Origin of the sequence: Lagierella sp. (genome assembly GCF_029983815.1) — a bacterium.
Taxonomy (GTDB): Bacteria; Bacillota; Clostridia; order Tissierellales; family Peptoniphilaceae; genus Mediannikoviicoccus.
In genome coordinates, this window is sequence record NZ_JASBYU010000003.1 from 57,672 (window position 1) to 115,342 (window position 57,671).

61 protein-coding genes, 1 pseudogene and 1 CRISPR repeat array (2 of these 63 cut by a window edge) are annotated in these 57,671 nt (G+C 31.6%); of the genes and pseudogenes, 2 read left to right on the top strand and 60 right to left on the bottom strand.

Annotated features, from left to right (window positions below; translation table 11 throughout):
• The 23 genes from Q1K37_RS02475 to Q1K37_RS02585 all read right to left on the bottom strand — a co-directional run.
• A protein-coding gene (locus tag Q1K37_RS02475; RefSeq protein WP_300409029.1) for an acyltransferase crosses the window boundary here: on the bottom strand, positions 1-446 show its 5' portion. It extends 7 nt beyond the left edge of the window; 446 of the gene's 453 nt are visible here — the first part of the coding sequence; its start codon is at positions 444-446; its stop codon lies beyond the left edge, outside the window.
• 103 nt (positions 447-549) lie between these two features.
• Positions 550-1,641: an NAD/NADP-dependent octopine/nopaline dehydrogenase family protein gene (locus Q1K37_RS02480; protein WP_300409031.1), complete on the bottom strand. Its 1,092-nt coding sequence runs from the start codon at positions 1,639-1,641 to the stop codon at positions 550-552.
• 14 nt (positions 1,642-1,655) lie between these two features.
• Positions 1,656-2,747: a sugar-transfer associated ATP-grasp domain-containing protein gene (locus Q1K37_RS02485; protein ID WP_300409033.1), complete on the bottom strand. Its 1,092-nt coding sequence runs from the start codon at positions 2,745-2,747 to the stop codon at positions 1,656-1,658.
• Positions 2,744-3,712: an ATP-grasp domain-containing protein gene (locus Q1K37_RS02490; RefSeq protein ID WP_300409035.1), complete on the bottom strand. Its 969-nt coding sequence runs from the start codon at positions 3,710-3,712 to the stop codon at positions 2,744-2,746. The genes Q1K37_RS02485 and Q1K37_RS02490 overlap by 4 nt, the downstream gene beginning before the upstream one ends.
• The gene (locus tag Q1K37_RS02495; RefSeq protein ID WP_300409037.1) at positions 3,709-4,290 is read right to left on the bottom strand and encodes a GNAT family protein; all 582 of its coding nucleotides are present in this window, start codon (positions 4,288-4,290) and stop codon (positions 3,709-3,711) included. Before Q1K37_RS02495 ends, Q1K37_RS02490 begins: the two co-directional genes overlap by 4 nt.
• Positions 4,220-4,918: a sugar transferase gene (locus Q1K37_RS02500; RefSeq protein ID WP_300409039.1), complete on the bottom strand. Its 699-nt coding sequence runs from the start codon at positions 4,916-4,918 to the stop codon at positions 4,220-4,222. Before Q1K37_RS02500 ends, Q1K37_RS02495 begins: the two co-directional genes overlap by 71 nt.
• A 13-nt stretch (positions 4,919-4,931) precedes the next feature.
• Positions 4,932-6,098, bottom strand: coding sequence for a LegC family aminotransferase (locus Q1K37_RS02505; RefSeq protein WP_300409041.1), 1,167 nt, complete (start codon positions 6,096-6,098; stop codon positions 4,932-4,934).
• Positions 6,099-6,138: 40 nt separating this feature from the next.
• On the bottom strand, positions 6,139-7,563 hold the full coding sequence (locus Q1K37_RS02510) for an LCP family protein (RefSeq protein WP_300409043.1): 1,425 nt from the start codon (positions 7,561-7,563) through the stop codon (positions 6,139-6,141).
• Between the two features lie 9 nt (positions 7,564-7,572).
• Positions 7,573-7,950, bottom strand: coding sequence for an SH3 domain-containing protein (locus Q1K37_RS02515; RefSeq protein ID WP_300409044.1), 378 nt, complete (start codon positions 7,948-7,950; stop codon positions 7,573-7,575).
• A complete protein-coding gene (locus Q1K37_RS02520; protein ID WP_300409046.1) occupies positions 7,947-8,741 on the bottom strand; it encodes a CpsB/CapC family capsule biosynthesis tyrosine phosphatase in 795 nt (264 codons plus the stop codon). Before Q1K37_RS02520 ends, Q1K37_RS02515 begins: the two co-directional genes overlap by 4 nt.
• Before the next feature lie 33 nt (positions 8,742-8,774).
• Entirely contained in the window at positions 8,775-9,443 is a 669-nt protein-coding gene (locus tag Q1K37_RS02525; protein WP_300409048.1) for a CpsD/CapB family tyrosine-protein kinase, read from the bottom strand.
• A complete protein-coding gene (locus tag Q1K37_RS02530; RefSeq protein ID WP_300409050.1) occupies positions 9,444-10,124 on the bottom strand; it encodes a Wzz/FepE/Etk N-terminal domain-containing protein in 681 nt (226 codons plus the stop codon).
• A 234-nt stretch (positions 10,125-10,358) separates the two neighbouring features.
• Complete coding sequence (locus tag Q1K37_RS02535) at positions 10,359-10,988, bottom strand: RloB family protein (protein WP_300409052.1); 630 nt, start codon at positions 10,986-10,988, stop codon at positions 10,359-10,361.
• Between the two features lie 7 nt (positions 10,989-10,995).
• Positions 10,996-12,276, bottom strand: a complete 1,281-nt coding sequence (locus tag Q1K37_RS02540; protein ID WP_300409054.1) for an ATP-binding protein — start codon at positions 12,274-12,276, stop codon at positions 10,996-10,998.
• Positions 12,277-12,376: 100 nt separating this feature from the next.
• On the bottom strand, positions 12,377-14,389 hold the full coding sequence (gene pabB / locus Q1K37_RS02545; protein ID WP_300409056.1) for an aminodeoxychorismate synthase component I: 2,013 nt from the start codon (positions 14,387-14,389) through the stop codon (positions 12,377-12,379).
• A gap of 367 nt (positions 14,390-14,756) precedes the next feature.
• A complete protein-coding gene (locus tag Q1K37_RS02550; RefSeq protein WP_300409058.1) occupies positions 14,757-14,885 on the bottom strand; it encodes a hypothetical protein in 129 nt (42 codons plus the stop codon).
• Between the two features lie 129 nt (positions 14,886-15,014).
• On the bottom strand, positions 15,015-15,230 hold the full coding sequence (locus tag Q1K37_RS02555) for a hypothetical protein (protein ID WP_300409059.1): 216 nt from the start codon (positions 15,228-15,230) through the stop codon (positions 15,015-15,017).
• A 2-nt stretch (positions 15,231-15,232) separates the two neighbouring features.
• A CRISPR array of direct repeats spans positions 15,233-15,994; the repeat unit is 36 nt; unit sequence GTCTTACTCCCATATAAAATTACATCATTCTCAAAC.
• Positions 15,995-16,050: 56 nt separating this feature from the next.
• The gene (csn2, locus tag Q1K37_RS02560) at positions 16,051-16,713 is read right to left on the bottom strand and encodes a type II-A CRISPR-associated protein Csn2 (RefSeq protein WP_300409061.1); all 663 of its coding nucleotides are present in this window, start codon (positions 16,711-16,713) and stop codon (positions 16,051-16,053) included.
• Positions 16,710-17,030, bottom strand: coding sequence for a CRISPR-associated endonuclease Cas2 (gene cas2 / locus Q1K37_RS02565; protein ID WP_300409063.1), 321 nt, complete (start codon positions 17,028-17,030; stop codon positions 16,710-16,712). The genes csn2 and cas2 overlap by 4 nt, the downstream gene beginning before the upstream one ends.
• Positions 17,027-17,893, bottom strand: a complete 867-nt coding sequence (gene cas1, locus Q1K37_RS02570) for a type II CRISPR-associated endonuclease Cas1 (RefSeq protein ID WP_300409065.1) — start codon at positions 17,891-17,893, stop codon at positions 17,027-17,029. Before cas1 ends, cas2 begins: the two co-directional genes overlap by 4 nt.
• Entirely contained in the window at positions 17,875-21,921 is a 4,047-nt protein-coding gene (cas9, locus tag Q1K37_RS02575) for a type II CRISPR RNA-guided endonuclease Cas9 (protein ID WP_300409067.1), read from the bottom strand. The genes cas1 and cas9 overlap by 19 nt, the downstream gene beginning before the upstream one ends.
• 552 nt (positions 21,922-22,473) lie before the next feature.
• Positions 22,474-22,974 carry an AI-2E family transporter gene (locus tag Q1K37_RS02580; protein WP_300409069.1) on the bottom strand — a complete coding sequence of 167 codons (501 nt, stop codon included), beginning with the start codon at positions 22,972-22,974 and terminating at the stop codon, positions 22,474-22,476.
• Positions 22,975-23,093: 119 nt separating this feature from the next.
• Positions 23,094-24,533, bottom strand: coding sequence for a cell wall-binding repeat-containing protein (locus Q1K37_RS02585; RefSeq protein WP_300409071.1), 1,440 nt, complete (start codon positions 24,531-24,533; stop codon positions 23,094-23,096).
• A gap of 138 nt (positions 24,534-24,671) precedes the next feature.
• Here Q1K37_RS02585 and Q1K37_RS02590 point away from each other — a divergent pair, with 138 nt between their 5' ends.
• Positions 24,672-25,448 carry a TraX family protein gene (locus Q1K37_RS02590; protein ID WP_300409073.1) on the top strand — a complete coding sequence of 259 codons (777 nt, stop codon included), beginning with the start codon at positions 24,672-24,674 and terminating at the stop codon, positions 25,446-25,448.
• 73 nt (positions 25,449-25,521) lie between these two features.
• Here Q1K37_RS02590 and Q1K37_RS02595 read toward each other — a convergent pair whose 3' ends face one another.
• The 19 genes from Q1K37_RS02595 to Q1K37_RS02685 form a co-directional block, all read right to left on the bottom strand.
• A complete protein-coding gene (locus Q1K37_RS02595) occupies positions 25,522-26,118 on the bottom strand; it encodes a hydrolase (RefSeq protein ID WP_300409075.1) in 597 nt (198 codons plus the stop codon).
• Positions 26,119-26,147: 29 nt separating this feature from the next.
• Positions 26,148-26,423 (bottom strand): GNAT family N-acetyltransferase, encoded by a 276-nt coding sequence (locus Q1K37_RS02600; RefSeq protein WP_300409077.1) that lies wholly within the window; start codon positions 26,421-26,423, stop codon positions 26,148-26,150.
• A 109-nt stretch (positions 26,424-26,532) separates the two neighbouring features.
• Positions 26,533-27,144, bottom strand: coding sequence for a glutathione S-transferase family protein (locus tag Q1K37_RS02605; protein ID WP_300409079.1), 612 nt, complete (start codon positions 27,142-27,144; stop codon positions 26,533-26,535).
• 60 nt (positions 27,145-27,204) lie between these two features.
• On the bottom strand, positions 27,205-27,492 hold the full coding sequence (locus tag Q1K37_RS02610) for a DUF1905 domain-containing protein (protein WP_300409081.1): 288 nt from the start codon (positions 27,490-27,492) through the stop codon (positions 27,205-27,207).
• Between the two features lie 18 nt (positions 27,493-27,510).
• Positions 27,511-28,410, bottom strand: coding sequence for an SDR family oxidoreductase (locus Q1K37_RS02615; protein WP_300409083.1), 900 nt, complete (start codon positions 28,408-28,410; stop codon positions 27,511-27,513).
• A gap of 2 nt (positions 28,411-28,412) precedes the next feature.
• The gene (locus Q1K37_RS02620; RefSeq protein ID WP_300409084.1) at positions 28,413-28,832 is read right to left on the bottom strand and encodes a DUF2188 domain-containing protein; all 420 of its coding nucleotides are present in this window, start codon (positions 28,830-28,832) and stop codon (positions 28,413-28,415) included.
• Positions 28,833-28,941: 109 nt separating this feature from the next.
• On the bottom strand, positions 28,942-30,021 hold the full coding sequence (locus Q1K37_RS02625; protein WP_300409086.1) for a DUF2871 domain-containing protein: 1,080 nt from the start codon (positions 30,019-30,021) through the stop codon (positions 28,942-28,944).
• Positions 30,012-30,593, bottom strand: a complete 582-nt coding sequence (locus tag Q1K37_RS02630) for a TetR/AcrR family transcriptional regulator (RefSeq protein WP_300409088.1) — start codon at positions 30,591-30,593, stop codon at positions 30,012-30,014. The genes Q1K37_RS02625 and Q1K37_RS02630 overlap by 10 nt, the downstream gene beginning before the upstream one ends.
• 3 nt (positions 30,594-30,596) lie before the next feature.
• A complete protein-coding gene (locus Q1K37_RS02635) occupies positions 30,597-31,001 on the bottom strand; it encodes a hypothetical protein (RefSeq protein ID WP_300409090.1) in 405 nt (134 codons plus the stop codon).
• Positions 31,002-31,168: 167 nt separating this feature from the next.
• Entirely contained in the window at positions 31,169-32,509 is a 1,341-nt protein-coding gene (locus tag Q1K37_RS02640) for a rhodanese-like domain-containing protein (protein ID WP_300409092.1), read from the bottom strand.
• 108 nt (positions 32,510-32,617) lie between these two features.
• The gene (locus Q1K37_RS02645; protein ID WP_300409094.1) at positions 32,618-33,196 is read right to left on the bottom strand and encodes a TMEM175 family protein; all 579 of its coding nucleotides are present in this window, start codon (positions 33,194-33,196) and stop codon (positions 32,618-32,620) included.
• A 13-nt stretch (positions 33,197-33,209) separates the two neighbouring features.
• Positions 33,210-34,055, bottom strand: coding sequence for a pirin family protein (locus Q1K37_RS02650; RefSeq protein ID WP_300409096.1), 846 nt, complete (start codon positions 34,053-34,055; stop codon positions 33,210-33,212).
• Positions 34,056-34,309: 254 nt separating this feature from the next.
• Complete coding sequence (locus Q1K37_RS02655) at positions 34,310-34,903, bottom strand: hypothetical protein (RefSeq protein ID WP_300409098.1); 594 nt, start codon at positions 34,901-34,903, stop codon at positions 34,310-34,312.
• A 19-nt stretch (positions 34,904-34,922) separates the two neighbouring features.
• A complete protein-coding gene (gene abc-f / locus Q1K37_RS02660) occupies positions 34,923-36,557 on the bottom strand; it encodes a ribosomal protection-like ABC-F family protein (protein ID WP_300409100.1) in 1,635 nt (544 codons plus the stop codon).
• Positions 36,558-36,601: 44 nt separating this feature from the next.
• On the bottom strand, positions 36,602-37,126 hold the full coding sequence (locus Q1K37_RS02665; RefSeq protein ID WP_300409102.1) for an FmdE family protein: 525 nt from the start codon (positions 37,124-37,126) through the stop codon (positions 36,602-36,604).
• 157 nt (positions 37,127-37,283) lie between these two features.
• On the bottom strand, positions 37,284-39,713 hold the full coding sequence (locus Q1K37_RS02670) for an ABC transporter permease (RefSeq protein ID WP_300409104.1): 2,430 nt from the start codon (positions 39,711-39,713) through the stop codon (positions 37,284-37,286).
• Positions 39,706-40,386, bottom strand: a complete 681-nt coding sequence (locus tag Q1K37_RS02675) for an ABC transporter ATP-binding protein (protein WP_300409106.1) — start codon at positions 40,384-40,386, stop codon at positions 39,706-39,708. Before Q1K37_RS02675 ends, Q1K37_RS02670 begins: the two co-directional genes overlap by 8 nt.
• A gap of 132 nt (positions 40,387-40,518) precedes the next feature.
• Positions 40,519-41,376, bottom strand: coding sequence for a HAMP domain-containing sensor histidine kinase (locus Q1K37_RS02680; RefSeq protein ID WP_300409108.1), 858 nt, complete (start codon positions 41,374-41,376; stop codon positions 40,519-40,521).
• Position 41,377: 1 nt separating this feature from the next.
• Complete coding sequence (locus Q1K37_RS02685; RefSeq protein WP_300409110.1) at positions 41,378-42,028, bottom strand: response regulator transcription factor; 651 nt, start codon at positions 42,026-42,028, stop codon at positions 41,378-41,380.
• Positions 42,029-42,244: 216 nt separating this feature from the next.
• On the opposite strand from Q1K37_RS02685, the gene Q1K37_RS02690 reads away from it, so the two are divergent.
• Positions 42,245-42,838: a phosphatase PAP2 family protein gene (locus Q1K37_RS02690; protein WP_300409112.1), complete on the top strand. Its 594-nt coding sequence runs from the start codon at positions 42,245-42,247 to the stop codon at positions 42,836-42,838.
• A gap of 47 nt (positions 42,839-42,885) precedes the next feature.
• On the opposite strand, the gene Q1K37_RS02695 is transcribed toward Q1K37_RS02690, so the two are convergent.
• The 18 genes and pseudogenes from Q1K37_RS02695 to Q1K37_RS02780 all read right to left on the bottom strand — a co-directional run.
• Positions 42,886-43,371 (bottom strand): GNAT family N-acetyltransferase, encoded by a 486-nt coding sequence (locus tag Q1K37_RS02695; RefSeq protein ID WP_300409114.1) that lies wholly within the window; start codon positions 43,369-43,371, stop codon positions 42,886-42,888.
• Between the two features lie 10 nt (positions 43,372-43,381).
• Positions 43,382-43,891 (bottom strand): DNA-deoxyinosine glycosylase, encoded by a 510-nt coding sequence (locus tag Q1K37_RS02700; RefSeq protein WP_300409116.1) that lies wholly within the window; start codon positions 43,889-43,891, stop codon positions 43,382-43,384.
• Positions 43,892-44,054: 163 nt separating this feature from the next.
• A complete protein-coding gene (locus Q1K37_RS02705) occupies positions 44,055-44,252 on the bottom strand; it encodes a hypothetical protein (protein ID WP_300409118.1) in 198 nt (65 codons plus the stop codon).
• A gap of 410 nt (positions 44,253-44,662) precedes the next feature.
• Positions 44,663-45,421 carry a hypothetical protein gene (locus Q1K37_RS02710; protein ID WP_300409120.1) on the bottom strand — a complete coding sequence of 253 codons (759 nt, stop codon included), beginning with the start codon at positions 45,419-45,421 and terminating at the stop codon, positions 44,663-44,665.
• A gap of 50 nt (positions 45,422-45,471) precedes the next feature.
• Entirely contained in the window at positions 45,472-46,098 is a 627-nt protein-coding gene (locus tag Q1K37_RS02715) for a hypothetical protein (protein WP_300409121.1), read from the bottom strand.
• Positions 46,099-46,106: 8 nt separating this feature from the next.
• On the bottom strand, positions 46,107-46,946 hold the full coding sequence (locus Q1K37_RS02720) for an MBL fold metallo-hydrolase (RefSeq protein WP_300409123.1): 840 nt from the start codon (positions 46,944-46,946) through the stop codon (positions 46,107-46,109).
• 26 nt (positions 46,947-46,972) lie between these two features.
• Positions 46,973-47,323, bottom strand: a complete 351-nt coding sequence (locus tag Q1K37_RS02725) for a DUF1801 domain-containing protein (protein WP_300409124.1) — start codon at positions 47,321-47,323, stop codon at positions 46,973-46,975.
• A gap of 165 nt (positions 47,324-47,488) precedes the next feature.
• Entirely contained in the window at positions 47,489-48,109 is a 621-nt protein-coding gene (locus Q1K37_RS02730) for a CPBP family intramembrane metalloprotease (protein WP_300409125.1), read from the bottom strand.
• A 124-nt stretch (positions 48,110-48,233) separates the two neighbouring features.
• Positions 48,234-48,332 (bottom strand): annotated as a pseudogene (locus tag Q1K37_RS02735) (helix-turn-helix transcriptional regulator); the annotation flags it as partial.
• Between the two features lie 200 nt (positions 48,333-48,532).
• Positions 48,533-48,847 carry a DUF2087 domain-containing protein gene (locus Q1K37_RS02740; protein ID WP_300409128.1) on the bottom strand — a complete coding sequence of 105 codons (315 nt, stop codon included), beginning with the start codon at positions 48,845-48,847 and terminating at the stop codon, positions 48,533-48,535.
• Positions 48,848-48,870: 23 nt separating this feature from the next.
• A complete protein-coding gene (locus Q1K37_RS02745) occupies positions 48,871-50,355 on the bottom strand; it encodes an FAD-dependent oxidoreductase (protein WP_300409130.1) in 1,485 nt (494 codons plus the stop codon).
• A 128-nt stretch (positions 50,356-50,483) separates the two neighbouring features.
• The gene (locus Q1K37_RS02750; RefSeq protein WP_300409132.1) at positions 50,484-51,299 is read right to left on the bottom strand and encodes a hypothetical protein; all 816 of its coding nucleotides are present in this window, start codon (positions 51,297-51,299) and stop codon (positions 50,484-50,486) included.
• A 54-nt stretch (positions 51,300-51,353) separates the two neighbouring features.
• A complete protein-coding gene (locus Q1K37_RS02755) occupies positions 51,354-52,526 on the bottom strand; it encodes an iron-containing alcohol dehydrogenase (RefSeq protein WP_300409164.1) in 1,173 nt (390 codons plus the stop codon).
• A 139-nt stretch (positions 52,527-52,665) separates the two neighbouring features.
• Positions 52,666-53,595, bottom strand: coding sequence for an alpha/beta fold hydrolase (locus Q1K37_RS02760; protein ID WP_300409134.1), 930 nt, complete (start codon positions 53,593-53,595; stop codon positions 52,666-52,668).
• A gap of 125 nt (positions 53,596-53,720) precedes the next feature.
• Positions 53,721-54,878, bottom strand: coding sequence for a hypothetical protein (locus Q1K37_RS02765; RefSeq protein ID WP_300409136.1), 1,158 nt, complete (start codon positions 54,876-54,878; stop codon positions 53,721-53,723).
• A 492-nt stretch (positions 54,879-55,370) separates the two neighbouring features.
• Positions 55,371-55,814 carry an OsmC family protein gene (locus Q1K37_RS02770; RefSeq protein WP_300409138.1) on the bottom strand — a complete coding sequence of 148 codons (444 nt, stop codon included), beginning with the start codon at positions 55,812-55,814 and terminating at the stop codon, positions 55,371-55,373.
• A gap of 207 nt (positions 55,815-56,021) precedes the next feature.
• Positions 56,022-56,246 (bottom strand): hypothetical protein, encoded by a 225-nt coding sequence (locus Q1K37_RS02775; protein ID WP_300409140.1) that lies wholly within the window; start codon positions 56,244-56,246, stop codon positions 56,022-56,024.
• 276 nt (positions 56,247-56,522) lie between these two features.
• On the bottom strand, positions 56,523-57,671 hold the 3' portion of the coding sequence (locus Q1K37_RS02780) for an ABC transporter ATP-binding protein (RefSeq protein ID WP_300409141.1). 228 nt of this gene lie beyond the right edge of the window; only the last 1,149 of its 1,377 coding nucleotides appear in the window; the start codon falls outside the window, past its right edge — the gene reads right to left on this strand; it ends in the stop codon at positions 56,523-56,525.

Sequence of the window (57,671 nt, forward strand, 5' to 3'; positions counted from 1 at the left end):
CCTCTATTATGTTCGGAATCAAATCTTTTCCAAATCTCTGTTTCACAATTTTTGGATATAGTTTGTTTCCTATTATTAGGTTTGTTTTCTAAAACAAATTCCTTTCTAGTAATAATAAAATCATCAAAGTTACCTATTTTTCTTGCTGGTATTCCACCGTATATAGAATTTGATGGAATATCCCTATTTACTAAAGCTCCAGCTGCAATTATAACATTATTGCCAATTTTTACATCGTATAATACTTTGGCTCCAGCACCAATAAAAACATTATTCCCAATTTCTATGCATCCAATTTTTTCAGTATATTTATGTTCATCATTAAGACCATTTAGCATAAAATGTATTACATCATGGGTAATAAATTCAACTCCAGAAGCAACCCAAACATTATTGCCAATTTTAATCAGTCTAGAATATAGTGGAATTTTACGAGATGTAATCATAACTCTATCTCCACATTCTTTAAATACTCCAGCTTCTTTCATAATTCTAGTTCTTTTCATTGGAGATTTAATAAAAAGAAGTCGAAACATCAACAAATATCGATTAAACATTTTTTCTTATACCATCTTCTAGAATACAATTAATATTTTCTTGACCCAATTTATTTGGTGTTCTACCTTCTTTTCTTAAATCCCTTGCTAGTGCTACAGAGGCAATTTCAATTAAAGCAGTAGTTATAGGTGTCATAATATTTAATGATTGTCCCAACGCTTCAAGCATTACTAATCCTTGCGGAACATCTTCAGATATATACCTTGAATCTACCACTGTTGGTCCCTTTGCTCTAGTGTCCATTTCTGCATAAGATAAAAACACTTCCTTTGCATCTTCTGAATCATCAAGAGAGTTTCTGTATTTACATGCGTCAACATAGGATAACCTACTATAACCTAGTTTTTCTAACACATCCATCTTTTCTGAATCAAGAGCTTCAAGAATTCTCCATGTAGCTGGATTGTCTCTTGTATAGGCTTCATGATACATACAGAAATCCCCTTTTGATTTCTCTATTCTTGGAATACTCATTACTGAGCCGACTGTATGAACTATTAAATTGGGATTATGTAAAGCCGCTTCAATTACAGAATCCAAATATACAAATTGTTCATCTAATTTATCAAGTTTTTGAATAGCTTCTTTCTTTCTTTTTGATGGATAAATACCTATAGGGTTTCTAACATTTCTAAATCCAACTCTAAAATATCCTGGTTTCATTATCCTTCCATCAATAAATGAACTTTCTGCTTCTGCAACTATAATATCTTTGTTATTGCAATATTTTAAAACGTAAGCTGTCGATAAATATCCTGGATTTATCAATAAAATTTGATTTTTAACGAGAATATCCGAAATTTTTTTAATCAATGCTTCATGGAAATTTGTTTGGATGTAAATGATAATGATTTCTGCATCCTTCAAGGTATTTAAATCTCTAGTAACTCTAGATATATGTGCCGTTTTTATGTCTCCAAATTCATTTAACGTAAATTCACCGTTGTTTTCTTGTAAATATTTAAAGTTATCATCATGCATTGCATGTGATGTCTTAATTAATGTTACATCATGCCCTTTTAAAGTCAAGTCGGCCGCTACAGCACAACCTGCATTTCCTGCTCCCAAAATAGCAATATTCATTTAAAACTCCTTTATTAATTTTGAGCATATTTGAGATTCTTATTCAAATATACATCTGTTAATACTTTTTCGGTTAAATCTCCAAATGTTGGTCCAAAGGTAATTTGATTTGAACCTGGACAACTATTGAACTCAATAAAGATCGGTTCACCTTCTTTAGAAACTGTAAAATCCCATCCTATTATTTTGAAATGAGCAAGCTTTTTGTGTTCTTTCTTGATTATTTCTAATATCCTATCATAGGAAGGAACCTTTATATCGATAAACTTTATGCCATGGTTATTTTCCCTAACCCATTCTGCCCTTCTATTTACTCCTTTTTCTCTAAGATTACCATCATTATTGATGGGGCAAGCAAATCCTCCGGCACCTACATTATCAATTTTATTTCCTTCAGCCCCTATCCTTAAAATAGATGATAAAATATGAATTTGGTTTTCAAATAAGAAAGAAACAACTCTAATAGTATTTATTGATGATTCATTCAACCTATTTAAAACGTCATGTTGTTTTACTTCTTCTTGTATAATATAATTTGCTTTTAACGAGTCCATATAGCTAACAAGTTCTTCCTTACTATATTTATCTTTTTCAAAAAAATGTATAAGTCTTCCTTCTCCACTATCTATGGACGGTTTAATTAAAAAGTTTTTATTATAAGAAAGACAAATTTCTATTGCCTTTTCTTTATCGATAATATTCATGTTTGCATCATAAAAAACGCCAGCAATATTTTTTACAACCGTTTCTGGTCTTCTTATATTTGGAAATAAAACATCATGTAGACATTTATCCTCAGCATATCTCCTAAACTGAGGATTACTATAATAAGGAACTATTTCACCATAATAGTAGTCATCTGGAATATACCTAGGATTAACCTTTCCTTCTCTATCAGAAAATATATTATACCAATATTTTTTCGGTTTTTTCCCAAATTTTTCCCAATATGGCAAAACTATCTTTTTATATTCTTCATCACAGTGGTGACCACCCTTCATCCGTTTTAAGCGAATTTTAGCCTTTTTCCTATATTTGTACTTTCTAAAAAGATTTTCTATACCTGAAGTAAAATCATCAAGAGCTTTTCTATAACCGCTTCTCATAGATTTAACTCCTTAATTAATATTTCATTATACTTCATCATATAATTCCCTTCTTTATAATTCCCATTAATTTTTATATTCTTTTTGTTTTTCAAATTATTAATTATTAATTCCATATGATTTACTCCAGACTCATATGCGTGAGGATAGCCACCACCAAATCTGGGATTCACTTCCGAAATAAAATACTTTCCATTCACATCAAAAACATCAATATCTATTTGTCCTAGAAATCCAAATTCTTTTACAAACTTTTCTAATAGGCTGAAAAGTTTTTTATCTTTAAATGACACTGCTTTATCAGTTTCTCCGGCTCTCATCTTTATTTTCTTTTTTGTAAAAATTGAAACTACTTCCTTACTTAGCAAATCTATGTAAACATCTGCCCCTATCTCTTGTCCATCTAGAAATTCTTGAATAATTAAATCTTTTTCATTTAAGAATAGTAAATCCAAAGTTTCTTTGTTGTTTACTTTAGAAATTGATATACTTGCAGATCCTCTATTAGGTTTAACAAAAACTGGAAAATCTATTAATCTATTTTCATAATCTTGATAAAATTCATCTTTATCAATATAGGTTTTAGCACAATTATAACCGTGTTTAGTCAACCAGTTGAACATTTCATATTTATCTAATGCCCTTTCACACACTTCATAAGATGATCCTATAATAGTAACTCCTATATCATTAAATTTTTCTTCATTTAAAGATATTAGAGACAACTCCGGATCTATCAAGGATAATAAACCAGATACTTTTTCCTTTTCACATATTTCTAAGATCTTTTCTATATACTTTGGATCTGAAATGGAAGGAACAATGTAATATTTGTCTGCTTCATAAATTGCAGGAGCTAATTCACTCATATCTGTAGCAATAACATTACCTTCCCCATGAAGCGCTTTTCTAAAGTATTGTATTATTTTGTTCCTAGTTCCTACACTTAAAATTAATATATTCAATTAAATCTCCTATAATTCTTTAAAAACTCTTGTCGCATAATAGCATACCTACACCTATCAATAAGTTGATTATCAGATTTTCTAAATATATCTTCCTTGAAATGTCCTTCCTTTTCAAAACCTAATTTTTCATATAACCTTATAGCAGGTTCATTATCAAAATCAACATTTAAATAAACTTTATTAATTCCAAGCTTTTTAAAAGCATATTCAAGAATTAATATGCTGGATGAAGTTGCAATACCTTTATTCTTGTAATTATGCTCTCCAATAGTTATGTAAAATTCCGCTTTACAATCAGTTTTATTAATATTTAATAATCCTATTAAACCTACTCGATTATTGTCATATTCAATAACGCAATCCAATCTTATTGTATTATCCTTGTTTTCATACCATTTAAAAGTATCTTCAGAATTCAAGGGAATATTATAATGAAGAAAAAAATTATTTTCAGGGTCATTTATCCATTTTAACTTTAATTCTATATCAGATTCTTTAAATTCTCTAATGGTTAAGTTTCTTTTCTGTAATTTTAGAATTATTAACACCTTCTTTAATGTTATAACTTGAATCATCTAACGATGTAATTGATTTTTTTCTCTTATCAATCAATTTTTCAACTTTACAATCACTTCTTACATTTATATCTTTTCTTGCTAACACTTTTGCAATTGTATTAAAAAATATATTGACATCTGTAATAAAGTTGATGTTTTTGACATATTTAATATCATATTCAAATCTTTTAGACCACTGGATTGTATTTCTACCATTGATTTGTGCAAGTCCTGTTAGTCCTGGCCTTACTTTGTGTCTAATTTTTTCCTCTGATGTATAATAAGGTAAATATTTTACAAGAAGAGGTCTTGGCCCTATTATGGACATATCCCCTTTCAGTATATTGAATAGCTCTGGCAACTCATCTAATGAAGTAGAGCGTAACACCCTTCCAAATTTTGGTAGTCTTTGATCGTCAGGTAATAAATCACCATTTTCATCTTTCTCATTTGTCATGGTTCTAAATTTATACATTGTAAAAAGCTTCTCGTCTTTACCTGGTCTTACCTGTTTAAAAATAGCAGGTTTGCCCAGTTTTACTCTTACCAAAATATATAAAATAATAAGTAAAGGTGATAGTATTATAATTGCTAGAAGAGAAAGCACTATGTCAAGGAACCTCTTTATATACTTGGAATATAACATTTTATCCCTCCAATTATATTTTCGAAATTTCTTCTAATACGTCACAAACAGCATGTACTTCTTCTTCTTTTAATTTTGATGAACAAGGTATGTTTAAAATATGTTTTGAAAAAATATTTGCTTTTTCTATTTTATAGGCTTGGTTGTGTTCATAGGGCTTTTGGAGATGGTTAAGTCCCCAGATAGGTCTTGAACCTATACCTTTTTGATCAAGCTTTTGCATAAGTTCTTCTCTTTCTAAAGGATACTCGTCTTCAATATAAAGGGAATAAAACCAATAGTTTGGTCTTGTTCCTTCGTTGAAATCTAAAATACTAAGCCCCTCAATTTCTCCAATTCTTTCTTTATAGATATTGTAGTTTTTCTTTTTTGTTTCAATAAAATCATCTATTCTTCTCATTTGGCTTATTCCAAATGCTGCACTTATATTTGTAAGTCTGTAATTGTAGCCTATTTCGTTGTGCTTATATCTCCAAGGATCTGACTTTGCCTGTACTCCTAAAAAGTTAATCTTCTTTAAGTACTCTAAATTATCTGAAACAACTATGCCTCCGCTACCTGTGGTTATTATCTTATTAGCATTAAATGAATATACTCCTAGATTTCCTATAGTTCCACAGTATTTATCTTTATACTTTCCTGATGTATACTGAGATCCTAAAGCTTGGCAAGCATCTTCCAGAACAAAAAGATTATATCTATTAGCAATATCCATAATTCTTTCCATATCTGCTGGATTTCCAAATACATGAACAACCAAAATACCTCTAACTTGTCTCTTAGATTTATTATTTATTACTACTTCACCATCAAAATAGCATTCGTTTTCAAGGAAGTCTTCTATTTTATCTGGATCTATATTTAAATCTTCTCCACAGTCCATAAAAACTGGTTCCGCTCTTCTATACTTAATAACATTAGAAGAGGCAATAAAAGTTAGAGTTGGTGTTATAATCTCGTCTTCTTGGTCAACACCTAAAACTCTTAATGCTAGATGTAGACCTGCTGTACCACTTTGAACAGACTTTGCTCCAGGTGATTTTACATATTCCTTTATTCTATCTTCAAATTCCAAAATGAATTTTCCTCCAGTAGATACCCAACCGGATTCAATACAATCTTTTACATTTTCTAAAATATCATAATCTAAATTTGGAACTGAAAGCTCTATCCTATCCACGGCTCCTCCTATTTAGTTTCACCAATACATTTAATTGTTTTTAATTTACTTTTTGATTTTCCTTTATCATTTCTTTTACTTCACTTAAACTAGTTTCATCAGGGACCATCATATATAATTCAAATCCAGGCATTGCATAGGATGGTAGTCCTATTTTCCCAGTACCTTTTAGATCTTGTGTATCTATTTTATATCTAGTGCTTGAATCGAATTCTCTATTTACCATTTCAATCATTTGCGCTTTGGAAAGGTTGGTCTCTGCCCCTTTTTCCAATATATTTAAGACTCCATTAGCTTTTAATAGATTTTCAGGTCTTGTTCCCTTTTCTATCATGGCTTTTAGAACTCTCTCTTGATTTCTTCCTCTGTCCCTATCTCCATCTTGTAGAGTATATCTTTCTCTAGAGAAAACAAGGGCTTTTTTACCATCAAGATGTATTTTTCCCTTTGGAAAATTAAGTCCATTAGTTGTAAATTCCTGTGGGTTTTCAACATCGATCCCATCTAATAAGTTTACAATGTCAATAAGTGTATTGAAATTTACTTTTACATAGTAGTCTATGTCTATATCCAAGAAGTTTTCTAAAGTTTTTATTGATGATTGCACACCATACACACCTGCATGGGTAAGTTTATCCATCTGATCGTTGCCACCTTCTGCTATTGGCAAGTAAGTGTCTCTTGGTATTGTAGTAATCAAGATTTTTCTAGTTTCTTGATTTACTGAAAGTATTAAGTTTACGTCGGACCTAGAAACTGTTTGAATTGGACCAAATGTATCTATTCCTGAAACATACACATTAAAGGTACTTCCAACCTCATCCTTTGTTTTTGTATTAGCTAGTTCACTAAAGGTTTTAGATGTTACCACTTCTGTAATATCATCAAATTCTAGTATATGTTCATTAATCATCGGTCTAAACGCTTCATTTAATACCATTAAGTCCGATTTTTCTAAAACTAGATTATCAGCTGCACTTATATAGGAGTTTACATTTTTCTCTGTAAAGTTTTCATCTGTAACTTTTTTTAACTCTTCTAATAATTCTTGAACTCTCTGTTTATCTTCCGATTCTGTAATATCTAGTTCTAATTTTCTCTCAGCTACTATTTCTTTTAAATCTGTAGACTTCAACTTAACCACTGAAAGTTCATTTTTTATTTCAGAAGGTTTATTTGATGTTGAAATATTGTCAATAGATGAAATTGTAGTGTATAAATAGTAGGATGAAATGGAGGTTAAAATTATTAGGAGTATCTTTAGTACTATACCAATAACTTGTGAAGCCTTACTTTTTCTAGTACTTAGGAAAACACCCAAAATTAAAATTAGAAGGAGTGTTCCTATAATACCTACTTGAAATTTTGTAGGAAGCAAGTTATTTATTATTAAAATTGCAGATAATCCTCCTATAGATAACACTGCAAGAATACTAATAATTTGAATTATAACTTTCTTTTTCATGTTTTTCTCCTAGTTTTCAGCTAAGTACTCAGAAAGTACATATCCTTCATATTCACCAGATTGTATTTTAGACCATTTTTGTCCATCAAACTCAATTTCTTCAAGAATATCCACTGTAGTTCCTCTTGTTAGAGAGGTTACTAGATTTTCATTTGCTCCAGGATTTTCTCTTACATTTAGGGATTCTACATCGACTTTAGCCCTTTTTTCTTCATCTGTAGCATCGGTATCGATTCTGTCCTTAGCTTGACTTTCCATTGTTGCCAAATTATCTGTTTGTTTTTTGTTTTTATCTCTCACTGAAGTATAAGTTTCTTTTTTATAACAAGATGTAAATGTTAAAAAAACACATACTGTTATAATGACTAACCCTATCTTTTTCTTCAATTTCTCCACCCCTTAAATAACTTTGACAAAAATGATTCTTTTTTCTTATGTTGAGTTTTATTGTTAATTATTTCTCGTTTTATCGATTTATTTTCTATTAGTTTGTATGGATTTTCAATTACTACTTCGTTGAACCAATGTTCTCCCATTTTTTTTCTCAAGTACTCTAGTTCAGTTTTAACCTCTGGGTTTCTTATCTCTGCAGAATGGGTGTCCGTAGCGACAAATTGTACCATTCTTTTTTCTATTAGCTTATTTGCAAGTTTATAGTCTGTACTAGATTCTCTTTTTAAAGAATTCAAGTTAATCTGAATTGGTACTCCAGATTTGTACAAGTCTTCTATAAATTTAAAGTTGGACTTTGTAATCTCATATCTTTCTACATGGGCTAAAATTGGCCTATAACCCATTAGCTGAATTTGAAATATGATGTCTTTTGCATAATTTGGATTATTGTGCAGTGGCAATTCTATAAGAATATACTTGGAATCAGCCATCAGGATAATTTTTTCTTCCTTAAGTGAAGTTATGGTCTTTTCATCTAGAAAAACTTCATTTCCTAAGTAGATTGTAAAATCAATTCCTCTATCTCTTAACTCTTTGTCCAGAAGTTTTTTGCTTTCTATGATTTCAGATTTTAAAGGTAAATATTTTTCATTGTAATGATGGGGTGTTGCAATTACTCCTATATATCCATTTTTTTTATATAGTTTCACTATCTCTATGGATTCTTTTAGAGACTGTGAACCATCATCTAAATTAGGTAACAAATGTGAATGTATGTCTATCAATCTACTCACCTACTTCTGTCTATTAGTAATTAATTACTCCTTACTATGGTATCCATATCCGTAACTCTTATTTTTCTTGCTTTTTACCTTATTGAATACTATACCAAGGATATTGGCTTCTACATTATTTAAATTTTGCAATGTTACTTGAAGCTCTTCTCTTTTTGTCTCCCCTTGTGCAATTACAAGAACCGTTGCATCCACAATGGTTGAAAGTATTTGAGCGTCCGTTAAAAGCCCTGCTGGTGGTGAGTCTATAATTACCAAGTCGTAAATTTCTTCTGCTTTATGAATGAAATTTTCCATTTTTTGCGACCCTAATAGCTCTGAAGGGTTTGGCGGAATTGGCCCAGTTAAAATAATATCTAAATTGTAGGATACTTCATCTTTTATAACAATCTCACTCTGTGTAGTATTTTGAACTAAAAAATTTGTAATTCCTATATCGGAAGTTACATTAATCTGTTTACCAACGGAAGGATTTCTCAAGTCACAGTCGATAAGTAATATTTTTTGACCATTCAACGCCATTGATCTTGCTAACATAAGTGTTATTGAGGTCTTACCTTCGTTTGGATTTGTTGAAGTTATAAGAAGTGACTTTAATTTGTTATCGGTTGAAGAAAATGAAATATTTGTCCTCAATGTTCTTATAGCTTCATCAATTACCGATGTATTATCATAATAACTTTTACTAGCCATCTATTTCTCCTTTATTTTAGGAATTACTCCTAATATTGGTAAATTAAATTTCTTTTGAATTTCATTCGCTGATTTTAGTGTAGTATCAAATATTTCTAGGAATGTGGCAATTAACATAGATATGAAAGCTCCTAGCAATATTCCCAGAATCGTATTTATTTTAACTCTAGGGGATACCGGTTTTTCTGGCAATACAGCTTCATCTAGAATTTTAACATTATTAATATCCATGATTGGTTTAATATTTTCCTGAAATATTTCTGCAGTTTCATTTGCAATATCCATCGCTCTTTCAGGAATATTGTCTCTCACAATAATGGAGATCAACTCAGTATCTTTTACATTAACTACTTTTACTTCTTCTTGGTACTTTTCTCTCGTAAAATCCAACTGTAGGTTTTTTATAACCTTATCTGATATAGCTCTAGATTTAATAATCTCACTGTATGTAGATACGAGCTTTTGGTTTAACAGTACTTGATTATATTGTAAATTCTGATCTTTATCATCATAACCCTCAGACTTTCCAATGATTAAAGTTGAAGAAGCTTCATACTTAGGTTGAATAAAAAATTGACTTACTGTAAAGGCTAGAAGCCCTCCTACCACCATAAATGCAATAATCATAGTCAACCTCTTTTTTAAACCGTTGAAAAGTTCTAGCAATGTTAACTCTTCCATATATTTCCTCCAAATTTAATATAAGTTTTCAGATTCAAATTTAATTATAATTCAAATTTTTATTATTGTAAAGTCAAGTCTTGGCTTTACATATTCTTTACAATACCGATTATCATATCTGATTTTTCCATTGAAAATTGATTAAATTAATACCAGGTGCAACAATTTTACACCTGGGATATTCAGTATATTTGTCAAATTTGATTAACCTAATATAATTAAATATTCAAAAATCTAATTTTTCTTTTCCCTTTCCTCAAGACGTATAAGCAAGTCTACTAAATCATACATATTTGAACCACAAAGTCCACTTTGAATTATATCGTATAAACTAGGTTTATTCCTAGCTCTCTCACTAGCAGTTAGTATTTCTTCTCTTCCAAATTTTATACCTTTTAAGCTTTTATTATATTTTGGCAAATGATTTTTTAAAGTTTCTAATATCCTTTTTGTAGTTGAGCATTTTGGTTTCTCAACAAAATGTAATAATAACCAATACTCAAAGCACGTGCTATTGACTATTAAAATCCGATTTTCTCCTTCTCTTTGCCACTTTTTTAACTTGTTAAATTGTTCAGTTATTCTATTATTGTTTTCTTCCCTATCTAAAATTATTACTTCGATGTCATGTGGATAATAATTTTTGTTAGGGCCAGATTTTTTTACTTTTTCTTGATGATATTTTAATATATTTATTGGATCTGATTTATTCCGGTTTTGTCCTATGATTTTGATATTATAATTATCCAATGGGAATGTTGTTTTTAAGATCTTTAAATAATCCTCTTCGGTATTTGCGCCTTCACAAGAAATGTGAATTGTCGGTTTTAACCTTCTTTGTTGAATCTTTCTTCTATTTGCCATAACTCACCTAAATATTAATCCTAGGAGTTCCACCTAAACGACCTTGTAGGTATAGAGACTCTAAATTATGATTCTTTTTTACATCCTTAAAGTCACCAACTGAAACTATATTAGATTCATTATATTTGTTTCTTTCAACAACCCATAGCTCATCTCTTCTAAAAATTTCCTGTGTAAAAAGATTTGTGTCATGAGAAGTAAATATTAATTGAGATCTTGAATTACTTTCATAATTATTTAAGAAATATTTAATTAAACCACTTGTCATAGCCGTGTGTAGGCTTCTGTCAATCTCATCTATTATTACAACGGAAGGTGTTCTTGTAAGGTTATAAAAAAGCGGAATTAATTCCATTGCTTGGCGAGTTCCCATTGACTCCTTGAGAATCTTAAATTCAACTTCTCCATCGGCACTTTCATGTATTGTTATCAACTCATTAACATTAATTCCATTATCTTCATTTTTTTCAAACATATATATAATCCCCCCTCTTCCAGAAATAACAGCACTGGTTGAATTGGTGGTTTCAAATTCATTCAAAAATTGATTTATAATTTCTTTAGGCATGGATAAGTTGTTAATATCAATTTGTTTGAAATTAACTCTTTTAACCCCAGTATCAAGTAAAGGTAAAAACTCATTAAGCGCACAAATATATTCCTCAATATATAAATTATCAAGGCGTTGAAAACCATCTGGTGAAAGGATTATTAAATTTTTAAACCAATTAAAAACTTTTTCAAATTCAAGTTCTTGTTGGTCGATTGTATTTGATAAAAATAGCCTATTAGATCTTGTACCCCTTGCTATAGTTGTTAATGTGTTATTATCCTTATATTTTTTCCCTAAAACTATACTTTCTTTATCTCTATCATATAGAAGATGCTTTCTACTACTATTCTCAAATTCAAGTTTTTCCCTTAAAATTCTCTTTTCATCTAGTTCTATGGTTAAATGATAGATATTGTCATCTATCAACATTTGTAGATAAAATTCTGTAGGTTCATATCTTGTCTTCTCATCTAATTCATACTTTTTCACAGGTATTAAAGACTGAATTGAAGGATAATCAACTATTAGATTCCTTATGAAATATAAGGCATCAATTAGATTTGATTTTCCAGAAGCATTCCCACCAAAAATACCTGCTGCAGGTAGAACATTCATAGAAAACTTTGGTATATTTGCTCTTCTTTCATTGTGTTGTTCTTCTCTACTTGAAATAGTCGATATAAAATTTTCTTCTTTAAAAGATTTCCAATTGGACAATCCAAATTCTAATAGCATAAAATCCCTCCTTTTGTTTAATTATATACCACAATTTTGCTTTTTTCAATCTGTAGAAAGGATTCCTTTCTTTCGAGCGGAATTTTATTCTATCTTAAACCTACTCACTTCCTTCTATTTCAATCTCATAGTCCTCAGGCAGTCCATAATATTCCTTTACACTAGTCAACGCTCCTTTTGCCTTAAGTAAGATTTCTTCAAATTCTTCTTCTGAATCTGAAAGGTTTACAATCGCTCCGCCAACTCCCAAGGTTGTCCTATCTTTTTCTATTACCGCTGTTCTAATTACGATATTAAAATCCATGGTTTTGTTATTTGAAATATATCCTATGGCTCCAGAGTACACTCCTCTTGGACAGGTCTCAAGTTCATCTATTAATTCTAAGGTTCTCTTCTTTGGTGCTCCAGTCATGGAACCTCCTGGAAATACTCCTTTTAAAACGTCTACTACATCATATTCTTCATCAAGCGTTCCACAAACCGTTGTAACCAATTGGTGAAGTGTTGAATAGGTCTCTACTTCCATGAGTTTAGGGACATTTACTGTTCCAATTTTAGAAATTTTACCTAAGTCATTTCTTAATAGATCAACTATCATCAGGTTTTCCGACTTTGTTTTTATTTCTTCTTTTAATTCTCTTATTAATTTTTCATCTTCTTCTTTATTTTCCCCTCTTTTAATAGTTCCTTTTATAGGTTTTGATTCTATAATGCCCTGTCGGTTGAGCTTAATAAATCTTTCCATTGAAGAGCAGGCTATGGAAATTTCATCAAAGTTTAAAAGGGCAGAGTAAGGTGCAGGGCTAATCCTTCGCAGTATCTCATAATATTTAATAGGGTCAAGTCTATCATGGATATCAATTCTATTGGTAAGACAAATCTCGTAGGATTCTCCCTGTGTGATTAATTCTTTGCATTTTTCAATATTTTTGATATAGGTATTTCTATCTTGAAGAAGGGAGATTGTCGGTAATTCGTTTTTTGTAGTAATGTCTGTTTGAAGGTTATTTTCTTCAAAAATCAATTCTTTTGCCTTGTCTTGAAAATCTTCATCGTCTTTGTAACTTAGGACATAAACTTCATTTTCAAGATGGTCTACTATTATCGCCCTGTCAATATATTTAAAGTAGGCATCGGAATAATTATATTCCTTTTTATTATCAACCAGTATATCCTTCTTCAATTCGTATCCTAAGTATCCAATATATCCTAATTGAAAGTTGCAGGGAATTTCATCAACAAAGTCCCATTCATATAAATTGTTATCAAAGTAATCAAAAATGTCTCCTCTATATACTTCCTTTTGATTTTTATACTCAACCGTTACTTCTTGACTACCAACATGGTATTTTATTGTTTTACATCTTTTACCATCCGTTAGACCAAAGATGGAAAACCTAGATAAATCCTCATTAACCATGGAACTATCTAACCATAATGTGTTTTTATCATAGCTTAAAAGGTTATGATATAAGTCTAGTGTTTCTTTATTGAATTTATATTTTCTAAAATCCAAAGGATTTTTTGAATTGTAGAACTCTTTGGATAATCTAAAGAAATTTTCAATTAATTCTTTTCCAAATTCAGTGCAAATTGACTCAGGGTGAAACTGAACTCCATAAATGGGTTTTGTCTTATGGGAAATACCCATAATTATCCCATCAGCCGTTTTTGCATCAATATTAATATCTTCCAAATCCATTTCTTTACATACTAAAGAATGATATCTTGTGACATTAAACCCTTGTTTCAAGCCTTTAAATAAAGCATTGTCATTATGAAACACTTTACTTAACTGGCCATGTACCGGTTCTGGTGCAAGCTCAATCTCTCCACCATATAAATAGTAAATACCTTGTTGACCTAAACAAACCCCTAGAATAGGCTTGTCAAGTTTTGTTATTATATCTTCGCAAACACCAAAATCTTCTTTACGCTCTGGCCTACCTGGTCCTGGGGAAATTAACACATTGTCAAATTTAAGATTTAAAATTTCATCAAAATTCATCTCGTCATTTTTGATTACAATTGGTTTTTCTCCCGAAACTTCCGCAACCAGTTGGTAAAGGTTAAAAGTATAAGAATCATAATTATCTATAATTAATGTCTTCATTTTCTCTCCTTGATATTAAAATAGCGTTAATAAAATAAACCTTGATTTAAAAAAATCATTCCAACCCTATGATACCATATGCTAGGATTGAAATGACTAGTTAGATTACTATGAATTTGATGTTTAGTGAAATCGTGAGTATAGCTAAGGTTTTAATTTTGGTGTTTTTGGAGTTGGTATAATATCTTGTTTTAAAACCCCCGCGTCTGCGGGAATTATTCAATAACTTCAAACACTTTTTCACATTTTATTTCTTTTTATTTTCCTATAGCTCTTTGCCTTTGCACCGTACTTTTCATATACTCTCGATAGGTGTTGGCAAGTACTACTACCAACTGTTCTAGGAGAGTTTTAACCCTCTTTCTTGTTAATTATCATTTTCCTTCATAATCTTTTCAATTTTTTCTACCGCTTCTTCCTTACTTTGAGATGATTCTATAATTTCTACTATCATCTTTAAAACCTTTTTAAATTGTTCATTTGTCATACCTTCCATTTTTTGTCTCCTTTTTCTTTTCTTTCACGTCAATTCCTTGATTGTAACTAGATTATGTCATATTTCAAGATGTTGTCAAGTCTTTTTGTGCTTTTGTTTTTAATTTTTTATTCGTATTATTTTCAACGTTTAATCATTGTTTTCAGTTTTCTTGTTAAAGTTTGGGTTTTCTTTTTTGAAAATTTCTTCAAGTTCTTTTATGTCGTCCATATTTTTAGCGTGATATCGTGCAAATGATCGTGCCGAACTCCTTGAATTTACATATTTATTTCGTGCCTTGTTTTTCTCCCTCCATCTTTGACTTGCTTCCCTTTGGTACTTTGGTGTTTTAAATTCATTTTCCAATTTATCGCTCCTTTAATAAAATTACATCATTCTCAAACCTTTTTCATGAATAGGCAGTACGTTCCTATGTCTTACTCCCATATAAAATTACATCATTCTCAAACAGCCCTGATTATCGCACCAAACAACTCCATGTCTTACTCCCATATAAAATTACATCATTCTCAAACATCTATCCAGTCGTCTACCTCAGCCATCAAGTCTTACTCCCATATAAAATTACATCATTCTCAAACTTATTATTTGTATCTTGTTTGGTGGATGTTGTCTTACTCCCATATAAAATTACATCATTCTCAAACCAACTTAAAAAATTACATTTCACCCACTTCGTCTTACTCCCATATAAAATTACATCATTCTCAAACCTTTTATCCTTCCTATAATCTACAACCCCAGTCTTACTCCCATATAAAATTACATCATTCTCAAACGCTTAATCTGAGGTCTTTTTTTTATCTTTTGTCTTACTCCCATATAAAATTACATCATTCTCAAACATCCGTTGATTATTTCCTTTTCTATCGTATGTCTTACTCCCATATAAAATTACATCATTCTCAAACTAAGGTAAGTGAGTTATTGAAGTTGATGGAGTCTTACTCCCATATAAAATTACATCATTCTCAAACAAGGTGCTGCAAATAGTGACGTGGCAAGGCGTCTTACTCCCATATAAAATTACATCATTCTCAAACAGTCTGATAGTGGGAAGATAAGACAAGTTTGTCTTACTCCCATATAAAATTACATCATTCTCAAACCTCAAATTTAAAATATTGTCAAATTTTGAAGTTATCAAGATATGTAATTCACTTTATTATAACACCCTACATAAGTCTTCATCAAATAAAACAACATTTCTTCCATTAATTACATTAAAATTAGTATGCCTTCTTTCAATATTTAGAAAAATGATTTTTTTTATTTTCAGATGGTTAATTAATTTTTTAATTTCTTCGCTACTTAAAAACAGCTCTGCATTCTTAGTGACAATAATATCTAAATCTTTTAATTCTATCATAATATCAATATAATTTATTAGTTTTTCTAATTCAGTATCAAAACAATCGCAAATTTTCCAATTAATTGATTTTAAAAATTCTCTATTTTTAATTTCAGAAGATAATTCTATATCTACATCTAATTGCAAAATTATTTCACTGAAATAGTTAAGGATCTCATTTTTAATATTAACTGTTTTATAATCATTAAATTCATCATCCATTATTTTCGAGATTCTATTGTTTATTAAGTTTATGATTTTCCTATCTCCAAAATCCATGTTGTATATATCTGATATGAATTCAATCTTTTTGATTGGGATGATTTCCTCTTTTTCATAAAACTCTATTAAAAAATCTTCTAAATAACAAGAGTTGATTATTTTTCTATATTCATTTAAATTTTCAATTATTAATGTTACCATTTCTCCTCTATGAACTACTAGCTGTTCATTTAATAGATAATTAGAAATGTTCATAAAACTATCACTCTTTCATCACTATCAACAATATCGGATTTCGAAGATCCAACTATACATTCAATACTTGAAAATTGTTTTTCAGTAATAGACAAAATTTGTACCAAACCATATAAAGGTCTATTTTTCTTAATTCTTGAGATTAAGTTTTTTTCTACAGTCTGGTTAAGTGCCAACTTAGAATATATTGACTCTTGCAGCATAATAAACCCATCTTTAATAAGAAAACGTCTAAATTTCCTATACTCTTTCTTATGTTCCAAAGTTTTTACAGGTAAATCAAACATAACTATTATCCTCATAAATCTATAACTCACAGCTCACACTTCACCATATACTCTAAATTTCCTGATTCAATTGCTTGAAAAACTCCTTTACAATATATACTAATAGCATTTCGTAATTCATATGTTCTATTACCAATTTTAATCGGGCTCATAAATACATCCATTAACTTTAATTTCTCCTCTCTCCCAAATGTCCCTATATTTATATTTATTACTATTTTGTCAATTATTGGTCTGAATGGTTCCATCAAATCACTAGACAAATTATAAAAATTAAATTGATTATCATGAAAGATTCCAAGCTCTGTTAAATAACCATTAAGACAGATTTCTCTATTAAAACTCGATAATATTAAAGAATATCCATAATTTAATGCAGAATTTATTCCATTGTCTAAATTTCTAGTAAAGTCTTTTCCGAATAAAGCATTAAAATAAACTTTTGCAGCATGACCTTCTCTGTTAGTAGAATCACCTTTTTTTAAATCTAGTAAATAACCTTCTAAAAGCATATATTCTTCCTTTCCATATTCACATAATAATTCTTTCTGATTTTTAATTTTTTGCCTAATAATTTCTGTCCACACTTTTAATTTGTTTTCTTTCTTCCAGTTAATCTGATTTTTTAGCATAAGAGGCGAATTATATTTTCCGTAATAACTTGTTACTTCACAGAAGGGGCTATAAGTTTCATCACAAAAAATCACTTTCACTTTATTTTTTGATAGTTCCTGAATAAGTGCTGTGGTGATAGAGACTTGCAAACTCTCTATCACCAAAATATCTATTTCACTAATATGAATTTTTGTTGTAGTATCTTTTCTAACTACCAGATAATTCATTTTTAAATCCAATTTAGCTCTTCCTGTAATAATTATTTGTCTCCATCCCATATTTTCAACAAATCCCTTTCTTGTTCAAAAAAACCTGCAGGTGACGTATCAATAAGTTTGAACTCATTATATTTCCCTATATTTTTACTAATACTAGTCTTCCCAGAATTCGTACTCCCACCAATTAAGTTTAAATTAGCTTCACAAATTACTGATTTCGTAAGCTTTAGAGATTCCTCTAATACTAATAGCATGTCTAAATTTTCTAAGGAACTATTAATAAAATCATACTCTAAAATCGCTGATGGAATGGTCTTTCTATTATTAAATGGTTTTTTATTTAATTTGTTTTTGACTATTTCCAGTGCCCTAACAATTTTTTCTCTATCTTCTGGTATAGTAATATCTTTGTTATATGATTCAGATTTAAATTTTAAACCTAAAAGATACTTATATAGTTCTTTTTCTTTTAAACTCCAAAAAGGTTCAACCGCCGGCTGTATTGAAATTTTATTTCCAGTTTTTCCGTTTATTGTATATTTAAATCCATCTACAATTATCTGACTTTTTATTAAAATCTTAGGTATTAAAATCTCAACTTCTTCTAAACCTAGATAAGTTGTGAGAAAGTCAAGTACTACTTTTTCACCCTTTTGATAAATTTGTGGAACCAAATATTTTGGTATTCCTTCTAAAGATAAGTTATCTTTTTTCCTGATTTTAGAACTGACCAAAGCAAAGTATGCTATACCAATTTTAGTATATCCACCATATCTTTTTAGATTAGCTAATCTTGAATCTTCTTTTAATGGCAAATTTAAAGTACTTTCTTTTATCTCTTCCTTTGATATTGGTTGTTCATTAAAAAGTTGCCCCTTCGAAATATAGTTTTCAACGGTTTTTAATACGGAATTCTTTTCTAATGTAAAAAGTACTTTTTGTATATCTCTTTTGTTATCCCATACAACATTTCCGTTTATATCTATAACCGTATTATCAAAAATTCTATTTAATGAATAAGAGCCTCTATTATTTTTTACATAATTTAAAGGGTTGTTAGTAAATTTTGTATTATAAACATTCCCAACTACTACATTAAGAAATGCATCATGTGCATGATGTAAATTATCTAAATCTCTAACTTTTAAACAATTAAAATTATGTCTAAATTCAGATATCAGTCCTGCCTTTACATAAACCAGTTTAGATTGTGGATTCAAGTCTTTTAACAGCTCTCCTGTTATCTTAGTAGTTTGTCTTGTCTCTACTAATTGTCTGTTAATAAATCCTGCTAACTCTTCATCAGTTAAAGGACTATTACGGATTAGTCTATTAAATTTTTCTTCTGTAATTAATCCTTTTGCTAATAAAAATTCCCACATCTTCTTAATTGAAGGATTATTTCTAATATCGTGTGCTATCGGATATTTATTTCCTTTTCTTTTGTTTAATATTCGTTTAACTAATACTTTATTGTTAAGAACTGAATCATCCTTTTTTATTGAACGTGGAATGATATGATCTACATCATAGAGATTGCTATCCATTATTTTATTAAGATCTATAGTTTCACCTGAATACATACATTTGCAGTTCTGAGTATAATAAAGAAACAACCTTTCTTTTCTAAACTCTATTTCGTCTCTATTTTTAATCTCCTGTAATATATCTTTGTTTAATGACGAGTATAATTTGACCAAATTTGATTTTCTTGATTCTTTCCTTTCTGGTTTATCTTCTTTACCTCTTGACATTTCTATAAAAATTTTCTTAGGTTCCGATCCAAAAACCTTTTTAATCTCCTCGACAATAATTAAAGTTTGCCAGACCATTTTTTTAACAGATGGTGATAGTCTTAATTTTTCTAAAATTCCATATGAAAAATCACCTTTAAAGAATTTACCATTATACTCTTTTATCTCATTTAAGAAAGTATATCTCCTACTTAATAATTGCATTAGGTTATCATTTTTATTCAATAGAAAACCAATAATTGAGTTGATTTCTCCTGTTTCGTTATCAACACCTTTTAGCAGTTTTAAAAAATCATTTGAAAAACGACCCCATCCTTCATATTTAAGACTTTCTATCATTTTCTTCTTTTCATTCTCTATATAAGGAAACAATTTATTTATCTTCTTTCGTATTATTTTCTTGTTGCCTGAATGGATGGTAATATATTCGATAAGGTTCTCAACTTTTAACTCATCGAATTCATCTCCAAGAATTCTCTTAAAATCTACGTATGAACTCATGTTTTCTTTCAACTCATTATCTATACCAGAAATTAAGACATCAGAATCAGCATAATTTCTGCTAACTAAAAAAGTTTTCAGTTTGTTCAAAGACACTTTTTTATTTTTAGCATATAATTCTTCTATTATCTCTAGTTTTAAATCTCTATCTAACTTTGTTCCATTTATTTTCAAATTGTTTAGTTCATTTAACACTAAGTATTTTGAATAAAGTAGTGAATGTTTGGCTAAAACATCTTTATCTATTAGATAAGTACATTTATTAGTCATCGAACGAATAAATTCTTTTTCAGACTCATCTAAGTCTACAATGTCTTCGAAATTCCAAGGCGTAATTTGTTCAGTTGTATTCTTTTTTAATACTATCCAAGAATTTCCACCATTTTTAATATTATGATACGGATTTAACGGACCAACATAATATGGGATTCTAAATTTAAATAATTTTTGAATTTTCTCTTTTTTTGACAAACCTTTTGTTTCTTTCTCAAAACCAGGATAATCTCTAATAAGAGAATTAAGTATTTTATTTAATTCAATTTCATGTATTTGATATGGAATTACACTATTCAAATTTGACACTTGCTTTAGCATAAATTCTTCTTTTTCAATGTCGTTTTTTATTTCTTGAAATAGTTCATCGCTTTTATCACATATCTCATCAAGCATTTTTAGAACAAATTTGTAAAAGTCTTCACGAGAGCACTTAGGTTTTATTTTTCCTTTGGTAACAACTTTAGTAATATAATTTTTATAATTATTTTTAACATTTGACTTCCTGAACATTTCATTGTATAACTTTTTATCAGAATTATCATACTTTCTAATTAATATTTTTAACTTTTCTAAATCTTCTTTGTGCTTAACAAATCTACTCACTTTAGCATCTGATATTGTTTTGTGACCATTTAAAATATTTTTCAATAAAACATAATCATAAATCCCTTTAAGATTCAAAATTAAATCAATTTTATCTCCTACGATTTGTTCATAAATGATGATTTTTTCTTCAAACTCCTCATTGTTGAAATCTACCTTTTCATCATTTTCTTTATCCAATTCTAAGTCGTATAATTTTGACAATTTTAAATTCCCTGAAATCAAAATGTTACCTATTGATTCTACTATTTTATTATTTATTTTCTCATCTTTTAATAAACTCTTAAATTGATTTTTCTTGTCGTTTTTAAAAGTATTTTTATCACTAAGGATATCTAACAATCTAATAAAGAATCTTTTACGTGGACTTACATTAATATAATCCTTATTTAAGATTTCTTTGAGTTCCTTAAAATATGGTTCTACATTCTCTATTTCCGAAATTTTTTGACCCTCATTTAGAAAATGTCCTCTTTTTTTCATAATATGATTGATTGCTAAAAAGTAAAACCTAATATCCTTTTTTTCTTTTGAATCCATTAAATCTTTTCTAAGATGATATATAGTAGGATATTTAAGATGATAATCTCTATCTGAAAATTCTACATCATCAAAAAGATTGTACTTACAATTAATTTTCTTATCATTAAACCAAAACTTACTCTCATCTAATCTTAAAAAGAAATCCTTATCTATTTTGTTTATTTCTTCTTGAAAAATTTCCCTAAGCATATCTAATCTAAGTCTTGTTCTTTGATATCTCCTCCTACTACTTCTTTTAAGTCTTCTTTCCTCAGCAGTTTTTGCTTCACTAAACAATCGTATTCCCCAAGCATCTTTTCCTTTGGCTCTTAAAATATTGTAGGACTCGTCAGTAACTGCCCAACCAACAGAATTTGTTCCTATGTCCAGACCTAGATAATAATCCTTGTTTTTTCTTGTTTCCTTACCCATTTTTATACCTCTCTTGACAATTTATTAAATAGCCATTATAATATTATTGATTTCAATGGCTTACTCCCATATGAAATTACATCATGAGTTCAAATAAAAATTTATTCTCATTGCCCAAATTTGGGTTCGCATTGGCGAATTACATAAAGAGCTTATTAAAGAGCTCTTTTTGTTTTAATCCATTATTTTATTTTGATTTTAAATATCAAAAACATCCCAGAGTTTGAACAATTATATTTCTAAGCTTTGTTTCTACTATTATTTGTCCGCAAAAAACTTGAATTTATAAGCAATCATTCTATCTAAATATATCATACCATAAATTATTATTTTATACTTCGATTTTAAGTTTTCTATTATTGATTTTTCATCTTTCTTATGTTTTATAGTATGGTAACTTGTAAATAAAACCTATTTCGATAAAAATTACAAATTTTAACCAGAAATCAGGTTTATAGGTTATATATTTTACTTAAACCGTTAAATTGTAAAGAAAACAAAAAAACCGTTGAGATATGATTATTCTCTCAACGGCTCAAATAAATTCACTTACTAACTTTTACTCCCTTTTCCTTTCCCACCAAAGACTTCTCCTCTTCTCATGTCTATTATCACTGCAACTACAATAGAAATAAGCGCTCCTACTACTGCACCAACTCCCGGCGTTAAAACTACCATTGAAATAACCGTAATTCCCAAAGTGTAAATGGGTTTTAGTCCTATGCTCTTTCCAAGGATTAAAGGTTCTAGGATTTGACTTAGGATAAATGTGATAATATAAAGCACTATTAATATTGCTGAAAGCTTCCCATTTCCCTGTACCAGGACTATGATAGCCCAAGGTATTAAGACCAGCCCCGAGCCTAATACTGGTAGTAAGTCAACTATGGCAATTGCAAAGGCTATAAGGCCATAGTATGGAATGTTTGCATATTTTAGTCCAAATATTAGAACTATAAAGTTTATCAAGGAGGAAAGAACAATCGCCTTTAGGTACTGAACTACTCCATGCCCTGTTCTATTTAAAAATTCTTTTATTAAATTACTATTCATATTCACCCTTCCAATCTCTAATGAATGGGGTTTATTATTATAACCCTTTTTATATATACCCAGTTATAAAAATCGGGCACCCAATAGTATGAGCACCCGACTATATTAATTTTTTCTACTTATTTAAACACGGCGTCATAATCCTTCCAGACTCCTATATTTTGATCCTTCGCCTGTTTTTCTAATTTTCTAAATTCTGTTACATATTTTATATTAGGTGGGATAGCCATAACTTTAGCATGACCCTTTTGTAGGAGTAACTCATTTAGCATATCTCCATTTTCTAGATAAACATAGGCAAGAATTCTACCATATTTATCCCTTTCTTGGATATCCAACTCTAAATTTACTTTCTTTCCTTCAATTAATGACTTGGTATATTTAGAAGCTATTTTCCCATATTCTACATTTCTTTTTTCATCTGGATGAACAGACTCTGGCGTGTCAACCAATAATAGTCTAATTCTCTCAAGTTTTCCTTCTACTCTAGCTTCAAAGGTATCTCCATCTATTACCCTGTTTACCACTACAGGGATAAATTCTGGGTCTTCCACTGGTAAATTCATTTTTGAAAGCTGATTTTCAATTTCAAGAGAAACTGAACTCTTACCGCCTATAATGATAATATGATCAAGTTTTCCAGTTTCAAATCTATTCTTTATATAGTTAAATACATCCTTATCCAATCTATTAGATGAAGTAAGCATCACTGGAGAGTTGAACAGTTTAGCTACTGGAGCACTTGAAAGAGCATCTGGAAAGTCACTTCCCGATACGAGAACTAAAGTCTTACTGGTGTTACCGTAAAATCTATCATAGTAAGTTCCAATGTTAAGAGCAGTTTTATATCTGTCTTTTCCGCTAAACCTCTTATACGGTTTAAAACCCTCTATCTTTGGTACTGAAGAATATCCTCCAAAGATATACTCTGGTCTGTCACCATTTTTATATGGAATCAAATATACATTTCTTCCCTTTTTGTCCTTTAATTGGGAGACAAAGGGCGCTGCTGGTAAAGCATCGGCAAAGGAATAACCATTTATGGCTGCAGTTACTTCTATTTTTTCGCCATTCCCATATAAAGCCGCTCTTTCCTTAGCAATTTCTTTAGCAGTTTCAAATCTGCCCTTTCCTTTAATTCTTTTAGTTTCTGCTATGGTCTTTAATTCATTGTATACACCAGTAGAAACCGTACCTTCTCCACCAAGAAGATAGATTTTTTTTGGACTAAGCCTCTTTATTTCAGCTTTAACAGCCAAACTTAAGTTTTTTGATCCCGTAAGAAGGATTGGTGCATTTAACTGTGCTGCCAAAGTTCCTCCAACTAATGCATCTGGGAACCCCTCTCCAGAGGCAACAACTACATAATCACTCTTTTTAAAATAATATGAAGATAATTTTGTTGCAGTTAAGTATCTATCCTTTCCGGCAACTCTCGTTATCTTCGGTCCTACAAGACCTTTGTTATTTCCTACTTCTTCCTTTGCTTGGACAGGATTTAATATACCAAATACCATCGCAAAGGCTAGAAAAATACTAACAATTTTCTTTTTAATCAATTTCTTCCTCCTCCAATTATATATGAAATAATTTTATCACTTTTTAAATCAATTTCCAAATTGCATGATTTTTTAAATCTCTGAAGTGGATTTATAGGGTATAATGTAGTAAATATTTAAACCTTGAGGAGTAATCTTATGAACAGTGAAGTAATAGAAAATTATAGCCATAATAAAAGAGGATTGACAATAGACGCCCTAAAATATATTGCCATTGTCGCCATGTTAATTGACCACATTGCAACAGCCTTTGTAACCGATTATGGAACTGTGTACTATATTATGCGACTTATTGGCAGAATTACTGGACCTGTAATGTTCTTTTCCGCAGTGGAAGGCTATCATCACACAAGAAATTTAAAGAAGTATATTATAAGACTTGCCCTATTTGCATTAATAAGCTACCTGCCTTATATGTATGCTTTTAATGACGACTTTGACCCATGGCGGTTAAATGTAATCTTTACAATTCTTTTTGGAATTATTGCAATATATGTGCGAAGAAATGTTGAAAATCCAGTTTTAAAATTTTTCATGATTTTCTTGATATTCATTGTTTCCATACCTGCTGACTACGGCACAAGTGGACTACTTATGATCTTAGTAATGGACTATTACTATGGAAATAGAGATGGGGAAATCTTTGGATATTTGATAGTAATCCTCTTACAATATAGAATCTTCGATATTTTCATTACTCCACTTTGGACTTATATGAAAGATGGCGTTTTAGACACGACTTATATTAAAACTGGGTGCTACCTACTAGGTTACTTTGTTCCGATATTTCTTTTTAAGCATTATAACGGCAGGAAGGGAAATACAAATAACAAGTTTTTAAAATGGTCCTTTTATATCTTCTATCCTCTACATCTTGCCATAATAGCTTTGATTAGAATCTACATCGTCAAGTAAGTAAAAATGAATAACCGAGCATCATTTTATTAGATGCTCGGTTTAATAATATTGTTTATTACTGTTTTGATATTTACTTAAATAGGATGTCCGCAAATTCTTCTGCAGTCTCTTCCCTATTCCAATCCCTTTGAAGTTCACAAGCTAGTTGTACCCAGGAAATTAACTTTACTCCTGCTTGCTCCATCCTTCTTAAAGCGGTTTCATGGGCAGTCTTACTAGTTCCGCCAACCGCATCTACAACAGCGTATACCTCATACCCTTCTTCAATTGCATCAAGGGCTGGGAAACTTAGACAAGCTTCTGTCCAAAGAGCCGTCATTATAAGCTTTTTTCTTCCAGTATCTTCAACAGCCTTTTTAAACTCTTCATCTTCCCAAGAGTTTATTGTAGTTCTGTCAACCGGTTTTTCATCTGGAAAAATATCCATTATTTCATTAATCATAGGTTCGTTCTTGCCATTTGAAACATTAACCGTACTCAACACCACCGGCAATTTATACAGTTTAGCAAGTCGTGAAGTTTTAACTATATTCTTTACCAATTCATCATTGTCCATAGACTTAATTGATTGAACTTGTATAGGTTGGTAGTCTATGGCTATGAATGCTGAATTTTTCGGTGTCAATAGATGATCGTTTTTTTGATCTCTTATCTTTTCTGAATTCATATCCTCAACTCCTTATCAGTGATATAAAACTATTTCTTATAAACATCCTCATATTCTTTAGAAGTTTGAAAGAGTTTAAGTGCAAAGGGACAAGTTGCCATCAACTTAATTCCTTGCTTTCTAGCCTCTTCCACCACTTTGTCTACAAGCTTTTTACCAATTCCCTGGCCGGAATATTCATCATCAACCTCAGTGTGATCAATTATCCATAGGCCAGTTGCTCTAGAAAAAGTACATTCGCCAATCTGTTTTCCATCGACTAAGGCAACGGATCTATGGCCCTTTTCATCAAATTTTATCTCCATAATTCAGCTCCTGATTTCTATATTCAAAATCTAGTTTTAAGATTATATAAATTCATATCCACCAGTCTAAGACGGACGGGTTACTCATTTATTAATCAAAAAACTATAATTATTTTTCTGACTCTTCTAAAACCTTTTGAACCGCTTCGTCCTTTGCCATCTTTTCCATAAACGCCTTTAGATTAGGATATTCCTTCCAAGATTTTGGAGTGTTATCCAACCAACGGCTTAGGATGAAAGCATAGGGTTCAAGTACTGTTTTCTTGTCCTTATAAACATGGTCCTTACCTTCTAGTAATTTGTCTAAATGAGTCGCAGCTTGATCTATCTTCTTATAAGCGGCGTCCTTTGCCTTTTGTAAATCATCTTCATCAGTACTAGTAGTGTATCCGTCAGGACCAAACATTGGCCAAAACGCTGGGTGATAGTCCCCTGTAATAAAGGCAGCTAATTCATTAAATAAGAAACGATCTTCTATACTATCATCCGGTCCAAGGTTTGCTTCTGGGAACTTTTCCGCCACATATTGCAAGATTGCATTTGCTTGAGTTTTAATCTTGTCATCTCCCGTATCAAGTGCAGGAACAGCTCCCAAAGGATTGATCTTTCTATATTCGTCAGATCCTAAAACCACTTTCTCAACTTCATAGTCAGCTCCTGCCCATTCCAATGAAATCCACACTGATAGGGCACAAGTGCCTGGTGCATAATATAATTTCATAAAATCCCTCCTATATATTCTTATACCCAATGTCAACATTATTGGATATACACTAAAATTTTACTCTCTTTCCTGTACCGTAACTTCAAGGATGTCACCCTCTCCAACATTTAAAGCCTGCCTAATGGATTTTAAAACTCCAAGGATATAACAAACTTCTCCCTTTTCATCTTTAATCCCCATATTAACAACGCTTCCATCATATGGAACCCCATTGAAGGTAGCATGCACTTTAACCCTTCCCTTACCAAATTCACTTTTGATATCATAGGGAAATATTACGTAGGCTCCACCCTTTTCTGGAATCAAATGCAGTTTTGCCTTAAATTTATAAAGCTTTGTATTCATATATCCCAAGCCTCTTTATTAACTACATATAAACTGTCCACCGTTTATATGAAGGGTTTGTCCCGTTATAAAACTATTGCCCCTTGTCCATGCAAATAGAATATAGGCCTCTAGCAATTCTATTGGCTGTCCAGCCCTTGAAAGTAAAGTATTTTCTCCAAAATTTTCTACATGGTCCGACTCGAAGGTGGATGGGATTAAAGGTGTCCAAATTGGACCTGGCGCAACCTGGTTGACCCTTATCTTCTTTTCTCCAAGGCTTTGGGCTAAGGACCTTGTAAAGGCTGTTATTGCACCCTTTGTCGAAGCATAGTCAATTAGGGACTTATTTCCCTCATAAGCTGTTACGGAAGCTGTATTTATAATTGAAGAATCTTCCTTTAAATGCGGTAGAGCCGCTTGAACCATAAAAAACATACCAAAGAAGTTAGTTTCAAAAGTTCTCTTAAGCTGCTCTTCGCTAATATCCAATATGCTTTCCTGAGGATGTTGTTCTCCAGCATTATTAACTAAAATATCGATTTGACCAAATTTGTCCAAAGTTGTCTTTACAACTTCTTCACAAAACGCCTTATCTCCCACATCCCCTTGGATTAGAATAACTTCTTGTCCGATTTCTTCAATCTTCTTTTTAGTGGTTTCAGCATCTTCACTTTCCTCCAGGTATACAATTACAAGATTAGCTCCCTCTTTCGCATATCCTATAGATACAGCTCTACCTATTCCGCTGTCTCCACCAGTTACAATTGCAACCTTGTCCTTTAACCTGCCTGCTCCTGGGAAATCATCATCATATACAGGCTTGGTCTTCATATCTTCTTCCTTGCCTGGTCTTGTTGGAAGTTGTTCCCCAGTTATATTTTCACTAGTTTTCTCCACCGACTTTGTATAATCACGTTCATTAAAATCCTTTTCCATTATCATTCTCCTTTTTTGTGAGAAATTACCTTTCCATCTCTATATTCAGCAATTTCCTTTGCTCTTTTTTCAGCATCAACTTTTTTATCATGCAAGGAGTCTGCCCTCTTTGCACCTTGGGTTTTTACTTCCCACTTTTTATCCTCTTCTCTATATCGTACAATCACATCAGCGTCCTGCAATTTACCTGCATTGGAATTGGTTTTTTTATGCTTTGTCACATCTTTTTTCATGGTGTCCTTTTTTTCTTTAGGACTAGCATTCTCAGCCCAATCCTTTGCTTTTGAAATTGCAATCGGTATTACTCTTCCTTCATCATAGCCATCTTTCAACATAGCATTACCAATATCAATGGCCTTCACTCTAACTTTTTCCTCCAAATTCTTAAAAGAATCAGGATAATCTTTCTTTGTCCAAACCATGATCTGCCTCCCTACTATGAAATTTTGCTACAATTTTTATATACCCAGTTGAAATTTATCAAAAACAAAGGGCCCCTCTATAAAGACGAGCCCCGTTTTTTGTTTTCTATTAACTTTTGCTATTTTCATAAGAAATTTCATAATTTTTCTTTAACTTAATAAGCATCCATACAAGTCCAATGGATAAAATTATATGCCCTAGACCAGAAAAGCCAGAAATCATAGGGATACTGATAATTCCCTCTTCTTTTCCAACCACATCATATATACCATAAACCGTCATTGTAACTATTGTAAATATCAAACCTACCATATAGGTCATGAAAGGTTTCTTTAATTTTATAAATTTCTCACGATTTTTTCCCCTTGTTGCTAAATATAAAACAAAGATTAAGATAAACCCTAGAACCAGCGTATGAACATGAAGCTTTCCTAGATGGGTTGCACCATTAAAGTTAAAATATTTTGTAAATTCTCTATAAAAAACTCCAGCAACCAATCCCATTATCAAGAAAGTAAATGAAATATCATAGAGATTCTCTGGCTTAAACTCATTTATATAATATTTGTAACCTTCTAAAATTAAGAGTACATATGCTATGGTTTTAGGCATCATTAGCGCACCTAACATAGGATATTTTGAAGCCCATAACACTACTGGTATATAGAATGCAAAGCTTAAGAATATCCAAATGCTCATATTATTTAAACCGGAAACTTTTCTTTTCTTGTAAGTCCAAAAAATTAATAGCAATCCCATTATTAAAAATGGTATGTTTCTAATTATTCCCATTCTATAATTTCCGTTGACTATTCCCCAATTATTTTGTGGAAGCATCAACAAAACTAGCCTAATAGCGGATAGAATAATGATGGTCCATTTTTTATTATTATCTAAGTCGCCACTTTGTTTTCTGTAATAAAAATAGAACAAGAGATAAAAGATAGTCATAGTTATACCAGTTATAAACTGCCCCCAGGACAATGCCCTTTCATAGGCTATAAAACCATCTGGAGTAAGATGTGCCATCACCCTTGGAACAAGATGGAATGCATCCCCAAATCCCAGGAGTAACGCCATCCAACCTACTAAGTTTGACTCCTTACCTTTAAATATTAATAGTCTAACTCCAAGCCCTATTACTATAGAAAGATATAGTATGTCGAATATCGATTCAATTACTGCCATGTTTCAATTCCCTCCTTTAACCATTTTAGATATTTAGAAAAATGCGTTATAAACTCTTCCTTTGTCCATTTTTCCATAAAATTTCTCTGAATCAAATTATGGATAAATGCCTTGATATAGTACAATTTTTCCATATCTAGATTCTCATCAACCTTCTTATTTTTTAAATCACCAAATTTTTTCTGGTTATATTTTTTCCAACGATCTTCAAGCTCCACAGTCCAGTAGAGATATCTGTTTTTATACAAGGTATAGGCTTCTTTAGAGAATAATAAGTTTGAGATTTCATCCCTGTAGCTTTCCAAAGACTTTACAATATTATAATCATTTTCTTTATAAAGCCTTATAAAAAGTTGGTGCACATCCACAGTTTCTAAATCTAAAATCATAAAATATGCATCTTCCAAATCCTCAAAGTACTGATAGAAGCTTCCCCTTGCAATCTTTAATTTTTCAACAATTTCCTTTACACTTGCATCAAAGACCGTCTTTTCTTCAAAAGTGGTTTTTAAAACTCCAATAATATTTTCTCTTTTTTCATCGCTTAAATTATAAAAAGTTTGCTTAGGCATTTTTTACTCCTCTTTAAAATAAAGATAGATATATTTTACTCCCGCTAGAAAAAGTGCTAACCCTAGTCCCAAATAGAATATAAAGATATACAGGTCAGCAACAAGACCGCTTCTTCTTAGTAAAATTCCAAAGGCCATCATAAAGGCCATGATTAAATAGCCCTTTAAATCTAAGAATTTCCAAAATTTTACTTCGTCGTCTTTTAAATTCATTATTCGATTTCTATTTTTAACTGCAAAAGGCGAAAAAATCTTAAAGAAAAATAAGACAAATACAATTAAACTTATAACTAACCAAGGCAAAACTTCATTGAAGGTAGTATACGCAGAATAGGCTGTTTTTAAAACCATAGATCCTGCTAACATCCAAACAACAGCTGCTATTATCAATAAACTTTTCCTTTTCATAAATACTTTTCTCCTTCCTTGTGACACTATGTCACTTTACTTCTATTTTATATGACACAGTGTCATTTGTCAAGTATTGTTATAGCTTTATCTCTTCTTTTCATAAAAAAACACCCTACTAAAAAAGTAATAGGGTGCGTATAACTTTTTAATTTTAAATTTAGATTTTATCCAAGTCTTTTTACCGCTTGGTTTCCTCCTGCAATTACCACTACATCATATCCCCTTTGAATTAAAAAGGACGCCGCTGTAGTTGCAGTATTTCCTGAGTTACAAAGTATATATATGGTTTTATCCTTTGGAAGGATATCAAAGTCCTTGTACAAAACTTTTAATGGAATCTTGTAATAGTCCTCACTTGACTTTCCTATCTCCTCCAAGTTGTCAACCCCTCTAATATCAAGGGTTATTTTGTCCTCGAGGTTACAATAGTCAGTTGCTCTAATCGTCTTTATCCTATCCCAATCTTTGGCACTATTTATAAAGCCTTGTACTCCCCCTTTTAGATATCCAGCTATATTATCAAAGCCTATTCTCCTTGCTGTCCAATAAGCTCTTTCGATGATATCCAGGTTGTCATCTTGAGCGATAAACACCAGGTTGGAATTTGTATCTAAAATGGTTCCTAAAAACGAAGCAAGATTTCCCATACTTAAAAAATAGGACCTTGGAATGTGACTTTCAGCAAAGGCCTGTGGCGACCTAAGGTCCACCAAGGTATGATCAGAGTTAAGATCAGAAAATTTTAAAGGTTTAAAATTGCCATCACAATTTACAAATTCAGCTCCCTTTGTGTTACAGATTTCCATTTTTTCAAAGTAACGTGGCTTTATCTTCATCTTTCCATGGTTTTTAATAAAGTCTTCTCTCTTGGTATATTGAAGTTTTGGATTGTTTAATTTTTCATACCCAACTGTGGTAATTGGCCTTTCATCCATACTGTCACCGCATGCAGATCCATTTCCATGGGCAGGATTTACTATTACACCATCACCTAGTTTTAAAATCTTATTAAAGATACTGTCATATAAAAGACCAGTCATCTCTTCTAAATTCTCTTTTCCATAAAAGTCCGTTCTTCCTACATCCCCCATAAATAGACAGTCCCCGGTAAAGACCATGTAAGGGTTGTCCTTTTCTTTTTCAATCAATACATAGGACATATGTCCTTTGGTATGCCCTGGAGTATGTAGAGCTTTTATCAAAAGACCTCCAAATTCTACAACATCCCCATCAAAAATTTCATTTCCATATTCATATCCCAAGTCTTCATGACCTGAAATATAAACTTTTGCATCGGTAAGTTTAGACAGTTCCATAGATCCAGAAATATAGTCCTCATTTCTATGGGTCTCAAAGATATACTTTAAATTTAATCCCTCTTCTTTAAATATGTCTAAATATAAATTGCTATCCCTCATGGGATCGATTATTATAGCTTCGCCATTACTTCCAACTATGTATGAGTAATGGGCTAATCCGTCTGTTTCAAGTTTTTTAAAAAACATATTATCCCTCCCAGTATATACCTACCCATAATTGACCTTTTGATTAAGAAACCTTTCAAATCCTAAAATAGAAATTTATCATTAAAAAAGAGGACCAAAGTCCTCTAATTATATTTCCCTATTTGCTTTTTCAATCCTAGTATCGGGCACAACCCACATAAGGGCAATTACAAAGTAGATAATATAGGACAGAATGGGAAGAAAAAATGATGAGATTATAGAGATTCCATAACAAATTATAGATGTCTTTCCCTTTATGTCCCTTCCTATACTATTTGCAATTGCAGAATTTTGTCCACTTATTTTTATTACCTCTCTCTGTAACATATTGTAAGAGATTGCACACATGAATAGGATTATTCCATATAGTAAAGTGGGCAACTCCTTTAGTGGATTAAGTCCTAACCACTCTGTTCCCGTTGGAATAAGCGACATCCAAAAAATCCAATGTAGATTTTTCCAAAGTAGTCTTCCAGAAACAGATTCCAACATATATATCAGATGGTGATGGTTGGCCCAATATATCCCCACATATAGATAGGATAGTACATAGGCTAAAAATGTGGGAAAATTGTTCTTTAGCGCAGAGAAACTAATGCTTTCTGGAGGCTTTAGTTTCAAGACCATTATGGTTATGACAATTGCCAAAACGCCATCACTAAAGGCCTCCATTCTATCTCTACTCATGTTCTACTTCCTATTAGTCGTTAAATTCTAATTCTTGTCTAATGAAAGTTCCATTTCTCAAGTCTTGAGATGCCCTAATAAGCTCTTCTTGAGTATTCATAACAATTGGACCTGCCCAAGCAACTGGCTCATTTAACTTTCTAGATCTCATATATAAAATTTGTGCCTTTTCACCTTTATTTGTCAATTCCAAACTGTCTCCTTCTGTTAGTTTAACAGCAGTCTTTTCTTCAATAAGTTCATCATTTACATAAACTTCACCTAGAAGCGTAAAGATCATAACGGAGTCTTCATTGTCCATATTAAGTGTAATACTTGCATCCTTTTCAAGATGAATATCATAATAGTCAAGTGGTAAGTGTTCTCCCTTAAAACCTTCATGGCCTTCGAAGGAGCCTGCAATAAGCCTTATCATACCGCCATCGATTTCAATTTCTTCAATTTCATCTCTTTTAATACTATTATAAGTTGGTTGACTCATTTTTTCGTCAGAGGGCAAGTTTAGCCACAATTGTACACCCAAGAGTCTATCGGCGGCAGGAACTTGCTCCTCATGAAGAATTCCAGATCCAGAGTTCATCCACTGTACCTCGCCATCACCGATTTCGTCTTCATTTCCCAAGGTATCCTTATGCACCATTCTACCCTTATAAAGATAACTTACAGTCTCAATTCCTCTGTGGGGATGCATAGGAAAACCAGCAGTGTAGTCGTCCGGGTTAGTACTGTCAAAGGAATCCAACATCAAAATCGGATCGAACTCTTCCACAGTTTCATGTCCTAAAACCCTTACCAAGCTAACGCCAGCACCGTCTTGTGTTCTAAAACCTTTAACTTTGCTCTTTACTTCTCTTTTCATTAAATTTCCTCCTTTTATTGTAGGTTTGTAAATACATCATTTATCGCTTCTTGTCCTAAGTTTAAAACTTAAACAAAGGACCTTTTCGCAATTTAGTACTAACTAGTCCTATCTATTTGTATACCCAAATTTATTAATTTAAACAATCGAAAACTCTTCTGTTCAAATGACACAACTTAATATTTAATAACTTAAATCTTCCTCATTATAAAGAAAAAGACCAAGCCCCAAAATAGGAACTTAGCCTTTTATATTTATGAAGAAATTTCAACTTCAGTTGCTACACCATTTTCCACTTTGATTATAAGACCCAGCCCGGACTCCTTAACTTCCATAAAATAGTCATTAAATTCCTCCACAGTCATGACTTGGGGTTCATTTAGACCGCCAACAGCCTTATATTCAGTATTTTCATCAACTTCAAAAGTATAGGTTTTATTTTCTAAGATCTCATCCTCTGAAGTAGTATAATCCTCTTGTCCAAAGGAAAGGGATCCTGAAACCTTCAAAGTCTCACCATCAGACTTTGCCTCATAGACAGAAGTATTTAAGTTGTCAAATTCTCCTTTTTTTGACGCTATAATACTTGAAAAGTAATTCCCGTCATTTTGAAGGTTGTTTTCAGCATCATTTACGCTGTCTTGTGTCCCTTCGGAAGTTTCAGTTTCATCCGTTTCAATAACATCAGATGATTCTTTTGTAGGCTCTGAACTTTCAGTAGTTTCACTAATATCTGTTATTTCTGTAACTTCATTTTCTGTACTTTTCTCACTGTTCTTATTGTCACATGCCACAAAGATTAAGCACATTGACAACAACAAAGGTATTATATATGCTTTTTTAGTCATTTCACACCTCATATAAGATCTAATTTAATTTCTTCTCAACCTCATCCAATTCTTTAAAAATCTCTTCCTTAGACCTTATACCCAAGCTAAGCTCACTTAATAACATGGTCCTTCTCATTTCTAAAACCATCTTGTTTTCATCCTTCTTGTCTTTTCTCTTCTTTAAATTTTCATATTCCGTTAAATTACCTGAAAAAGACTTAATCTTTCCATTTTTTATTATCCAGATTTCATCAGCTAAGGTGTCAATAAAATGTCTGTCATGGGACACAAAGAGCATGGTTCCTTCAAAGTCTAGAAACAATTGCTCTATCGCCTCAATGGACTTGATATCTAAATAATTTGTAGGTTCATCCAGTAAAAGCACATTACAATCGGAAACAAAGAGCATCCCAAAGGTAAGTTTAATCTTTTCTCCACCAGATAGTACCTTTGCCTTGTTATAAAATTGTTCCCTTGAAAATCCCATTCTCACAAGAACATTTCTATTTATCTCCTCCTTTTGTATGGAGACAGAGTCGATATTTTCCAAGAGGTTTTTCTCTTCGTCTATTTGATTGACCGCTTGACGATAGATTCCAATTTTTGCCTTTGGTACAATTCTAATTCCAGGTACCTTCTTTTCAATTAGGCGTAAAAGAGTCGTCTTTCCACATCCATTTTCACCAATCAGTGCAGTTCGTCGATTTCTTTTCAATGTAAAACTTGCCCTATCGAAAAGTTTTTGACTTCCTTTGTATCCGAAGGTCAAATTGGTTCCTTCAATTATCACATGGTTTAAGGGTGGGTTAGTCAAAGAGAAGTCTGGCCTAATGATATTTTGTTCCTGGGGTTTTTCCTTTTTTTCCAACTGTTCAATTCTCTTTTCAGTATGCTTTGCTGCCCTTTGGAAGCTCTTTTCTTTGCCACCAAAGGACTTTCCCACAGCGCCATATTCCCTTTGCTTTATCTCGCTATTAGAAAGATTTTTTGGCTTTGATTTCATCCTACTGGCCTTTATCCTCTGTCTTTCAGAAATCTTTAATAGCCTATTCTTCTCTTCAATGTAATTTTCATATTCCTTTGTACGTCTTGAAAACTCCTTTTCCTTCCACTGTAGATATTCATCATAATTTCCTGGAAAATCAACTAAAGTTTTTTCCACTATCTCAATTGTTCTATTGGTTAAACTATTTAAAAGCTTTCTATCATGGGAAATTAAAATAAAACTTTCTACATTTTCCAAAGTCTCTTTTAACTGCTTTATCCCCTCAATATCCAAATTGGAGGTCGGTTCATCAAGTATTATAATATCAGGAGAGTTGGTGAAAACTTCAGCCAGTCTTATCCTGGTGTTCTCTCCTCCAGAATAGGTTCTGTTCTCTTGGCCATAGATATCATTCACTTTCCACCTGCTCATGAATTCTCCTGAAATTTCTTCAGTATTTTCTAAGGAATCAAACTGTCTAAAAACCTTCCACTTTCCATTTCTTTCGACATTTCCCGTTAATGGCTTTATTTCTCCTAGGATAATGTTTAGTAAAGTGGTCTTTCCCGATCCGTTTTCTCCAACAAGACCAATTTTATCTCCAGTCCACACCTCCAAAGTTTCAAAATCAAATAACGTTCTGTCTCCAAATCCCATGGATATATTTTTTAAATCTAGTAATTTCAAATTTTCACTTCCTTAATTTAGGGAGCAAAAACTTTTAACTGCCTCTACCATCCTCGGCTATACTCATCAAAACAGTCCAAACAAAGCTTTCTCCCGTCTTCAATTCTAATCTTGTGTTCCGGTGCATTTTCACCACAGTTTTCACATTTTATATTATTGAATTTTCTTGCTTTTTCAGGGAGTTTTATATCAACATTCTTCCAGCTAAAAACTTCCTCGGCAGGAGCCTCTAGGATAAAGTTTTGAGTTTCTTCTTTAGAAAGATCCTTTGGAAGATCCTTTAAAATAAATCTAATAGCTTCACCAGTCTTTCTCGAAATGAAAGTAAAGGCCATCTTTCCAGTGTCCTTGTAAAGTAAATTACCCTTCCCTAAAGTACAACCTGTAATAACTTGAACTCCATCTACGCCACAAGCGTCATTTTCAGTTATACAAACATTTTCTTCATCATTAGAAAAATCAAGGTTCATCATCTCCTTGGCAATAAGAGATGCCCTAACTCCTATAGCAAGTCCAGGACATTCATGTCCGTGAAATTCAACACATTTTTTCCAAATTTCATTGTCCATCTTTACGTACCTCGTTTCTTAATATTACTTATATCCTATCATAATATTTTTTCTTTTTATAGTAAGCCATCATTGTCCTTAATAAAAAACAAGCACCCAATCAAGACATAAAGTTCAATTACAACAAACTTTACATCTGATTAAGTGCTTTTAAATCCTATTTAATAAGCTCTATTGTAGGTTTATTTAAAATTCGTCTTAGTGAAAAATAGTAAATCCCTATGTTAATAATGTAAACCACCATGGCAAACCCTAAAAACAACCAGTAATTGTAATAATCCAACAAATTTTTAAACTCAATCGTTGGTACTAGTAGACCCAAAACAAACATCACTACCAATGTAATGCCAATGGATAAGATAAAGGATTTTACCTGTTCTGATACAAATTCCTTCAAATAGGCAGATTCCACATCCTTTAGGTTCATACCACAGGAGTATAAAGTACCTATCTCCTTTTTTCTATTCATTAAACTCAAATTTATAGAAGAATAGCCATTGGTAACATTCAATAGAAATATTATCGTTCCTATTCCTATTACTATTTTAACCAACGATTCTAAATCTGTGGTTCTTAGCTTTTCTCTTTCCTCTTCAGTTACTATATAGTAATTATCGTTTGGAGAAATTGCCTTTTTTATTTCCTGGTCTGCATAGTCCTTGGCTTCATCTATCTCAAAATCTCGAACTTTCATACTCAGTTCATAGGGATATCTCTTATAAGCCTCATCTCTAGCTTCTTCCATAAGATTAAAGTAAGTGTCAAAATCAGTATATAATTTAATGGTTAAGGGGAAAGTAACAGAGTCGTATTGTCCCAAATTATTTATAGTTCTGCTTATTTTGATTTCCTTACTAAAATCTTCACCTATGCTAATTTCCATACTATCTGGTTTTTCGAAATATGGAATTAACTTTGCTTTAGAAATAGGTATGGAGGCATCTTCTTGAACCATATTGTAAAGGATAAACTCTCCCTTTTTCCCACCTAGGCTTTTAAAATCTTCATATTCTAAAGCTATTAAACGCCCCTCTAACTCATCAGTTTCATATCTTTTTAAAGTCTTGTCAATATCTTTTTCCAAATTTACAGCCTTTGCTTCTCCCGAAAGCTCTAGATTATTTTTTACCGAAATGTATTTGGACTTTGAAATATAAGCTTTATCGTTAGGTAAATCTTCTTTTATGGATTGCAGTATTTTTGGGACTTTATTTTCCTCACTATAATAATCTACAAAGATATTGTTTCCAGTGTCGTAATAAGCAAAATCTCTATAGTACTTAGCCATTCCAAATATTATAATAAAGACGGAGATTATGATAATTCCCATTGCTGAAATATAGCGATGAGACTTTATAGAAGCAAGATTGTTCAACTTCAACTCTCTCCAAAGCTTTTTGTCCCTCTTCTTTTTGTATTTATTTAAATCTATATTTCCCTTAATTCCATCAATTATATTAATTTTTGAAATAATCCTTGCAGGAGACCTTATTGCAAAGAACACCACAATAAATGAAACTAAGATTATAATAAGGCTTAAGATGGGATTAAAAGTTAGTTTTTCAAATTTTGAAACTTCCTGACTTTCTTGAACGGTTCTATAGAGAAAACTCATAAAACCAAATCCTGCCAAGTGACCTAAGAGAATTGGAATTACTGAAATAATGATTCCCTCCTTTAACAGAAGAAGAAAAATTTGAAAATTCGTCGTTCCAATTGACTTATAAATAGAAAGCTCCCTAGTCTTCCTAAGTCCCCAAACCTTGAATATATTTTTAATAAAAAAGACAAATAAGGCAATGCATCCTATAACTGATAGAATATTTACAGCTTTAGCCAAGATATTGTGAGGAAAATCAAACTCTACTCCATAGTAATTAATCAGAGAAGGACTAATTACCATTGAGACTTCTTCTCCCAGTTTTTCACTTATATCTTTTTGTATAAGTTTTCTATTCTTATAGCCTTCTTCAAAGGAGTCAAATTTTAGCAAAATCACACCTGGGTCTATATCCTCTTTATAAACAAGTCCGTAGCTAATTCTGCTATATTTATTGTAAATATTTTCATAGACGCCAACTAATTCAAATTCCTCCGTTCTATCTGTTATAAAGGTTTCCTTGTCAGTAAGGGCCCCTCTAGGCTCTATTTCAACTCCATCAGAAGTCCTCTTGCCCAGATCGATTTTTAACTTGTCATTTATTTTTAATTTATACTTTTCAACTATTCCCTTTGAAAGTACAATCTCCTTTTCATTTTTAGGAAAGCGCCCTTCTATCATTTCTGAATATTCTCTCATCTGATTTACATTTCCATCTTGAAAGTCCACGGCTATTAGGTCATTTTTATACTTACCGCTGGTAGGTTTTATAGAAATTAAACCTGCGTATTTAACCTTATCCACAGACTTTAATTTGTCTAGCTTTTCCCTATTGAATGGTTTATCTAATTGGGCATGATAATAATCAGATGACATATAGTATTCATAATTTGACTTTAAGTTAGTATATCCATAGTAAAATACTAAAGTAAAAAACAAACTTACTATAAATAGGGATATAAAAATCGGAAAATTCTTCTTATTCATTCTTTTCATCCCCTACAATTTTACCATCTACAATAGTAATTATCCTATGGGCTTGTAAAGCAATGTTCTCGTCATGGGTAATAAGTATAATAGTTTGTTTTAGTGTGTGATTAAAGTACTTTAGTATATCTATTATCTCCTGGGAGTTTTCCCTGTCCAAATTTCCCGTAGGTTCATCCGCCAAAATGATGGAAGGACTGTATATAAGACTTCTAGCAATGGCAACCCTTTGTTGTTGTCCCCCTGACAGTTCCGAAGGAAAAGCATCCATCTTATCTTCAATCCCAAGCTTCTTAATGATATCTTCAAAAAATCCTTCATCCACCTTTCTCATATCCAACTTTAAAGGCAACTGTATATTGTGCTTTACAGTTAAGTTGGGTATAAGATTGTAAAATTGGTAGACAAGTCCTACTTTTCTTCTTCTAAATAGGGCAAGTTCCTTTTGAGAATACTGGGAGATGTCATTTCCTTCAATGTAAATCTTTCCAGAAGTTGGACTGTCAACTCCCCCTAGTATATGTAACATAGTAGATTTTCCTGACCCACTAGGTCCTACTACTGCTACAAACTCTCCCCTATTTACCTTTAAATCTATGTTATCTAATGCTCTAACCTCCGTTTGTCCTTTACCATAAACTTTAGTTAGGTTTTCTATTGATAATATTTCCATACTTACCATCCTTTCCAACTATATTATAATAATTGAAAGTGACAATTAAGTGACATTTGATTGTAAAGAGCTACATAAAAAATAAAATTTCAATTTATTATCTTGGACTTGATTAAAAAAGTTAAATTAAACCTATTTATAAAATTTTACTTTAAAAATTGCACCACTTTTACCATTTAAAACTTCGATAGCTCCATTGTTACTTGTGATAATCGACTTCGCCATGGATAGTCCGATTCCAAAGCCTTTAGAGTCTGGAGTCTTGTAGAAGCGTTCAAAGATTTTACTAAGTCTTTTTAAAGCAATTCCTCCACCGTCATCCTCTATAGTAACCTGCGTAAAGATAGGATTATCCTTGGTGCTAACCCAAATTCTAGTAACTTTATCTAAATTTATGGAATTTTTCAAAATATTTATAAAGGCTTCACATATCCAGTAAAAATCTCCCTTTATCCTATAATCTGTAAAATCTTTAGAAATTGTAACCTTCTTTCGTTCTATATCCGGCTCCAGTATTTCAATAACATAATCAAAGACTTCACCCAAAGTAAACTCATCAAATTTCATCTTTTCGATATTTGCATCGAGACTGGATAATTTAAGAAGTATGTCGGAAAGGTCATTGAGTCTATTGAGTTGGCTTTCAAACCTTATAAAGCTATTATTACTTTTAACATCCTGATCCATAAGCTGCAACTCAAGTAACAGGGTGGTTATTGGCGTTTTGATTTGATGAGCAATATTTTCAAGATTTTCTATTTGCATTTTTGAAAGTCTTTTTGTGTTCTCCCTTTCTTCCACAACTTTTAGAAAGAGTTTGTAAATCTTATCCTCAAGTATAGAAAATTCATCTTGTTTCATAGAAAAAGAGTAGTCGCCACAATTTAATTTATCAATATGTAGGATAATTTCATCTATCCTTTGTTTTTGCCTTTTTCGCATAAAAAAATATACAAGTATAAGGCTTAAAATCCATAGTATAATCCACATCTTATTCCATCCTATAGCCTATTCCTCGAACAGTTGAAATCAAATTCTTCGAGGTCTTATTTCTAATCCTCTTAATAGTAGCAGTCAAAGTATTGTCATTTACAAACTGATTTCTATTCTCCCAAAAAGTTCTTAAAAGTTGCTCCCTTGTAAAGATTCTATTGGGGTTTTCTATAAATAATTTTAGCACTTCAAACTCTAGGGCAGTCAAATCTACAACCTCTCCATTATAGTAGGCAACTGCTTTTGTAAGGTCCATCACACAATTTCCATAGCTAATTTTATTATCTAGTTCTACAGTTCTAGTCCTTAGACAAGCGTCAATTCTAGCTCTAAGAATGCTTAGATTGAAGGGTTTTGTTAAATAGTCGTCAGCTCCAAGATCCAAAGCCTTAACAATGAAGTCCTCCTTGTTTTTTACCGTTGTTACAATGACGCGAATGCTCTTAGCCTTTAGTACCTTAATCAAATTTGTTCCTTCCCTGTCTGGAAGATTTATATCTAAAAGCGCCAAATCAAAATCTTCTTTTGAAAGTTCAAGAGCTTCACTATAATTGTTGACAATTGATGTTTTAAACCCTTTTTCTTCCAAGAAGAAGCTAAGTTGATTTGATATTGTAAAATCGTCTTCAATAATTAAAATACTAGCCATTTACATCTCCTCTTATTCTTTCTCATCATAATAAGATTAGCAAAACAGGTACAAAGTTTCAATTGTACCCTTGAATTGTAAAATGTTGATCTTTAAAATAAAAATTTAATTAACATAGATTTTAATTGATTATAGATATAAGTCTTGATATGCTAGATAAGGACAATATACTCTTACTCAAGAGATAGTCGTCCTATTAAGAAAAAGGAGAAATTCATGAATTTAAGACAGGTTATAATATATCAAGTTATAATTTTGTTAGCTCAAGTTATACTTTATTTCGGCTGTGAGAAATTTCAAAAAACACCTAAAAATGTGGATTTACCAATCGATAAGAGAATACCGGTGATCCCTCTTTTTACACTTATATACATACTTTGGTTTCCACTGATTGCACTATTTCCAATTTCCCTATTTAATGCATCTCCAAATCTATATAAGATTTATATATTAGCTTGGATTTTAGATATCACAATAAGCATAGTTATTTACATGGTCTATCCCACAACTTGTACAAGGCCTACTAACTTAAGAAGTTTAGAGGGCGGTTGGATGTTAAAGATAATCTATAGTTGTAGCTATAAGGGAGTTAACTGTGCTCCAAGCCTTCACTGCTCCATTTCAACACTAGTGGTAATTGCAGCAGTCTTATGTACATCCATGAGTATGATACTTAGGGTGGTTTACTCAGTTATTGCCTTTGGAATAATCATATCCACCATGTTTACTAAACAACATGTAGTCGTAGATGTAGTAACCGGAGTTTTACTTGGAATTGTAACATTTGTAATAGCTTTTATAATAATATAAGAGAGGGCATGCCTCTCTTGTTTGCTACATTTTAAAAACTTGTAAATCTACTTTTCAATTTCAAAGTATAGATAATTTGGTCCTGGATTTTTTCCTTCAGGGAATTCTTTTCTTTCAAAACCTAGCCTTTCATATAGGGAAATAGCCTTTAAATTATCCCTATTTGGATCCACACAACATCTCTTTGCTCCCATTTCAAAGGCCTTATCTATGGCAAATTGTAGTGCTTTACTTCCAATTCCCATACCTCTAAACTTTGGAAATAGTTTTATATCCATTCTGGAAGATTTTTGTTTGTCAATAGAATAAAATGTTTCACCACAGAATTCTTCGTTGAAATATATAGAAAAATGATTCTTTCTCGGTCTATCTTTATCCAATTTTTCATACCACTTTTCAATTTCATCTTTACTATAATGTAGTCCATGTGGGAACCCTACATAATACATGACTTCACCACTTGCCCACAATTTTCTAATATTATCTAAATCCTTTTTACTAGTTTCTACTATTTTCAAATTTTTTAAGTCCATCAATTCACCTTTACAAATATTTTAAAATTATATTCCACTCTTTTACCAAGTCTTCCAATCTATACCTGGCGTTTGCAGGGCTAGTGGATGGTAGTTTTATCCCTTCTAAGCCTAACACCTTAGAGTGATACTTTTTGTAGTATTTGAAAGAAGTCCCGCCGTTACAAAAAACTTGTTGGATATCTGCTGTCTCTACAATATTTTTCAAATCAGAAGGTTTAACATTTTTGATACTTGCATCACTTGAACCCACGATATCACATTGAAAGATTGAATCGAAGACAGCTATTTTGTTTTTTAAAAGAAAATCCCTTCTAACTTCTATTTCCCTACTAAGCTCAACTCCAAATAATCTTTCCATAACCGGCCAAAACCTATTTTGTGGATGTCCATAAAAGAATCCATATTCCCTGGTCTTAACAGAGGGGAAAGATCCAAGGATTAAAATTTTGGACTCATTATTATATAAAGGCTTCAAGGGATGTGTTATAGTTTCATGTTTTCCATTATTTATTTCCATATTATCATTCCTCTCTAGACTTTAAATTTATTTCCTACTATATTTCATCAAAAATAATGGTCTGTTTTCTTACATCTACTTTACAACTGACTCCAAAGGGGATGATACACCTTGGAGTAGCATGTCCTACATTTAAATTGTATAAAATACTTAAGTCTTTATTTCATATCTCTTCAAGAAGTATCTCCTTATATTCATCATAATACATTTCATCCTGAGGTTTTCCAAACAATAGACCATTTATTGCATTAAATATACCAAGTTCTTCTAGTTTTTTATATTTTCCCAAAATTTTTTTACAATTGTAATTAAGTATATAAGACAGATAACCCCAAAACTTACCATTAACAATCGATACCACAATCCTACTTCTCTTGACAAAATACTGAAAGCAAATAATAAGACTGTTATTGTTCCATATATTACGGTAATTAAAGATACGGATATAATCCTTATTATCTTTGGAGCTTTTTTACTTGTGGTAGCATTAATAAAAACCATCAGCAATGCTGCAAATATTAGAACTTGAATACTTTCTATTACTTTAGACAGTGTTAAATTCAATATTATTTACCCTCTTCCTATCTTTTCTTTAATTATTTACTCTTTATTTTATCAAATTTAATACATTAAAACATCCCCTTTTTAGTTGCTACTTTAGTGGTTTACAGGTTTAGCATTATAGCAAAAAAATAATCTATCACTTTTAATTTAGCACGAAAATAAAAACCGCCCTCTGTAATTACACGAGAGGACAGTCAATCTATATTTCTATCTTGTTGCTGGAATTCTAAGGATAAAACCTATACCAATTGCAATTAACAATCCCAGAATAGCCATAAAAATTCCTATTGCTGAGACGGTATCCAGTCCTGCCTTCCAACCATCTTCTTTTTTTGACTCTCTTATTATCTTTGAAAGTAGGTCAACATCTTGAAATGGACTATGATTTATTTCAATTCCGTCATCTTTCTTTTTTATCTGTGCTCCAGTAACAAATTTAATGCTCTTTCCACCTAAATAGATCGGAGTAATATATAAATTATCTCCATCTTTCTTAAAACTAAAATCCGTTCTGATTTCCTTAAATTTATTTGGACTACTGGTTTTAAGAATTGTAATTCCTGGAACATTTATGATTTCTCCTGAGTTTAAAAATTCATTTTCATATTCCATTATATCCCTTATAATCCTTAAACCATCTTCATTGGTTTGTATAAAATAGTCTGTACCTTCTAGTCTTGTAGCCAATTTATTCGCCAATTGAAGTACATTTTCTTGTCCCCTTCTCTCTTCCAAAGGAAAAAACTCTTTTGAAATCTTTCTTTGGTCAAAATAAATCCTTATGGAAGAAGCTAATAAAACCAATATTAAGATTCCTAGTGCTATAATCCCATAGAGGATATACTTATTTCCCGTTGGTTTATATCCTATTTTATATAGAACGATCGAAAAGATTAATAAGATTACTATTAATATACCTAATGCACCAATTGGACCTAGTTGAAACTCTCTTCTATAAATTTTCATAATATTCCTTTCTGGGTGGTTTTGTTCTAATATTACCCAGATTAGGATTATTAAAAACTGTTATCAGAGTTAAAGTACCTGTCACAAAAATCATACCATTTGTCAACGTAATCAAAATGGCTTAATTCCACTAAAGTAAATGGGCTTGCCACTTTTCTTCTTTTAGCTTCTTTGACAAAATCAAATATGAAATCATCTATCTCTGTAAGATAGCCAAATACATAATCGAAGTTTAAATTAGAGGCATATTTAAGTCTACTATGCCCGTCTAAGGAAATATATGAATCCCCATCTTTAAAAACAGGAACTATTACATCCTCTTCACTTTTTATAAAGCTTGAAACAGCTTTTACTTTATCTCTATCCACAAAAAACTGTGATGGCTGAATCTTTATAAGGGGAATTTTGAAAAGAGAAATGTCATTGAATTTTTTTATAAGTTTTCCATTATTATCGTAAAAGATAGTAATGTGTCCGCTATAAAACCTAAACTCGTCTATCACTTTATTAAAATATCTCGTTTCATTTCCTTTAATAACCCCACTATTCTTTCCAGTAATAATTATTTCAAAAGGGAATTTTCCATCAACTATAAAACAACCATGTTGAAGTAATGCCCTTTTAGAAAATCTTTCATCATCATATCCATCGACTCTTTTTATATTAATATCTTCCACTTTGTCACCTAAACATGAAAACTTGTTCTTGGCAGCTGTAATACAGTATCTACTCCATGGTCTTCACAATAATTTACCAGCTCAAACAATACATGATCCGTCTTTTCTGCAATTCTAGGCATGGTTTTAGTCGGTTCATCTAAAGGTTTAAAGAAATTGTCCCAATGTATGGGTAGGACAAGTTTAGCTTTGGTCATACCTATTGTCTCATGAAAAAATTCATTTTTAGTTTTTTCATCCATCTTAGTTATTCCCGCTAAGGCCAAAAACAACACATCCACTTCGAAATCTTTTAGTCTATTTTCAATATAATTGCAGCTAGGGTGTATCAGATAACTTTTATCATTATTTTCAATATAAAAGTCATAGGATCCACCTTCTTTAAAGTTTCTCAACTTTCTATGCCTTCTCAAGGGTCTTTTTATTTCTTCTCCCAGGTCATTGTTAAACACCCTTGGCTTTGAATGCTTTGATGGGATTACCGTTATTTTAAAGTCTCCAATTTCATATACTCTGTAGTCCTTAAAGACGACAATATTATTTTTGTTAACCTTTTCTCCTAGAGCTATATTCTTTGTGGTTTTGCTGCCATATATAGTCGCTCCTGTCTTTTTTGATAGAAATGGAGCATCCATTACATGGTCATAATGAGAATGGGAAATAAAGATGCCCTCTAGTCTATTTACATTGTATTTTTTCAACATGCCTTCAATTACTTCTTCGTCACTAGAAACCCTCTTAAATAGGTATTGTCTAACGGAGGGCCTTGTAAAATGGGCGTCGAATAGAATTTGACTATTTCCATCATCAAATAGTAATGTAGTTGTCCCAAAACTTGTAATTTTCATAACTTTCATCTCCATGATCCTATTTGTTACTTACCTAAGTTTTCCCTACACCAGATTGCAATTTCTCTAATTAAATCCATAGGAAGTTCATCCTTATAAGATATTTGAAAACCGCCTTTAGAATATTTAAATCCACGCTTAAGGATTTCTTCTTCAAATTCCTTGATGCCGGCAGATGTTGGAAAGATCCCAATGTGATTTTTAAAGGCAGCGTAGTGAAATAAATTCCTTTTACCTTTAAAAGTAGGCATTCCGTAGGATATCTTTTCTTCATGTTCCTTAAAAACCTTTTTTAGATTTTCCCTAATATAAACCAACCTCTCCTGTATCTCCTTAGGAAAGGAAGAAATGTAATACTCTACTTCTTTACTGGACATGGTAACCCCCTCTTTTATTTTTTATCTCCTTATTTAGATTATAATTCATCCATGAATAAAGGCGCAAACATAGTGAGTTTATAAGCTATTTTTCAATTAAAAAAGAGAACTCTATTTCAAGTTCTCCATTTTTAATTCAAATTGCTCCAACAATTTTTAAGTCATTTAAAGTTTAAATAAGTACATGGAAACATAGATCCCAGAAATTATATTTACCAGAGCATGAACAATCCACCCATAGACTATGGACCCGTCACACTTCTTTTCTGCAAGATATCCTAAAACATAGGCTATTCCTACAGTGAAAACAAGAACAATCATACTCTCTAAAGCTCCCTTGACCGCTGGAAGATGGATAGCTGCAAATATAAGAGCTTGAAGGGCATTTCCAATTTTAAACCCTAGTTTTCCAATCAACCTTTTACCTAAAAAGCCCCTAAAGAAAATTTCTTCCGATAGCCCAGTCTGTACCACAGAAAAAAACACCAATACAAATACATATGTGAAACCAAATCCATATTTCTTAAATGTCACAAAGGGAAGGTTTGTAGAATTGATACTTCCATTTTTAAACATCACCATGTAGGGTACAAAGGTTGCAACCATAAAGAATAGACTGATTACTGCAATAGATTTTATAGGCATTGGTCTTTTTGTTTTAAAGCCTAGCCATGGCAAAAACCCTTTAACAGTCCTATGTCCTACTAAGTACCATATAAAAGGAACCAAAGAAAAGATAAGAACCTGTACAATTCCACTAAATATTACAGTTTTTATTTCTTCCATAAATAACCTCCAATTTTTTGTAAACTTTAATTTAATTATAGAGGTTTGATTCTATTAATTCCAATAATTTTTCTGATTTTACTATAAATTAACTTTATCTTAACTTAGGAAGTTTTATTTGCTATTTTGACACAGTCTGCCTTACTACATTTAATTTACTGGCAAAATCTTCCTGGGAAAGTCCATTTGATTTTCTCAAAGTCTTTATATTTTCCTTTAGCATATTAAACCCTCTTTCGCAGTATTTTCACTATTATTATATGAAAATACCACCGTTGCCACTAGCAATGTTTTTTAACATTTTAGCAAAATTAATTTTTTATACCTTTACATAAAAATTAAGTACCCTTTTTCTCATTTAAGAGTCTTCTAGGGTACTTAATAGATTTTTCAAAAAAGCAAACTGCCTTATTGGCATATTAACTATATGTTGTTCTTAATAAACTCTTCCACTGGTGGAATGTCCTCTTCCTTCCAATAGGAACTTCCATCCATGGTCCTGTTTACAAGACGCCTCATAAACAACTCACGCCTAATAGTTGCAGGGTCCTTAAAGGATGTATATCTATTGATAATTTCATTGATTTCTCTTTCTGTAAACTTTTCTCCAGATGGAATCTTTCCTGCGATATAGTAATATATATATAACTTCTTTTTATTCTTTGAAGGAAGGGTCTCTATCCTACCCTCTTTGTCCAAAAAGTTTTCAAATTCCTTAATTAATCTCTCTTCTTCCATTTTTTTCTCCATTATAAATTGTTTTATTTTTCTGCTAATCTCTTTCCAATAACATAGCCTTGAGTATAGTTATGTCCAAGATTTAATCCTGCTAAAGTAAGGGGATAGTCATAGGATCCGTAGAAATTACCAGCAAGATTTCCTATTGCATAAAGTCCTTCAATAGGCTTTTTATCGTCATCCAAAGGTCTAAGACTTCCATCCACTTCCACTCCACTACATATCATCGTAAGTCTTAAATGGCGGTGAGTTCCAAAGTATGGTGGATTTTCAATTGGATAAAGATATTTTGGATCTTTACCAAAGTCTACATCTTCCTTATCTTTTGCAATTTCATTGTAACGAGCCACAGTATTTTTAAATTCATCTACATCTTTAATCTGTAGCTTTTCCGCCAACTTTTCCAGTGTATCCGCCTTAAAAGTCTTTATTAAACCTGGTAAAACTCCCTCTCGACTAGCATCTTCCTCAGGCATATACTTTTTAAGTTCCTCTTCATCGGCTAAACCTAGTCCCCACTCTTCTTTCTTTTCAAGATATTTTGCATCAAAGATTTCCGCATAGTGTCCAACATCTTCCTTATCCAATAGGAAACAGTTCATATACTCCATACCATTTTCCTCATTACAAAATCTCTTACCGTCAAGTTTTACTCTTAAAAGAGGAACTTGCATATTTGACCCAGGACCAGAGTCCATGTCGTGAACCATTTTTGTATGTCCTATTGGCTCCATCTGTCCACCTGCATCTATTATCATCTTGTGGCCATCACCAGTTCTACCAAATTTCTTAGTCTCTAAATTTAAAACCACAGGGATGTAATGAGATTTCATATCTTCATCATTTTGATAGTCTCCTGTACCTATTACAACACCTTTTTTTGCTCTAAATTCTATTATTCCATCCTCGGACCTTCCGTATACACCTACAACTTTATTTCCCTCTTTAATCAATTTGATTCCAGGTGTATTATAGTAAAAATCAACTCCCTTTGACTGGGCTAACTTCGATAAGTACTTCATTGCATCTCCGGCGCTATATGGCTTTGGCCCATAAAATGCAGTGACAAATTCTAAATTCAAATCATTTTCCTTCATAAAACTCTTATGTGGTCCATTTCCCAAAGAGGAAACTTCAGCACCTGCTTCCTTGCTTTTATCTATTAACCATTGTAGGGCATCGCCAGAGTTTTCTACATACATTTCATAAAGGTCCTTATTTGCCCTTAATTCACTTTCCTTCATGAGAATAGAAATAAGCTTAGCCATATCCTTTGGATTGGAATTTTTATAGTCAACCCCCACACCGATATGACCGCAGGCACTAGCTTCCTTTTCCTTTTGAATAACACAAACCTTTGCGCCAAGTTCAGCCGCTTTCAAAGCACATGGTACACCTGGAGTTCCAGCACCAACAACTACGATATCGTATTCCTTGGTGTCAATAGGTTTTTCTTTTACATCTTCAACTTTAAAAATTTCTCTTTCTTTTTTATAAATATCCTTCATATTTCCCCCTTTTGAATTCATAACAGTAATATTATTCACATAATGTCTATACCCCATTGTAACTGTAATTATTCAATAGTTGGTATGAATCTAAGTTAGATAAAATGCAAATTAAAGAAAGACATAGACTAGTTTTCACTTTTTCTCCAAAAGAGTCCCTCAGAACTTGCCAAGCAAGCTAGTATTTCCTTTGCTCTTTCATCTGGATTGTAAAATGTTAGATGAAGGCAGTCCCATTCATATTGGGCCATCATCTTTCCATCATCAAATAAAAGATACATGGAGCCGGAATAATTTGTCATGATTTCTCTTATAGTCTCTTCTATAAGTTCTGGACTGGGTCTTTTGAATCTATCATCAAAGTAAATCTCCGCAGAATAATAGCACATAAACTTCAAGAGAATATTTGTGAATTTATTACCTATTTCTTCTCTTCTGTTACTATTTAAAAAATAATATTCCACATCAAAAAAATCACCCTTGGAGTCTGCTGGGACAGTCATCGGTAAAAAGTCGATAATATAACAGGGCTTTTCTGAAAGTTCCTCCACCCTATCCCAGTAATCCTCCATACTTTTGTCAAAGTCCTCTGTAAAGGGTAGGACTAAATCGAATATTTCTATGACATAATGCTTTTCTTTGATCTCGGTGTTTGGATGGTTTTCTGTTATCTCTACATTATACTTTTTAAACCTTTTCATTTTGAAATCTTTCTTTTTGCCTATGACAATATACTGGGCATTGTACCTTATTTCATCAGAATTTTGATCGATACTGTAACATTCAAAAGGCTTTTCAATATCAATTCCCATTAACATAAACTCTTTAGAAAGATCCGGATAGGAGGCCCTTATGTTTTTTACATAGTTTTCACAATATCCACAACTACATACAAAGTCCTCTGGTAGGTTTTTATAAAAATTTTTTGTCTTTTTTATATACATGCACCTCCTATTTCTATTGTACAACATTTAGCGAATATTAATATAATTTTATTCTTAAAATGCCATCTTATATATCTTAAGGACATCTTCTTCCTTAAGTTTTTTAAATCCATTTATTTCAGGCTTTTCTCTATTTTCTACACAATTCTTCGCCATAACTGGTAAGTCCACTTCTTTAAATCCCACATCTTTCAAATCCTCTGGAATGCCAACAGAAGTAAAAAACTTCCTAAGTTCAGCAATTGCATTTTTCGCATCCTCGTCAATGGATTTTCCTCTATCTAAATTGAATACATTGTAGCCAAATTCGGCAATCTTTCCTTGAGTTTCTTCATCTAAACAGTATTCAAGCCAGTATGGAGTCAAAATAGCAAGACCAACACCGTGGGTAATGTCCCTAAGTGCTGAAAGTTCATGCTCCATTGGATGTACGGACCATGCAGTATTTTTCCCCGTATCCAATAAACCATTTATTGCCCAGCTGCCAGCCCACATAAGATTTGCCCTTGCTTCATAATTTTCAGGTTCTGCTATTGCTATAGGTCCATATTTAATACAGGTTTTAAGTATTGCCTCTGCCATTCTATCCTGTAAAAATGCACCATCATTTAAAGTAAAATAGTTTTCCATGGTATGGCTCATGATATCGGCAGTGCCCGCTGCCGTATGGTATGAGTTTACAGAAAAGGTAAGTTCTGGGTTCATAACAGCAAACTTAGGACGTGCATATTCAGATCCCCATGCCAGTTTTTGACCTGTCTCTTCATTAGTAATCACAGAACCCAAGTCCATTTCAGATCCTGTTGCAGAAAGGGTTAAAACAGAACCAAATGGTATTCCGCCTTTAGGCTCTTCATTTCCAATAACAATCTCCCATGGATCACAGTTACTATATGCACCTACAGCAACTAACTTGGCAGTGTCAATTACAGAACCACCACCTACTGCAAGTATAAAGTCTATTTTGTTTTCTTTAGCTAAATCAACCCCTTCTCGAACCTTGTCAATTCTTGGGTTTGGAACAATTCCAGAAAGTTCAAAATAGTCGATATTATCTTCCTTGAAAATTTTTACAATTTTATCATATAATCCAATTTTCTTAATACTATTTTGCCCATAAACGATTAGAACTCTTGTACCATACTTCTTAATCTCACTTGGTAGATTTTTAAGTTGATCCGCACCAAAAAATATTTTAGTAGATATATCGAATATAAAATCTTTCATCATACTCTCTCCTTTTTTTATATATCAATAGAGTAGTTACCCTATTTTACTTTATAAAAATCATTATATGTCTATTTTATCAAAATAAAGCACCCATACTAAAATATTGTGGGCGCTAAAATAATCTAAAATTATAAATTTAATTGTACTTACTTAAAAAATCCTCAATCCCCTTAATATACTTTTCCCTCTCATTGAAATACATTTGGGTATGTTCACTTTCATTTAGTAACATAACCCTATCTTTTCCAGATTTATCAAATACACCTTGCGCATGGGAAAAGGGAGTTACCTTGTCCTCTTTATTAGTTATTATAAGAATCGGATTGTCTATTTTATTAAAACTTAAAAGTCCATTGGTTTCTTTATATCCATATCCTTCAATAACCTTGGAACCAATATTTCCAAGAGACTTCATTAAACCAAAGGGGATATTTGTCTGATTTGAAGCCTCTTTTAGCCCTTGGTCAATAAATTCCTCACCATTGGCCATTGGTGAATCCAAAATAACTAATTGGATTTTATCTTTTATTTGTTCATAACCGTGAAGAAATGTATGAGCTCCATAGGACTCGGCAAATATATTAATCTTTCTATCGGGATACTTTTCCTTAAGATAATATACTACGTTGATTAGGTCCCCCTTTTCCCCAACTCCCATATTATTCTTTTTTATAGGATGAGTTCCAGAATTTCTTTGGTCATAAAGAACTGCTGAAAAGCCTCTTTCCAAAAATATCTGACTATGGGGAAGCATTGTCTCTCCCGTTCCACCCATACCATGAATAAATATAAAGATATCTCTTTTGCCATCTAATTCATAGGTGTCAATTGAAAAATCATAACCATCCTTGTCATTTGTAACTATTTCTTTCCTATAAGCATAATTTTCCTTAAAATCATCAGCATTAATATTATATGTTTGTAAGAATTTGCCTTCATTTTTTAATGTCTCTTCTTGGGGTACAATATTTGTAACACTTTTATTGATTTCAATGCTTAAAAAAGCAGAAAAACCTATTATTAAAACTAGTACAATACCTAGTAGAATCTTTAACACTTTTTTCATATGACACCTCATAAAATATTTTTAGAACAATTATACCAAACCCATTAAAATTATATGTTAACTATTTATTAATATAATGTAAAAGTGTGCAAACTTTACTAAGCACCCTTTGTAAAAATACCATACTATATATAGAGCTGTTTTTTACTTGCTTTTTCCCTTCTCCTCTGTATAAACGATTTTTCTGATAAATAAGCCTTTAAAGAAAAACTTGCCACAACTATTAACAATACTAAGAGTATCAAACTACTTTCTAGAGCTATTAAAACCCCTTCACCTAGTAAGGATACAAAGGTTCCAACATTCAAATTGAAATAAACGTAGAACATCAGACCATTAAAGATAATAAAGGCCAATAGGGACTTTTTTAAGTCGTAATTTTGAGCTCTTTTGGAATAAATAATAGTTCTTGCTACATAATAAACTATCCAGGTTAATACCATCAATGCCATATAGCCATATAGTGTAAAATTGGTTTCACTGTAGATTATTCCACCCATTCCAATATTTTTAATTCCTCCAGGATAGTTGATTTTCATTATAATATATTGCTTTATAGCTACTGCCAGCGCCATAAATAGAGAAACCGTCGTAAAGGAAAGAAGTTTATTCTTCTTATTTTCCCTATCATTTTTTCTTATATAGAAATGGGCTATAAGACCTAAGGCGATTTCAAGACCAATGAAGTTTAAAATTGCTATAAAATTAAAATCCTTTCCAAAAAATCGTCCCCTACCTAAAAATAGATTTTCAGCCCTTAAATTTTGGTACTCATTTTTTCCAGTATATTTAATCTGATTATATATTTCATCATAAATGGATTCATGGGCCCTAATTTCCTTTCTCTGGTCCTCATCCACATCCTTTAAAATTAAATTGTAGATTTCATGAAAACGGGTTTCAGCTTTTTTGATTTCTTCATCCAACTCTTCCCTCTTTTCATAATTTCCATTATTTATAGCATCAAGCACTTTAAGATGCAAATTCATCAACTTCTTATAGGCTTGGGTAAATTCATCAATATCGTATCCATGGATTTTTATTATCTGCTCATTTTTGTATTTAGCAGCCTCTTCAAGGGTTTTTCCGTAGTAAATTTTTCTATATTCATCTGCATCTTCAATGACCTCTGAGTCCTTGGTGTAGTGAAAGTACTCTACAGGAGAATCTTTTATAGCTATTCCAATTAAAACCAAGTACAAGATAAATCCAAGAACGATATATATGACTTTATGCTTGAAGAGCATATCTTTAATTTCTTTTAAAAATGGTTTTTGAGACATTTCTTTACTCCTTAAAATAATTGTTTTCAGTAGATAATTCTACATTCAGGGACATACGTTCAAGCCAGACTAATTATTTATTTGTCGTATGTAAGGTTTAAATAGCTTAATTACAATATGTTTTAGCCAGATTTTTCAAAAAATAAAACATAATTTTAAGTACATCTTAAAATCCATGTAAACTAACCTGCTAATTGAAGGAGTAAATAAGTTAGAAACATTTTTACCATCATTGGATTTTAGAAAATCTTATTTTTATTTTACCCAGTTTTAAAAAATTTATCCTTTGAACTTGTTCCTTATTTTTCTTAAATCCCTAATTAAGACCATCAACTTATGGATTGAGGACCTAGAAAAAGTCTTTTGTAGAAAAGTAAAAACACCTAAAGAGATTTGAATTTCCCTTTAGGTGTTTTAGATATCTTTCCTATTTGTTTACATAAGTTAAGTAATTAATAACCTAACTATTCTGTCCATAAAAAAACTAGTAAACTAGTCTATTACTACCCCGGATCTAACTAGTTTTACAGTATTTCCTAGACAATCGCATACTGGACATGATGCTTCCACGAAGTCTGCAAAGGCTTCAGTTTTTTCTTGGCTTTCTTCAGTCTTAAAATGCATAGTAAATCTTACTTCTGAAAAACCATTTCTTACATTCTTATTAATTCCCATAAATCCATCTGGATCTAGGTCCCCTTCAAGTTCCACATGGAATTCTTCATATGTAAAGCCTTGAGCCTTAGCAAAAGCCTTTACAACGATCGCTTGGCATGCACCTAATGCACAAAGTAGCGCCTCTACCGGGTTCATTCCCTTGTCAGTTCCCCCTAAATCAGCAGGTTCATCCATCAAAATCTTAAAATCACGAGCTTGAGTTTCCACTTGTAGCCCTTCACTTAGTGCCTTAGCACTTGCTTTAAAAGTTGTCAACATAAAATCCCCTCCTTAAAATTGAGAATATCACAGCTTTCATATATTGTCAACTTTTTAACTTTATTTAAATTTTAAAAAACTAAGGGAGTATAGATTTTAAATCCCTCCAATAAAAGATTAATCAAATATCATATAAACACCACGCATATAGACTAAATACTTCTCATTGTCCTTCAATAATACAAATTGATTAATTACTTAACCATTTTAATCAAGAATCAATACCCTACCTAAAGATTGGAAGTCCTCTACATTGTCCTTGTCAACGATAGTAAAAGAATAATCGTTATTTTTCTTATAAAAACTTTCTATATCATCAGCTAATACCTTAGAACTTGAAAAATTTTCTACTTTGCTAAAATCGGATAAATTCCTTTTAATTCTGGTGCTTTCACTGTAATTTAATTGATAGAACAAATACCAATTGAACATATTATTATCAAAAGAGCTATAAGCACACTCTTATTTATTTTACGGCCTGACATTAGATACTTCTCCCTTATTAAAAAATTAGATTCAAATGGTCTTAACCTGAAATACTTTCCTTCTTTATATCATATTATCATAAAAAATAAAACTGACTTTTACCTCTGTTCTTGCAATTATAATAGTCCTATCTACTTCAAAGTATTATATTGGAGTAACTCAGACTATAAATGTTGACGAAATACATTTAGAAACTTTCACAGGCTAAATACACACGACATTCTATTTCCCATCAATTTTATATACCGCATCTGCCACTTCATTCAAAAATTCTATGTCATGGGAAACTATAAAAAAGATTTTGTTATTACTTCTGTATTTTTTTATAAGTTTAGAAGTTTTAATCATATTGGTATAATCCATTCCACTAGTAGGTTCGTCAAAATAGATAAAAGTTGAATCCTTACACATGACGGATGCGATAACAACTCTTTGCTTCTGCCCTCCTGATAAACTCATTGGATGTCTTTCTTTAAAATCATACAGTCCTAAGTCTTTTAATATATTTTCAGCTCTTTTTATATTAAAATTATCCACACCTAACCTTAACTCATGGGATACCTCATCTGTAAAGAGTTGATGATTAACATCTTGCATTACCAAAGAAGAATTTTTGAGTCTTTCTTTTTTTGATAATCTTTTACCTTTGAAATATATTTCTTCTTTGGACTTTTTTTCTACTCCAATCAAACATCTTAATAATGTCGACTTACCGTATCCATTAGATCCAACTATCCCATATATTTTTCCTAGCTTAAACGAAAGATTCTCAAGTCTCAAAGACTTGTATAAACCCATATTCTTTAAGTTAAGATATCTTATTTCAAAATCTCCTTTTCCATCAACAACAGGAACCTTAAGCCCTGTACGCTCATTATCTCTCAAGCCTAAAGCTTTTAATTCTTCTGCTTTCAGTTTTAAAAACTCATTTTTACTATAATTTTTTTTAATTCTTCCATTTTCTAATAATATGACTCGGTCAATAACATCCATCAAATAATATATCCTATGTTCAGCTATAATTATACTTATGCCCCTAGCTTTAAGGATCTTTAACATGTGTTTTAATATTTCTATGTTCTTCTTATCTAAATTTGACGAAGGTTCATCCATAACTATAATTTTAGTACCAGATATATAGCAAGCTGCGACACAAAGTATTTGTTTTTCACCACCTGAAAGTTGAAATATATCTCTGTTTAAAAGATTTGTTATTGGAAAAATTTCAAGCATATCTTTTAATCTCATATCCATCTCTTCTCGTTTAAGACCAATATTTTCTAAATAAAACAATAGTTCCATAGTAGTGTTGACATTAAAGAAATAGGTTTTTGGATTTTGAAACACAGTCGAAATCAAAGTAGAAATTTC

Coding starts and splice junctions, on each gene's coding strand:
- Q1K37_RS02710 (WP_300409120.1), bottom strand. CDS start 45,421: ATGAAAATTTATAGAAGAGAGTTTCAACTAGGTCCAATTGGTGCATTA.
- Q1K37_RS02590 (WP_300409073.1), top strand. CDS start 24,672: ATGAACAGTGAAGTAATAGAAAATTATAGCCATAATAAAAGAGGATTG.
- Q1K37_RS02750 (WP_300409132.1), bottom strand. CDS start 51,299: ATGTATATAAAAAAGACAAAAAATTTTTATAAAAACCTACCAGAGGAC.
- Q1K37_RS02645 (WP_300409094.1), bottom strand. CDS start 33,196: ATGAGTAGAGATAGAATGGAGGCCTTTAGTGATGGCGTTTTGGCAATT.
- Q1K37_RS02640 (WP_300409092.1), bottom strand. CDS start 32,509: ATGTTTTTTAAAAAACTTGAAACAGACGGATTAGCCCATTACTCATAC.
- Q1K37_RS02485 (WP_300409033.1), bottom strand. CDS start 2,747: ATGAGAAGCGGTTATAGAAAAGCTCTTGATGATTTTACTTCAGGTATA.
- Q1K37_RS02730 (WP_300409125.1), bottom strand. CDS start 48,109: ATGGAAGAAATAAAAACTGTAATATTTAGTGGAATTGTACAGGTTCTT.
- Q1K37_RS02690 (WP_300409112.1), top strand. CDS start 42,245: ATGAATTTAAGACAGGTTATAATATATCAAGTTATAATTTTGTTAGCT.
- Q1K37_RS02775 (WP_300409140.1), bottom strand. CDS start 56,246: ATGTTCAATTGGTATTTGTTCTATCAATTAAATTACAGTGAAAGCACC.
- Q1K37_RS02740 (WP_300409128.1), bottom strand. CDS start 48,847: ATGGAAGAAGAGAGATTAATTAAGGAATTTGAAAACTTTTTGGACAAA.
- pabB (WP_300409056.1), bottom strand. CDS start 14,389: ATGAAGACATTAATTATAGATAATTATGATTCTTATACTTTTAACCTT.
- Q1K37_RS02720 (WP_300409123.1), bottom strand. CDS start 46,946: ATGAAAATTACAAGTTTTGGGACAACTACATTACTATTTGATGATGGA.
- Q1K37_RS02580 (WP_300409069.1), bottom strand. CDS start 22,974: ATGAATAGTAATTTAATAAAAGAATTTTTAAATAGAACAGGGCATGGA.
- Q1K37_RS02700 (WP_300409116.1), bottom strand. CDS start 43,891: ATGGAAATAAATAATGGAAAACATGAAACTATAACACATCCCTTGAAG.
- Q1K37_RS02480 (WP_300409031.1), bottom strand. CDS start 1,641: ATGAATATTGCTATTTTGGGAGCAGGAAATGCAGGTTGTGCTGTAGCG.
- Q1K37_RS02755 (WP_300409164.1), bottom strand. CDS start 52,526: ATGAAAGATTTTATATTCGATATATCTACTAAAATATTTTTTGGTGCG.
- Q1K37_RS02630 (WP_300409088.1), bottom strand. CDS start 30,593: ATGCCTAAGCAAACTTTTTATAATTTAAGCGATGAAAAAAGAGAAAAT.
- Q1K37_RS02680 (WP_300409108.1), bottom strand. CDS start 41,376: ATGTGGATTATACTATGGATTTTAAGCCTTATACTTGTATATTTTTTT.
- Q1K37_RS02605 (WP_300409079.1), bottom strand. CDS start 27,144: ATGAAATTATATTATGCACCAGGCACTTGTGCCCTATCAGTGTGGATT.
- Q1K37_RS02665 (WP_300409102.1), bottom strand. CDS start 37,126: ATGGACAATGAAATTTGGAAAAAATGTGTTGAATTTCACGGACATGAA.
- Q1K37_RS02685 (WP_300409110.1), bottom strand. CDS start 42,028: ATGGCTAGTATTTTAATTATTGAAGACGATTTTACAATATCAAATCAA.
- Q1K37_RS02725 (WP_300409124.1), bottom strand. CDS start 47,323: ATGTCCAGTAAAGAAGTAGAGTATTACATTTCTTCCTTTCCTAAGGAG.
- Q1K37_RS02765 (WP_300409136.1), bottom strand. CDS start 54,878: ATGTCTCAAAAACCATTTTTAAAAGAAATTAAAGATATGCTCTTCAAG.
- Q1K37_RS02670 (WP_300409104.1), bottom strand. CDS start 39,713: ATGAATAAGAAGAATTTTCCGATTTTTATATCCCTATTTATAGTAAGT.
- csn2 (WP_300409061.1), bottom strand. CDS start 16,713: ATGAACATTTCTAATTATCTATTAAATGAACAGCTAGTAGTTCATAGA.
- Q1K37_RS02615 (WP_300409083.1), bottom strand. CDS start 28,410: ATGGAAAAGGATTTTAATGAACGTGATTATACAAAGTCGGTGGAGAAA.
- Q1K37_RS02635 (WP_300409090.1), bottom strand. CDS start 31,001: ATGAAAAGGAAAAGTTTATTGATAATAGCAGCTGTTGTTTGGATGTTA.
- Q1K37_RS02770 (WP_300409138.1), bottom strand. CDS start 55,814: ATGTTGACAACTTTTAAAGCAAGTGCTAAGGCACTAAGTGAAGGGCTA.
- Q1K37_RS02535 (WP_300409052.1), bottom strand. CDS start 10,988: ATGGCAAATAGAAGAAAGATTCAACAAAGAAGGTTAAAACCGACAATT.
- Q1K37_RS02495 (WP_300409037.1), bottom strand. CDS start 4,290: ATGATTCAAGTTATAACATTAAAGAAGGTGTTAATAATTCTAAAATTA.
- cas9 (WP_300409067.1), bottom strand. CDS start 21,921: ATGGGTAAGGAAACAAGAAAAAACAAGGATTATTATCTAGGTCTGGAC.
- Q1K37_RS02600 (WP_300409077.1), bottom strand. CDS start 26,423: ATGGAGATAAAATTTGATGAAAAGGGCCATAGATCCGTTGCCTTAGTC.
- Q1K37_RS02650 (WP_300409096.1), bottom strand. CDS start 34,055: ATGAAAAGAGAAGTAAAGAGCAAAGTTAAAGGTTTTAGAACACAAGAC.
- Q1K37_RS02510 (WP_300409043.1), bottom strand. CDS start 7,563: ATGAAAAAGAAAGTTATAATTCAAATTATTAGTATTCTTGCAGTGTTA.
- Q1K37_RS02595 (WP_300409075.1), bottom strand. CDS start 26,118: ATGAATTCAGAAAAGATAAGAGATCAAAAAAACGATCATCTATTGACA.
- Q1K37_RS02625 (WP_300409086.1), bottom strand. CDS start 30,021: ATGGCAGTAATTGAATCGATATTCGACATACTATATCTTTCTATAGTA.
- Q1K37_RS02610 (WP_300409081.1), bottom strand. CDS start 27,492: ATGAATACAAAGCTTTATAAATTTAAGGCAAAACTGCATTTGATTCCA.
- Q1K37_RS02530 (WP_300409050.1), bottom strand. CDS start 10,124: ATGGAAGAGTTAACATTGCTAGAACTTTTCAACGGTTTAAAAAAGAGG.
- Q1K37_RS02620 (WP_300409084.1), bottom strand. CDS start 28,832: ATGGTTTGGACAAAGAAAGATTATCCTGATTCTTTTAAGAATTTGGAG.
- Q1K37_RS02745 (WP_300409130.1), bottom strand. CDS start 50,355: ATGAAGGATATTTATAAAAAAGAAAGAGAAATTTTTAAAGTTGAAGAT.
- Q1K37_RS02655 (WP_300409098.1), bottom strand. CDS start 34,903: ATGACTAAAAAAGCATATATAATACCTTTGTTGTTGTCAATGTGCTTA.
- Q1K37_RS02540 (WP_300409054.1), bottom strand. CDS start 12,276: ATGCTATTAGAATTTGGATTGTCCAATTGGAAATCTTTTAAAGAAGAA.
- Q1K37_RS02525 (WP_300409048.1), bottom strand. CDS start 9,443: ATGGCTAGTAAAAGTTATTATGATAATACATCGGTAATTGATGAAGCT.
- cas1 (WP_300409065.1), bottom strand. CDS start 17,893: ATGGGATGGAGACAAATAATTATTACAGGAAGAGCTAAATTGGATTTA.
- Q1K37_RS02500 (WP_300409039.1), bottom strand. CDS start 4,918: ATGTTATATTCCAAGTATATAAAGAGGTTCCTTGACATAGTGCTTTCT.
- Q1K37_RS02760 (WP_300409134.1), bottom strand. CDS start 53,595: ATGAAAAAAGTGTTAAAGATTCTACTAGGTATTGTACTAGTTTTAATA.
- Q1K37_RS02675 (WP_300409106.1), bottom strand. CDS start 40,386: ATGGAAATATTATCAATAGAAAACCTAACTAAAGTTTATGGTAAAGGA.
- Q1K37_RS02550 (WP_300409058.1), bottom strand. CDS start 14,885: ATGGAAGGTATGACAAATGAACAATTTAAAAAGGTTTTAAAGATGATA.
- Q1K37_RS02695 (WP_300409114.1), bottom strand. CDS start 43,371: ATGGACTTAAAAAATTTGAAAATAGTAGAAACTAGTAAAAAGGATTTA.